The organism is Asanoa iriomotensis, from assembly GCF_016862515.1.
In the GTDB taxonomy this organism is placed as follows: domain Bacteria; phylum Actinomycetota; class Actinomycetes; order Mycobacteriales; family Micromonosporaceae; genus Asanoa; species Asanoa iriomotensis.
In genome coordinates, this window is sequence record NZ_BONC01000027.1 from 1 (window position 1) to 57671 (window position 57671).

At 70.9% G+C, this 57671-nt stretch carries 52 protein-coding genes and 1 riboswitch; of the genes, 38 read left to right on the forward strand and 14 right to left on the reverse strand.

Features of this window, described 5'->3' with window-relative positions; all coding sequences use genetic code 11:
* Positions 1–2224: ATP-binding protein (locus Air01nite_RS19725; protein ID WP_203704152.1), on the forward strand; the 2224-nt coding region annotated here is incomplete at its 5' end.
* Positions 2225–2240: 16 nt separating this feature from the next.
* Positions 2241–2786 (forward strand): response regulator, encoded by a 546-nt coding sequence (locus tag Air01nite_RS19730; RefSeq protein ID WP_203704153.1) that lies wholly within the window; start codon positions 2241–2243, stop codon positions 2784–2786.
* Positions 2787–2946: 160 nt separating this feature from the next.
* Here Air01nite_RS19730 and Air01nite_RS19735 read toward each other — a convergent pair whose 3' ends face one another.
* Positions 2947–3282 carry an STAS domain-containing protein gene (locus tag Air01nite_RS19735; RefSeq protein WP_203704154.1) on the reverse strand — a complete coding sequence of 112 codons (336 nt, stop codon included), beginning with the start codon at positions 3280–3282 and terminating at the stop codon, positions 2947–2949.
* 99 nt (positions 3283–3381) lie between these two features.
* Between Air01nite_RS19735 and hemL the strand changes: the two genes are divergently transcribed.
* The 12 genes from hemL (at position 3382) to mqnP (ending at position 16487) form a co-directional block, all read left to right on the forward strand.
* Positions 3382–4737, forward strand: a complete 1356-nt coding sequence (gene hemL / locus Air01nite_RS19740) for a glutamate-1-semialdehyde 2,1-aminomutase (protein ID WP_203704155.1) — start codon at positions 3382–3384, stop codon at positions 4735–4737.
* Complete coding sequence (locus tag Air01nite_RS19745; RefSeq protein ID WP_239090820.1) at positions 4734–5381, forward strand: histidine phosphatase family protein; 648 nt, start codon at positions 4734–4736, stop codon at positions 5379–5381. The genes hemL and Air01nite_RS19745 overlap by 4 nt, the downstream gene beginning before the upstream one ends.
* Before the next feature lie 49 nt (positions 5382–5430).
* Positions 5431–5955, forward strand: a complete 525-nt coding sequence (locus Air01nite_RS19750) for a TlpA family protein disulfide reductase (protein WP_239090826.1) — start codon at positions 5431–5433, stop codon at positions 5953–5955.
* Positions 5955–6782: a cytochrome c biogenesis CcdA family protein gene (locus Air01nite_RS19755; protein WP_203704156.1), complete on the forward strand. Its 828-nt coding sequence runs from the start codon at positions 5955–5957 to the stop codon at positions 6780–6782. Before Air01nite_RS19750 ends, Air01nite_RS19755 begins: the two co-directional genes overlap by 1 nt.
* Positions 6782–8356, forward strand: coding sequence for a cytochrome c biogenesis protein ResB (gene resB, locus Air01nite_RS19760; protein ID WP_203704157.1), 1575 nt, complete (start codon positions 6782–6784; stop codon positions 8354–8356). Before Air01nite_RS19755 ends, resB begins: the two co-directional genes overlap by 1 nt.
* Positions 8356–9309 carry a c-type cytochrome biogenesis protein CcsB gene (ccsB, locus tag Air01nite_RS19765; protein ID WP_203704158.1) on the forward strand — a complete coding sequence of 318 codons (954 nt, stop codon included), beginning with the start codon at positions 8356–8358 and terminating at the stop codon, positions 9307–9309. The genes resB and ccsB overlap by 1 nt, the downstream gene beginning before the upstream one ends.
* A gap of 80 nt (positions 9310–9389) precedes the next feature.
* On the forward strand, positions 9390–11936 hold the full coding sequence (locus Air01nite_RS19770) for a right-handed parallel beta-helix repeat-containing protein (RefSeq protein WP_203704159.1): 2547 nt from the start codon (positions 9390–9392) through the stop codon (positions 11934–11936).
* A 2-nt stretch (positions 11937–11938) separates the two neighbouring features.
* On the forward strand, positions 11939–12379 hold the full coding sequence (locus Air01nite_RS19775) for a PH domain-containing protein (protein WP_203704161.1): 441 nt from the start codon (positions 11939–11941) through the stop codon (positions 12377–12379).
* Between the two features lie 56 nt (positions 12380–12435).
* Positions 12436–12957, forward strand: a complete 522-nt coding sequence (locus tag Air01nite_RS19780; protein ID WP_203704162.1) for a SigE family RNA polymerase sigma factor — start codon at positions 12436–12438, stop codon at positions 12955–12957.
* Positions 12954–14084 carry a WD40 repeat domain-containing protein gene (locus tag Air01nite_RS19785; protein ID WP_203704163.1) on the forward strand — a complete coding sequence of 377 codons (1131 nt, stop codon included), beginning with the start codon at positions 12954–12956 and terminating at the stop codon, positions 14082–14084. Before Air01nite_RS19780 ends, Air01nite_RS19785 begins: the two co-directional genes overlap by 4 nt.
* A gap of 49 nt (positions 14085–14133) precedes the next feature.
* Entirely contained in the window at positions 14134–15588 is a 1455-nt protein-coding gene (locus Air01nite_RS19790; protein WP_203704165.1) for a menaquinone biosynthesis decarboxylase, read from the forward strand.
* A complete protein-coding gene (gene mqnP, locus Air01nite_RS19795; protein ID WP_203704166.1) occupies positions 15588–16487 on the forward strand; it encodes a menaquinone biosynthesis prenyltransferase MqnP in 900 nt (299 codons plus the stop codon). Before Air01nite_RS19790 ends, mqnP begins: the two co-directional genes overlap by 1 nt.
* On the opposite strand, the gene Air01nite_RS19800 is transcribed toward mqnP, so the two are convergent.
* The gene (locus Air01nite_RS19800; protein ID WP_203704167.1) at positions 16462–17445 is read right to left on the reverse strand and encodes a terpene synthase family protein; all 984 of its coding nucleotides are present in this window, start codon (positions 17443–17445) and stop codon (positions 16462–16464) included. The genes mqnP and Air01nite_RS19800 overlap by 26 nt on opposite strands.
* A 61-nt stretch (positions 17446–17506) precedes the next feature.
* Here Air01nite_RS19800 and Air01nite_RS19805 point away from each other — a divergent pair, with 61 nt between their 5' ends.
* The gene (locus tag Air01nite_RS19805; RefSeq protein ID WP_203704168.1) at positions 17507–18139 is read left to right on the forward strand and encodes a UbiX family flavin prenyltransferase; all 633 of its coding nucleotides are present in this window, start codon (positions 17507–17509) and stop codon (positions 18137–18139) included.
* 6 nt (positions 18140–18145) lie between these two features.
* Here Air01nite_RS19805 and Air01nite_RS19810 read toward each other — a convergent pair whose 3' ends face one another.
* On the reverse strand, positions 18146–18421 hold the full coding sequence (locus Air01nite_RS19810; protein ID WP_203704169.1) for a BldC family transcriptional regulator: 276 nt from the start codon (positions 18419–18421) through the stop codon (positions 18146–18148).
* 245 nt (positions 18422–18666) lie between these two features.
* Between Air01nite_RS19810 and Air01nite_RS19815 the strand changes: the two genes are divergently transcribed.
* Positions 18667–19116: an Lrp/AsnC family transcriptional regulator gene (locus Air01nite_RS19815; protein WP_203704171.1), complete on the forward strand. Its 450-nt coding sequence runs from the start codon at positions 18667–18669 to the stop codon at positions 19114–19116.
* A gap of 10 nt (positions 19117–19126) precedes the next feature.
* A complete protein-coding gene (gene cds1, locus Air01nite_RS19820; RefSeq protein WP_203704172.1) occupies positions 19127–20218 on the forward strand; it encodes an L-cysteine desulfhydrase Cds1 in 1092 nt (363 codons plus the stop codon).
* Here cds1 and Air01nite_RS19825 read toward each other — a convergent pair.
* The 4 genes from Air01nite_RS19825 to Air01nite_RS19840 form a co-directional block, all read right to left on the reverse strand.
* Complete coding sequence (locus Air01nite_RS19825; protein WP_203704173.1) at positions 20215–20841, reverse strand: putative glycolipid-binding domain-containing protein; 627 nt, start codon at positions 20839–20841, stop codon at positions 20215–20217. The two genes, cds1 and Air01nite_RS19825, sit on opposite strands and share 4 nt — an antisense overlap.
* 28 nt (positions 20842–20869) lie before the next feature.
* On the reverse strand, positions 20870–22261 hold the full coding sequence (locus tag Air01nite_RS19830) for a DEAD/DEAH box helicase (protein WP_203704174.1): 1392 nt from the start codon (positions 22259–22261) through the stop codon (positions 20870–20872).
* A 215-nt stretch (positions 22262–22476) separates the two neighbouring features.
* Positions 22477–24339 carry a hypothetical protein gene (locus tag Air01nite_RS19835; RefSeq protein WP_203704175.1) on the reverse strand — a complete coding sequence of 621 codons (1863 nt, stop codon included), beginning with the start codon at positions 24337–24339 and terminating at the stop codon, positions 22477–22479.
* 105 nt (positions 24340–24444) lie between these two features.
* Complete coding sequence (locus Air01nite_RS19840; RefSeq protein ID WP_203704176.1) at positions 24445–25953, reverse strand: C40 family peptidase; 1509 nt, start codon at positions 25951–25953, stop codon at positions 24445–24447.
* A 217-nt stretch (positions 25954–26170) separates the two neighbouring features.
* Between Air01nite_RS19840 and mqnE the strand changes: the two genes are divergently transcribed.
* Both mqnE and Air01nite_RS19850 read left to right on the forward strand, forming a co-directional pair.
* Complete coding sequence (gene mqnE / locus Air01nite_RS19845) at positions 26171–27340, forward strand: aminofutalosine synthase MqnE (RefSeq protein WP_203704177.1); 1170 nt, start codon at positions 26171–26173, stop codon at positions 27338–27340.
* A complete protein-coding gene (locus tag Air01nite_RS19850) occupies positions 27337–27606 on the forward strand; it encodes a DUF4229 domain-containing protein (protein ID WP_203704178.1) in 270 nt (89 codons plus the stop codon). The genes mqnE and Air01nite_RS19850 overlap by 4 nt, the downstream gene beginning before the upstream one ends.
* Positions 27607–27609: 3 nt before the next feature.
* On the opposite strand, the gene Air01nite_RS19855 is transcribed toward Air01nite_RS19850, so the two are convergent.
* Positions 27610–28962 (reverse strand): C39 family peptidase, encoded by a 1353-nt coding sequence (locus tag Air01nite_RS19855; protein ID WP_203704179.1) that lies wholly within the window; start codon positions 28960–28962, stop codon positions 27610–27612.
* Between the two features lie 174 nt (positions 28963–29136).
* Here Air01nite_RS19855 and Air01nite_RS19860 point away from each other — a divergent pair, with 174 nt between their 5' ends.
* From Air01nite_RS19860 to Air01nite_RS19885, 6 genes are all read left to right on the forward strand, one after another.
* Positions 29137–31005 carry a M14 family metallopeptidase gene (locus Air01nite_RS19860; protein WP_203704180.1) on the forward strand — a complete coding sequence of 623 codons (1869 nt, stop codon included), beginning with the start codon at positions 29137–29139 and terminating at the stop codon, positions 31003–31005.
* Positions 31006–31071: 66 nt separating this feature from the next.
* Positions 31072–31223: riboswitch (cobalamin riboswitch) on the forward strand.
* A gap of 81 nt (positions 31224–31304) precedes the next feature.
* Positions 31305–32249, forward strand: coding sequence for an ABC transporter substrate-binding protein (locus tag Air01nite_RS19865; protein WP_203704181.1), 945 nt, complete (start codon positions 31305–31307; stop codon positions 32247–32249).
* Positions 32246–33286, forward strand: a complete 1041-nt coding sequence (locus Air01nite_RS19870) for a FecCD family ABC transporter permease (protein ID WP_203704182.1) — start codon at positions 32246–32248, stop codon at positions 33284–33286. Before Air01nite_RS19865 ends, Air01nite_RS19870 begins: the two co-directional genes overlap by 4 nt.
* Entirely contained in the window at positions 33283–34071 is a 789-nt protein-coding gene (locus Air01nite_RS19875; protein ID WP_203704183.1) for an ABC transporter ATP-binding protein, read from the forward strand. Before Air01nite_RS19870 ends, Air01nite_RS19875 begins: the two co-directional genes overlap by 4 nt.
* A 65-nt stretch (positions 34072–34136) precedes the next feature.
* On the forward strand, positions 34137–34676 hold the full coding sequence (locus Air01nite_RS19880) for a hypothetical protein (RefSeq protein ID WP_203704184.1): 540 nt from the start codon (positions 34137–34139) through the stop codon (positions 34674–34676).
* A 28-nt stretch (positions 34677–34704) separates the two neighbouring features.
* Entirely contained in the window at positions 34705–35745 is a 1041-nt protein-coding gene (locus Air01nite_RS19885; protein ID WP_239090822.1) for a WD40/YVTN/BNR-like repeat-containing protein, read from the forward strand.
* On the opposite strand, the gene Air01nite_RS19890 is transcribed toward Air01nite_RS19885, so the two are convergent.
* Positions 35729–37789 (reverse strand): HelD family protein, encoded by a 2061-nt coding sequence (locus Air01nite_RS19890; RefSeq protein WP_203704186.1) that lies wholly within the window; start codon positions 37787–37789, stop codon positions 35729–35731. The two genes, Air01nite_RS19885 and Air01nite_RS19890, sit on opposite strands and share 17 nt — an antisense overlap.
* Before the next feature lie 197 nt (positions 37790–37986).
* Here Air01nite_RS19890 and Air01nite_RS19895 point away from each other — a divergent pair, with 197 nt between their 5' ends.
* Genes Air01nite_RS19895 through Air01nite_RS19905 form a run of 3 tightly spaced genes read left to right on the forward strand, consistent with a single transcriptional unit; the run spans position 37987 to position 40732 of the window.
* Entirely contained in the window at positions 37987–38565 is a 579-nt protein-coding gene (locus Air01nite_RS19895) for a winged helix-turn-helix domain-containing protein (RefSeq protein ID WP_203704187.1), read from the forward strand.
* A gap of 49 nt (positions 38566–38614) precedes the next feature.
* Positions 38615–39847, forward strand: a complete 1233-nt coding sequence (locus Air01nite_RS19900; RefSeq protein ID WP_203704188.1) for an MFS transporter — start codon at positions 38615–38617, stop codon at positions 39845–39847.
* Between the two features lie 36 nt (positions 39848–39883).
* Positions 39884–40732 (forward strand): menaquinone biosynthetic enzyme MqnA/MqnD family protein, encoded by an 849-nt coding sequence (locus Air01nite_RS19905; protein ID WP_203704189.1) that lies wholly within the window; start codon positions 39884–39886, stop codon positions 40730–40732.
* On the opposite strand, the gene Air01nite_RS19910 is transcribed toward Air01nite_RS19905, so the two are convergent.
* The 3 genes from Air01nite_RS19910 to Air01nite_RS19920 form a co-directional block, all read right to left on the reverse strand.
* Entirely contained in the window at positions 40729–41661 is a 933-nt protein-coding gene (locus tag Air01nite_RS19910) for a serine hydrolase (protein ID WP_203704191.1), read from the reverse strand. The two genes, Air01nite_RS19905 and Air01nite_RS19910, sit on opposite strands and share 4 nt — an antisense overlap.
* A 110-nt stretch (positions 41662–41771) precedes the next feature.
* Positions 41772–42725, reverse strand: a complete 954-nt coding sequence (locus tag Air01nite_RS19915; RefSeq protein ID WP_203704192.1) for a serine hydrolase — start codon at positions 42723–42725, stop codon at positions 41772–41774.
* A gap of 4 nt (positions 42726–42729) precedes the next feature.
* Positions 42730–43698, reverse strand: coding sequence for a hypothetical protein (locus Air01nite_RS19920; RefSeq protein ID WP_203704193.1), 969 nt, complete (start codon positions 43696–43698; stop codon positions 42730–42732).
* 328 nt (positions 43699–44026) lie between these two features.
* On the opposite strand from Air01nite_RS19920, the gene paaA reads away from it, so the two are divergent.
* Genes paaA through paaE form a run of 5 tightly spaced genes read left to right on the forward strand, consistent with a single transcriptional unit; the run spans position 44027 to position 47628 of the window.
* Positions 44027–45079, forward strand: coding sequence for a 1,2-phenylacetyl-CoA epoxidase subunit PaaA (gene paaA / locus Air01nite_RS19925; RefSeq protein ID WP_203704194.1), 1053 nt, complete (start codon positions 44027–44029; stop codon positions 45077–45079).
* Positions 45076–45357: a 1,2-phenylacetyl-CoA epoxidase subunit PaaB gene (gene paaB, locus Air01nite_RS19930; protein ID WP_203704195.1), complete on the forward strand. Its 282-nt coding sequence runs from the start codon at positions 45076–45078 to the stop codon at positions 45355–45357. Before paaA ends, paaB begins: the two co-directional genes overlap by 4 nt.
* The gene (paaC, locus tag Air01nite_RS19935; protein ID WP_203704196.1) at positions 45354–46061 is read left to right on the forward strand and encodes a 1,2-phenylacetyl-CoA epoxidase subunit PaaC; all 708 of its coding nucleotides are present in this window, start codon (positions 45354–45356) and stop codon (positions 46059–46061) included. The genes paaB and paaC overlap by 4 nt, the downstream gene beginning before the upstream one ends.
* On the forward strand, positions 46055–46519 hold the full coding sequence (gene paaD / locus Air01nite_RS19940; RefSeq protein WP_203704246.1) for a 1,2-phenylacetyl-CoA epoxidase subunit PaaD: 465 nt from the start codon (positions 46055–46057) through the stop codon (positions 46517–46519). The genes paaC and paaD overlap by 7 nt, the downstream gene beginning before the upstream one ends.
* Positions 46520–46521: 2 nt before the next feature.
* Positions 46522–47628: a 1,2-phenylacetyl-CoA epoxidase subunit PaaE gene (paaE, locus tag Air01nite_RS19945; RefSeq protein ID WP_203704197.1), complete on the forward strand. Its 1107-nt coding sequence runs from the start codon at positions 46522–46524 to the stop codon at positions 47626–47628.
* Here paaE and Air01nite_RS19950 read toward each other — a convergent pair.
* Complete coding sequence (locus Air01nite_RS19950; protein WP_203704198.1) at positions 47616–48437, reverse strand: SWIM zinc finger family protein; 822 nt, start codon at positions 48435–48437, stop codon at positions 47616–47618. The genes paaE and Air01nite_RS19950 overlap by 13 nt on opposite strands.
* Positions 48437–51268 carry a DEAD/DEAH box helicase gene (locus Air01nite_RS19955; protein WP_203704199.1) on the reverse strand — a complete coding sequence of 944 codons (2832 nt, stop codon included), beginning with the start codon at positions 51266–51268 and terminating at the stop codon, positions 48437–48439. Before Air01nite_RS19955 ends, Air01nite_RS19950 begins: the two co-directional genes overlap by 1 nt.
* An 86-nt stretch (positions 51269–51354) precedes the next feature.
* Between Air01nite_RS19955 and mqnC the strand changes: the two genes are divergently transcribed.
* The 5 genes from mqnC (at position 51355) to Air01nite_RS19980 (ending at position 57594) form a co-directional block, all read left to right on the forward strand.
* The gene (gene mqnC / locus Air01nite_RS19960) at positions 51355–52545 is read left to right on the forward strand and encodes a cyclic dehypoxanthinyl futalosine synthase (RefSeq protein ID WP_203704200.1); all 1191 of its coding nucleotides are present in this window, start codon (positions 51355–51357) and stop codon (positions 52543–52545) included.
* Positions 52546–52866: 321 nt separating this feature from the next.
* Positions 52867–54054, forward strand: a complete 1188-nt coding sequence (locus Air01nite_RS19965; RefSeq protein ID WP_203704201.1) for a cell wall anchor protein — start codon at positions 52867–52869, stop codon at positions 54052–54054.
* Positions 54055–54238: 184 nt separating this feature from the next.
* On the forward strand, positions 54239–55378 hold the full coding sequence (locus Air01nite_RS19970) for an LPXTG cell wall anchor domain-containing protein (protein ID WP_203704202.1): 1140 nt from the start codon (positions 54239–54241) through the stop codon (positions 55376–55378).
* Positions 55379–55442: 64 nt separating this feature from the next.
* Entirely contained in the window at positions 55443–56135 is a 693-nt protein-coding gene (locus Air01nite_RS19975; RefSeq protein ID WP_203704203.1) for a demethylmenaquinone methyltransferase, read from the forward strand.
* Positions 56136–56310: 175 nt separating this feature from the next.
* A complete protein-coding gene (locus tag Air01nite_RS19980; protein ID WP_203704204.1) occupies positions 56311–57594 on the forward strand; it encodes a geranylgeranyl reductase family protein in 1284 nt (427 codons plus the stop codon).
* Positions 57595–57671: the final 77 nt, after the last annotated feature.

Sequence of the window (57671 nt, forward strand, 5' to 3'; positions counted from 1 at the left end):
GGTGGCCCGCGAGGTGGGCACCGAGGGCAAGCTCGGCGGTCAGGCCCAGGTCAAGGGCGTGTCCGGCACGTGGCGCGACCTGACCGACAACGTCAACCAGCTCGCCTCGACGCTGACCACCCAGCTCCGCGCGATCGCCGGGGTGTCCACGTCCGTGACCCGCGGCGACCTGACCCAGCGCATCACCGTCGAGGCACAGGGCGAGGTCGCCGACCTCAAGGACAACATCAACCAGATGATCGTCACCCTGCGCGAGACCACGAAGAAGAACGCCGAGCAGGGCTGGCTGGACTCCAACGTGGCCCGGATCGGTGGCCTGCTGCAGGGCCAGCGCGACCTCGGCGAGGTTTGCCGCATGATCATGACCGAGGTGACCCCGCTGGTCGACGCCCAGCTCGGCGCGTTCTTCCTGGCCGACACCGACGAGGGCGTGGTCCGGCTGCGGCTGACCGCCTCGTACGGCTACGTCGCCCGCGACCACCACGTGGTGTTCGGCCCGGGCGAGGGCCTGGTCGGCCAGGCGGCGCTGTCCCGCCGCCCGATCCGGGTCGGCTCCGAGCCCACCGGCACGCTCACGCTGCGCTCCGGGATGCTCGACGCCCGGCCGCGCGACCTGGTCGTGCTGCCCGTGCTGTTCGAGGGCGAGGTGCTCGGCGTCATCGAGTTCGCCTGCATCGACGCGTTCTCCGACCTGCACCTCACGTTCCTGGAGCGGCTCGTCGCCACGATCGGCGTCGCCCTCAACACCATCCAGGCCAACCGGCGCACGGAGGAGCTGCTGGCCCAGTCGCAGCGCCTCGCGCACGAGCTGCAGGAACAGTCGGCCGAGCTGCAGCGCACCAACAACGAGCTGGAGGAGAAGGCCAAGCTGCTCTCCGACCAGAACATCAACATCGAGACGAAGAACCACGAGATCGAACTGGCCCGGATGGGGCTGGAGGAGAAGGCGCGACAGCTCTCGGCCGCCTCCGCCTACAAGACCGAGTTCCTCGCCAACATGAGCCACGAGCTGCGTACGCCGCTCAACTCGCTGCTCCTACTAGCCCGGCTGCTGGCCGACAACCCCGACGAGAACCTGACCGCGAAGCAGATCGAGTTCGCCCGCACCATCCACAGTGCGGGGTCCGACCTGCTGTCGCTGATCGACGACATCCTGGACCTGTCGAAGATCGAGGTCGGCCGGATGGACGTCGAGCCGACCGAGCTGCGGTTCGACGAGATCCGGGGGTACGTCGAGCAGGCGTTCGCGCCACAGGCCGAGGACAAGGGCCTGCGCTTCCTGGTCGAGACGGGCACCGACCTGCCCGACATGCTGATCACCGACGCGCAGCGGCTCCAGCAGATCCTGCGCAACCTGCTCTCCAACGCGGTCAAGTTCACCGATACGGGTGAGGTGGCGCTGCGCATCCAGACCGCCGAGCCGAGCCCGGACCTCGACATGCCGGCGCTGCAGGCGGCCCGCACGGTGTTCGCGTTCTCGGTCACCGACACCGGCATCGGCGTGCCCGACGACAAGCTGAGCCTGATCTTCGAGGCGTTCCAGCAGGCCGACGGCACCACGAGCCGGCGGTACGGAGGCACCGGGCTGGGCCTGTCGATCAGCCGCGACCTGGCCCGGCTGATCGGCGGCACGATCACCGTGGTCTCCGAGCCGGGCGTGGGTTCGACGTTCACGCTGCTCGTGCCGGACGTGCTCGCACCGGACGCGGTCGTCGCGCCGATGCCGGCGCCCGCGCCGCCGCGCACCACGGTGCCGCCGCTGCTGCGCCCGACCACCGAGACCGTGCTGCAACCGAGCGCGGCCAGCCGGGCGCTGGACGGCGCCACCGTGCTGATCATCGACGACGACGTGCGCAACGTGTTCGCGCTGACCAGCGCGCTGGAGCTGCACGGCATGTCGGTGCTCTACGCCGACAACGGCGGCGACGGCGTGCGCGCGCTGGCCGAGCACCCCGAGGTCGACATCGTGCTGATGGACGCGATGATGCCCGACCAGGACGGCTACGAGACCACCCGGGTGATCCGCCGCAACCAGCACAACGCGGGCCTGCCGGTGGTGTTCCTGACCGCGAAGGCGATGCCGGGCGACCGCGAGTCCGCGATCGCGGCCGGCGCGACCGACTACATCACCAAGCCGGTCGACCTCGACGAGCTGATCGACCTGATGGCGAGCTGGGTGCACGGCACCGCCGACCGGACGAGCCAGGAAGGCGGAGCCGCTTGACCGTTAGGGTGGGGCAGTGAGTGGCACCGCGAAAGCATTGTTGGTCGACGACCGCAAGGAAAACCTCCTCGCGTTGGAGGCGATCCTGCAAGGGCTGCCGGTGAAGTCCGTGGCGGTCGAGGGCGGCGAGGCCGCGCTGAAACAGCTGCTGGTCGACGACTTCGCCGTGATCCTGCTCGACGCACAGATGCCCGACATGGACGGCTTCGAGACGGCCAACCACATCAAACGCCGCGAGCGGACCCGGCACGTGCCGATCATCTTCCTCACCGCGGCGGACCGCGACGCGCAACTCGCGCTGCGCGGTTACGCGGCGGGTGCGGTCGACTACCTGACGAAGCCGTTCGATCCCTGGGTGCTGCGCGCCAAGGTCTCGGTCTTCGTCGACCTGTGGACGAAGAGTCGTCAGCTCGCCGCGCACAGTGAGGACGTGCGCGAGCGGGACGCCCGCTACCGGTCGCTCACCGAGGCGGTCGACGCGGCCACGGCGCTGCTGCGCGGCGAGGAGGAAGGCGCGCGCGAACGCGCGATCGCCCTTCTCGAACAGGCCCGCTGGGGTTAGGGCGCGTCCTGCCGCTCAACGCGGCCTGCGACGGGCCAAGGCGTCGTCTGGCGGCGTCCCGGGATCACCGAGATACAACACCGGTATCCCGGCAATCCCGGGCCACCGCCAGACGACGCCTGGACTCCGTCTCGGCTCACGTTGAGCGGCAGGACGCGCCCTAGCTCGACGGCTCGTTGTTCTTGACCATGAGCGCGGAGCGTACGCCGGTGATGTCGAGGACCCGCATCAGAAAGTCACCGACGTTGGTCAGGATCAACACGCTCTGTGCATCGCGGGCCTTGCGGCTGAGCACGACGAGCGTGCCGAGACCCGTGGAGTCGCAGAAGGTGACGCCACCGAGATCGAGGATGATTCGCGGCGTCGGCTCGGTCAGCACCTCGGTGATCGCGTTGACCAACCGGTTGCCGGTGAGCATGTCAATCTCGCCGACGAGACTCAGCACGACCTCTTCGGGTGTGCGTCGCACGGCAATGGACAGCTCCGGTCGATCCACGGTAGGAGCCTATCGCGATCTCCCTGGACCGGCCCGTCGAGCGTCCGGTGCAGGGTCGCCTGCCTCGCATCTACTACGTGCTGTCAGAATGGCAGCACCGTGACCGAAACATATTCGGCCGGCCCCGGTCGGTACTCGCCCGACGCGCCGGCATCCGAGGCCCTGTTCCGCCGCGCCCGAGAGCTGACACCGGGCGGGGTGAACTCCCCTGTGCGCGCGTTCCGCGCGGTCGGCGGCACCCCCCGCTTCATGGTTCGCGGCGAGGGTCCCTGGCTGTACGACGCCGACGACCGCCGCTACGTCGACCTGGTCTGCTCCTGGGGTCCGCTGATCCACGGGCACGCCCACCCGGCCGTGGTCGAGGCCGTCCAGGCGGCCGCCGCCCGCGGCACGAGCTTCGGCACACCGACACCGGGCGAGGTGGAGCTGGCCGCCGAGATGGTCGCCCGCACCCCGATCGACCAGGTCCGCCTGGTCAACTCCGGCACCGAGGCGACGATGTCGGCCATCCGGCTGGCCCGCGGCTTCACCGGCCGCCCCAAGATCGTCAAGTTCGCCGGCTGCTACCACGGCCACGTCGACGCGCTGCTGGCCGCGGCCGGCTCCGGCGTCGCCACGTTCGCCCTGCCCGACTCGCCCGGCGTCACCGGCGCCGCGGCGGCGGACACGATCGTGCTGCCCTACAACGACCTCGCCGTGGTCGAGGCGGTCTTCGCCGCCGACGGCGCCGAGATCGCTGCGGTGATCACCGAGGCCGCCCCGGGCAACATGGGCGTGATCGCGCCGCGGGACGGGTTCAACGCCGGCGTGGCCCGGATCGCGCACGCCAACGGCGCCCTGTTCATCGTCGACGAGGTGATGACCGGCTTCCGGGTGTCGAGGTCCGGCTGGGCCGGCATCGAAGCTGTGCTGAGTGACCCCGAGGCCGGCGCCGACCTGTTCACCTACGGCAAGGTGATGGGCGGCGGGCTGCCGGCGGCGGCGTTCGGCGGCCGCGCCGAGATCATGGCGAAGCTGGCCCCGGCCGGGCCGGTCTACCAGGCCGGCACGCTCTCCGGCAACCCGCTGGCCTGCGCCGCCGGCCTGGCCTCACTGCGGTTGGCCGACGATGCCGTCTACCGTCGCCTCGACGAGACCGCGGGCACGGTCGGCAAGCTCGCCGCCGAAGCGCTGTCCGCGGCCGGTGTGCCGCACCGGCTCTCGTACGCCGGCAACATGTTCTCGATCTTCTTCACCGACGCCGACGTGGTGGACTTCGACGGCGCCCGCGCCCAGAACGTGCCCGCCTTCAAGGCGTTCTTCCACGCGATGCTCGACGCCGGCGTCTACCTCCCGCCGAGCGCGTTCGAGTCCTGGTTCGTGTCAGCGGCGATCGACGACGCCGCTCTCGAGGTGTTGGCCGCGGCCCTGCCGGGCGCGGCGCGGGCAGCGGCGGACGCGGGGGGCGCGAGTTGACGACGACGGTGGTGCACGTGCTGCGGCACGGCGAGGTGCACAACCCGGACAAGGTGTTGTACGGGCGCCTGCCCGGCTTCAAGCTCAGCGAACTCGGCGCGCAGATGGCCAAGGCCGCCGCGCAGGCGCTCGCCGACCGCGACGTCACCCACGTCGTGGCGAGCCCGCTGGAGCGCGCGCAGGAGACAGCCGAGCCGATCGCGGCCCAGTTCGGCCTCCCGGTCGCGGTCGACGAGCGGCTGATCGAGAGCGCCAACTGGTTCGAGGGCAAGCGGGTCTCGCCCGGCGACGGCTCGTTCCGCGACCCGCGCAACTGGTGGGTGCTGCGCGACCCGCTGACCCCGTCGTGGGGCGAGGCCTACCGGGCGATCGCCGAGCGCATGTTCGCCGCCGTGCACGCCGCCCGGGTCGCGGCCGAGGGGCACGAGGCCGTCTGCATCTCGCACCAGCTGCCGATCTGGACCCTGCGGCGCTACGTCGAGCGCAAGCGGCTCTGGCACGACCCCCGCAAGCGCCAATGTGGGCTGTGCAGCCTGACCTCGTTCCACTTCGAGGGTGCCAAGGTCGTCGGCATCGGCTACTCCGAGCCGGCCGCGCACCTGGTCGCGCTCTCGCCCAACGCGCGGCACGCCAAGGGAGCGTGACGTGCGCCGTCGCGGGCTCCTCGTCGGGATAGCGGTCGCCGTGTTCGCGGTGGCCGCCGTCGTCTACGTGGTCGCGGGCCGCGGCGGTGACAGTTGGAAGGACCTGTGCTCGACGTCGAGCGAGGGCTTCATCGAGTGCGCCGCAGGCAAGCGCCCGGCCGCGCCGGCGGTCACCGGCGAGCTGCTCGAAGGCGGCACCTACGACTCGGCGCGCAGCGCCGGCAAGGTCGTCGTGGTCAACTTCTGGGGATCGTGGTGCGCGCCCTGCCGGGCCGAGATCGACGACCTGGAGAACGTCTACGAGGCGACCAAGGACAAGGGCGTCGAGTTCCTCGGCATCAACATCCGCGACAGCCGGGACGCCGCGCTCGCGTTCCACAACCAGCGCGTCGCCTACCCGAGCGTGTTCGACCCGTCGAGCAAGCTCGCCCTCGGCTTCGAGATCCCGCCGAACTCCATCCCCGCCACGATCATCCTCGACCGCTCCGGGGACATCGCCTACGTGATCCGCCGCGCCGTGACCGAGGAGCAGCTCCGGCCGGTGGTCGAGCGGGTCGCCGCCGAGGCGTCCTGATGGGCGAGACGTTCGGCAACCTGGCCACCAGCGGCCCGCTGCTCTTCGCGATCGCCGGCGCGGCGCTGGCCGGCCTGGTCAGCTTCCTCTCGCCGTGCGTGCTTCCGCTGGTGCCGGGCTACCTCAGCTACGTAACCGGCCTAGCCGGCTCCGAGCTTGAAAGGAACGGTCCGTTACTAACGGTTTCCGCAGAGGAACGGACCGTTCCTAACGTCGCCGCAGGCGGCGGGTTGCGGACCGCGGTGGCTGAGCGGAGCCGGGTGCTGGCCGGGACCATGCTGTTCATCATCGGCTTCACGACCGTGTTCGTGCTGGTAGCGGTCCTGGTCAGCCGGGTCGGTTGGGCGATGGTCGAGCACCGCCGGGCGCTGGAGATCGTGGTCGGCTCGCTGATCATCGTGTTGGCGCTGGCCTTCCTCGGCGTGATCCCGGGGCTGCAGCGCGAGCTGCGGATCCAGGCACTGCCCAAGGCCGGCCTGCTCGCGGCGCCGGTCTTCGGCGCGGTGTTCGCGCTCTCGTGGGTGCCCTGCGTCGGCCCGACCATGGGCTCGGTGCTGCTGCTAGCCAGCACCTCGGGGCAGGCCGACCGGGCCGTCGTGCTCGCGGTCGCGTACTGCCTCGGTCTGGGCATCCCGTTCGTGGTCTTCGGGTTGTTCTTCACCCGGCTGCTGGGGCTGTTCAAGCTGATCCGCCGCAACAGCAAATGGGTGACGCGGGTCGGCGGCGTGCTGCTGATCCTGATCGGGCTCGCGCTGGTCACCGGGGGCTGGAACAGCTTCCTGATCTGGCTGCAGACCAGCGTCGGCGTGGGAAGCATCGGGATCTGATGACGGCCACCGAAACCCGACCCGCCCCGCCGGAAGCTCCCCGCCCGCCCGGCTGGGGCGGTTTCCTCGTCGGCGCCGCGCGCGGCCTCTGGCGCCAGCTCACCAGCATGCGGACCGCGCTCGTGCTGCTCTTCCTGCTCGCCGTCGCGTCGATTCCGGGCTCGGTGCTGCCGCAGAGCAACGTCGCGATCGAGCAGGTCCAGCAGTACTACCGCGACCACCCGACGCTGGCGCCGTGGATCGAGAGGGTCGACGGGTTCAACGTCTTCGGCTCACCCTGGTTCGCGGCGATCTACCTGCTGCTGTTCACGTCGCTGATCGGGTGCGTGATCCCGCGGCTGCGCGACCACTACCGCGCGATCCGGTCCGTACCCCCGAACGTGCCGGCGCGGCTCGACCGGTTGCCGCAACACGCCTCGGCGGCCGACCACGACGGCGACATCGAAGGCGTCGCCGCCGCGCTGCGCAAGCAGCGCTGGCGGGTCGCGGTCCGCGGCGACACGGTCTCCGCCGAGAAGGGCTACCTCAAGGAGACCGGCAACCTGGTCTTCCACGTCTCGCTGCTGGCCGTGCTGGTCGCGGTCGCGCTCGGCTCGTGGTACGGCTGGCACGGCAACCGGATCCTGGTCACGGGCAAGGACTCGAGCTTCTGCAACAGCCTTCAGCAGTACGACGAGGCGAAGCTCGGGCCACGCGTCGACGAGGGCAAGCTGCCGCCGTTCTGCATGACGCTCGACGACTTCGAGGCGACCTACCAGACCAGCGGGCAGCCCAAGGAGTTCCGGGCGTCCGTGACCGTCGAGGGCGACGGGCCGACCCGTGCCGCCAGCTTCTCGGTCAACGATCCGCTGCGGCTCGACGGAGCATCGGTCTACCTGCTCGGCCACGGCTACGCGCCGATCCTGCGCTACACCGACCGGTTCGGTCAGACGCAGACCAAGGAAGGTCCGTTCCTGTCGACGGACGAGATGCAGACCAGCACGGGCGCGATCTCGTTCCCGGACGCGAACGTCGACCCGGCGACCGGCAAGCGCGACGCCTCGCTGCAGATGGGCTTCGACGGGATCTATATGCCGACCGCGCCGGACCAGGCGCCGTTCGTGACGTCCCGGTTCCCGGCCGAGGAGAACCCCGCGCTGTTGCTGACCGCCTACCGGGGCAACCTCGGCCTGGACGCCGGCATCCCCAGTTCGGTCTACCGGCTCGACCAGGCGCAGATCGACGCGGGCCGGCTCAAGCCGGTCGGCGAGGGCAAGCTGCTCAAGCCCGGCGAGACGTGGACGCTCGACGACGGTTCGACGGTCCAGTTCGTCGGCACCAAGGAGTACGCGACGCTGTCAGTGCGGCACGACCCCGGCCAGGGCATCGCGCTCGTGGCCGCGGTGCTCGCGCTCGGTGGGCTGATGGGCTCGCTGTTCGGCAAGCGGCGGCGCGTCTTCTTCCGATTGACTTCCCCGTCTCCGACGTCCAGTAGTAGATTGCTCGAGGCCGGTGGCCTCCCGCGCACCGACTACCCCGGCTTCGCCGAGGAGTTCGCTTCCACCGTCGCCGCCGTGAGAGAGAAGAAGACCTGATGGCCGCCTTGTCGGACGCGCTGCTGGTGGTGGCCATGCTCGGCTACCTCGTCGCGATGATCTGCTACGCCGCCGTGTACGCGTTCGGCGACCGCGGTGCCGTCGCGCGCGTGGCGACCCGCGAGTTGGTCGGCGCCGGCGGTCCGCCGGTCGTCGAGGTGGTCGAAGAGGTCAGGAAGCCGGCAGTGCCGGGCCGCGTGTCCTGGGCCGGGCGGATCGCCGCCGCGGTGCTGGTGCTCGCGGGTGTCGCCCAGATCGGGTCGCTGATCTTCCGCGGCGTCGCCGGGGACAGGCTGCCCTGGGGCAACATGTACGAGTACGTCCTCGCGGCCACGTCGGTCGCCGCGGTGGCGTGGATCGTCGTCATGGTCCAGCGCCCGGCGCTGCGCCATCTCGGCCTCTACGTGGCGCTGACCCAGGTGGTCCTGTTGGGCGTCGCCGCGCTGTTCCTGTATGTCCCCGTCGGCCCGCTGGTGCCGGCGCTGGACTCCTACTGGCTGGCCATCCACGTGACGGCCGTGGCCATCTCCTCGGGCGTGTTCCTGATCGGCTTCGTGCCGGCGGGCCTGTTCCTGATCCGCTCGGGCTGGGACAACGGCAAGGCGGGCTTCCCGTTCACCCTGGGCGAGCGCCTCCCCACCGCGGCGGTGCTGGAGCGGCTCTCGTTCCGGCTGCACGCGTTCGCGTTCCCGATCTGGACCTTCGGCGCGCTGATCGCGGGCCCGATCTGGGCAGAGGCCGCCTGGGGCCGCTACTGGGGCTGGGACCCCAAGGAGGTCTGGGCCTTCATCTCCTGGATCGTCTACGCGGGCTACCTGCACGCCCGCGCGACGCCGAGCGTCAAGAAGACCACGGCGACCTGGATCGCGGTGCTCGGCTTCCTGACGATGCTGATGAACCTCTTCGGCGTGAACCTGTTCTTCACTGGCCTGCACTCGTACGGCGGCCTCTGACTCGACCATTCGGCCATTGAATAAGGCCGATTTCGCTCGGTACGCTCGCCGTTGATCATTTCGGCAACGGGGAGCTGTAAATGCGTGTGGGTCGTGGCCTGCGACTGTTGGCCGTGGGTGCGTTGGTGGCGGCCGGGTCGCCGGCCATCGGTGTCAGCGCGGCGGCGGCGCCGCCGTCGAAGATCTACGTCGCCAAGTCGTGCGGCAGTGCGCCGGACGGCAGTGTGAGCAAGCCGTTCTGCGCGATTTCGCAGGCAGTCGCCGTCGCCGTGGCCGGCCAGACCATCGAGGTCGGCACCGGCTCCTACAACGAGAACGTGGTGCCCCGGTCCGGTGAGCCCGGCAAACCGATCACGATCGCCGCTGCCCCGGGCAAAGGCAATGCGGTGCAGGTCGGCCCTGGGAACGCGACCGAGGCCGTCTTCCGCCTCTCCGGAGTGCACGACGTCGTGATCGACGGGTTCAACATCGGCGGGGTGGGTCCTGCCGCCGTCCTCGTCGAAGACTCGACCGACGTCACGGTCTCCTCCGGCTGGGTCCTGTCGCCCTACGGGCCCGGAGTCGAGATCAAGGGCGCATCGAGGCGGGTGACCATCACCGGCATGTCCATGCAGGCCCTACGCGCGCCCGCGTTCGCTGTTGGTGCGGGCGCGGCCGACACCCGCATCGCCGCCAGCAACGTGTGGTCCAAGCGGCTCGCGGGGCTCCCGGCATACGCGGCCATCAGCGTCGCGGACGCGCCGCGGACGACGGTCGTCAACAACTCGATCATGACCGACTGCCTGGCCGGCGTCGAGGTCACCGGCGCCTCGCCGGGCTTCGCCCTCGTCAACTCGATCGTGCAAACCACGTTCGGGACGCTCGGCACCTGCACCGCCCCGTCAGCACCAGACCCGGCGAGCGTGCGGCCGGTAACCGTCGCGGCCCCGGCCACCGCCGACTCGCTCCTCGACTACAACGTGATCGACCCCAGGCTCGGTGGGCCGCTCTACTCCTGGGCGGGCACGACCTACGCAGACCCGGGCACCTTCCACTCGGCCACCGGTCAAGCGGCGCACGACATCGGGGCCGACCCGAGGATGACCAGCAGCGGAGACTACTTCCGGAGCGGCTTCACCCTGGCTGCCGACTCGCCCGCGATCGACTCGGCGTGGGTGGCCGCGCCGGGGCTGTCCGCGACCGACCTGCGCGGCAACGCGCACGCCGACAAGCCCGACACCCCCAACAGCGGCGGTGGGTACGTCGACCGCGGCGCCGTCGAGTTGGTGCCGACTCCGTCGATCAGCTCCACGATCGCGCGGGCGCCCGGCGGTGGCGCCTTCGAGACGATCACCACCGTGCAGCGGACGTACCAGTGGGCCACCGACGGACCGATCGGGGCCTTCATCATCAGCAACGGTCCGGAGCGGGTCGTCAACAACACCGGCATCGCGCGGTTCAGCTTCGACCGTGCCGGCCCGGCCTGCACCACGGTCCAGTTCAGCGTCGACGGGTTCCGTACGCCCTCAGCGACCATAATGGACGCACCCTGCGTGTTCCTCGGTGGCGCCTACACCGCCGTCACCCCGCAGCGGGTGCTGGACACGCGGTCCAAGATCGGCGTGCCGGGCACGACGCCGGTGGCGTCGGGCGCGGAGGCCGTGTTCGCCCTGCCCGCGGCGGCGGCGAACGCCAGCGCGGTCGTCCTCAACGTCACGGCGACCCAGCCGACGACGGCCGGTTTCCTGAAGGTCTACGGAGACGGCGACTTCCTGCCGAACGCGGCGGACCTCCACTTCGCCTCCGGGCAGACGATCGCGACACTGGTGACCGTGAAGGTGCGCAACGGCATGGTGCGCATCTGGAACAGCGGCCCAGGAACCACCCACCTGCTGGCCGACCTGTGGGGCAACTACGGCAACCCCGGCAACGGTTTCCAGGCCAACACCCCCGTCCGGGTGATGGACACCCGCTCGGCGGTCGGCGTGCCCACCACCACCCCGGTCGCCGCCAACGGGAAGGTCACGTTCGACGTGTCGACCCGCGTTCCGGCGGGCACGACCGCCGTCGCGCTGAACCTGAACATCCTCAACGCGACGAAGTCTGGGCAGGTGACCGCCTATCCGGCCGGTGGCGCGGTGCCGGCCACCCCGAACGCCACCTTCGCCGCCGGCAAGAACATGACCACCATGGTGATTGCGCCGGTCGTCGGCGGAAAGGTCGCGCTCGCGCACACCGGCACCGGCACCGTCCATCTGGTCGCGGACCTGGCGGGCTCGTTCGCGCCCAGCGCCCGCGACACCTATCTGCCGACCTCGCCGAGCCGTCGGGCGAACGCCTCGGTCGCCGCGGGACAGACGCTGCGCGTCTACGTCAGCAAGGCCGAGTGTGGGTCCGACCCCTGCACCGCACGCACCGCGCTGGCGAACGTGACGGCGTCGGGCGCGACCCAGACCGGGTGTCTGACCGCCTACCCATACGGGCAGACCCGTCCGAACGCGTCGGTGATCAGTTACGCCGCCGGACAGACCGTGAGCAGCCTGGTCGCCGTCGGCCTGAGCCAGGACTCGTTCCTGCTCTACAACTGCGGCCGGGCGGCCGTGCAGGTGACTGTTGACCAGGCCGGCTTCTACCTGGCAGGGGCGTGACGATGCGACAGACGTGGCGGGTGTCGCCGGCCGGTCGGGTGGCCGGGATCGTGTTCATCGCGTTCGGCGCCTGGGTGGTCGTGCGCGCGCTGTTGGCCGTCGCGCGGGACGGGCTGGAGCTCAGCCTCGGCTACGCGCTCGTCTTCGGGCTGGCGGTCGGGCTCGCACCCATGCTGCTCGCGCTGCGGCCGGCCGTGACGCTGACCGACACCGAGGTCGAGGTCCGCAACCCGTTGCGGACCCGGCGCCTGCCCCTCGGCGAGGTCGTCGACGCCAAGACCGGCTACGGCGGGCTGCGGATCGAGACCCGGGACGGCCGCGCGGTCAGCGCCTGGGCCGTGCAGAAGTCCAACCTGGCCAGTTGGTCCGGGCGGCACACCCGGGCCGACGAGGTCGCCGACGCGATCCGGAAGGCGGCGCGGCGGCGCGCCCGCGTTTCCTGAGATCCCGAGCAGCAGCCGGCCGACCGCCGGCGTTGTCAGGGGTATGAGGGACGAGCATGGACGCTGATCTCGAGGCGGAGTTCAGCGACTTCGTGGCGGCCCGGTCGCACGCGCTGTTTCGCACGGCGCTCGCGCTGACCGGGCACCGCCAGCAGGCCGAAGACCTGTTGCAGACGGTGCTGGTCAAATGTGCCAGGCACTGGCCGCGGATCCGGTCCGGTGCGCCGGAGGCCTATCTGCGCACCGCGCTCTATCGCCAGCAGACCAGCTGGTGGCGCAGCCTGCGCCGGCATCGCGAGGTGAGCACCGGCGAGCCGCCGGAGACGGCCGTTGGCGCCGACGCGACCGCCGGCGTCGACCTGCGGCTCGCGTTGCGGGATGCGCTGACCCGGTTGGCGCCCAAGCACCGGGCGGTGCTGGTGCTGCGCTATTTCGAGGACCGGCCGGACGAGGAGATCGCCGAGATCCTCGGGTGCACCGAGTCGACCGTGCGCAGCCAGGCGGCGCGGGCGCTGGCCCGGCTTCGCCAGCTCGCCCCCGAGCTCCATGTCGAAGCGAAGGAGGACGCGCCGCGATGAACGACCGCATGACCTACGCACTGCGCCAGACGTTCGAGGAACTCGCCAGCGACTCGCCGCCACCGCCCGGGCTCGCCCGGGTCGCGCTGCGCGGGGCCAGGCGCCGCCGCCGCGCGCAGTTCGGGGCCGGCATCGGGCTGGCCGTCTGCGCGGCTCTGGCCGGCGGCCTGGCCCTGGGTGGCGCGGGCGGCGGTGGCCAGCAGTTCGCCAGCAGGCCGGGTGGGTCCGTCATCGCCGCTTACAGCGGCATCCGCGACCCGAAGGTCGAGGACGCCAGCCCGGCCTTCCTGTACTCGCTGCTGCTCGACCGGGAGACCGGCGAGTACCAACGGGTCCCGTACCGGTCCGTCGTGCCCTCGCCCGACGGCGACCAGGTGCTGGTCGGGGTCGGCGACAACGGCGCTGCCCACCCGACCCGGGTCGGCGTCATGGACCGGGAGTCCCAAAAGGTGCGCTGGATGGATACGGACCAGCAGGGCGGGTTTCCAGGCAACGCGGGCGATGGAGAGTGGTCGCCGGACGGGCGGCGGATCGCGTTCCGCCTCGCTCCCAAGACCGGCCCCATCACCGTGGTCGTCGTCGACGCCGAGACGCTGCGCGCGGATTTCCTGGCGGTGCCCGACTTCCGCCAGGGTGACATCCGGATCGGCTGGACTCCGGACAGCGCGGGCTTCGCGATCACGACCGCCGACACGAAGAACGAGGGCAGCCCGTACGAGGCGGGGCAGGTCCAGTTCTACGACCTCGACGGCAAGCAGCGGCGCGTCTTCGACGTGCCCGACAAGGCTCTGTACTCGGCGCCCGCGTTCTCCGCCGAGGGCCAGTTGGCCTTGAGCGGACCGCCATGGGACGCCGCTGACCTGTCGATCGCGCTCGCCGACCCCGAGACCGGCGCCGTGCGCAGCCGGTTCGCGCTGGACCAACCCGGCCTGCTGCTCGGTTGGGTCGGCGAGGACCGCCTGCTGGTCCGCACGAACGACGGCCGGGACAACGAGCGGATCGAGACCGTCGACCTGCACGGCCGGGTGATCAGCTCGCTGACCCCGCCGGAGGGCGTCTTCGCCCAGCAGGTCTACGTCGGCTCCGCCGACGGCCTGCCGGACTCCGCGGCCGACCTGACCTTCTGAACCGGGGGCCGGGAAGGTGCGGTGGGCGCCATAGGCGAGACTGCTATTCATGGCCCGCTTCCCGTACCCGGACCTCAAGGACTTCATCGCCGCGCTCGAGAGCGCCGGTGAGCTGCGTCGGGTCGGTGTGCCCGTCGACCCGACGCTGGAGATCAGCGAGGTGGTGACCCGCACCGTCCGGGCGGGTGGGCCGGCCCTGCTGTTCGAGCGGCCGACCCGCGGCGAGATGCCCGTCGCGATCAACCTGTTCGGCACCGAGCGCCGCACCGCGCTGGCGCTCGGTGTCGAGTCGCTCGACGAGATCGGCGACCGGATCGGCGCGCTGGTCAAGCCGGACCTGCCGGTGGGCTGGTCGGGGATCCGGGACGGGCTGGGCAAGGTGATGCAGCTCAAGTCCGTACCCCCGAAGAAGGTCAAGACTGCGCCCTGCCAGCAGGTGGTCTACCAGGGCAACGACGTCGACCTCAACCGGCTGCCGGGGCTCCAGGTCTGGCCCGGTGACGGTGGGATCTTCCACAACTTCGGGCTGACCCACACCAAGCACCCGGAGACCGGCAAGCGCAATCTCGGGCTCTACCGCCTCCAGCAGCACTCGCACAACACGCTCGGCATGCACTGGCAGATCCACAAGGACTCGACCGCGCACCACGCGGTCGCCGAGCGGCGCGGCGAGCGGCTGCCGGTGGCGATCGCGATCGGCGCGGACCCGGTGGTCAGCTACGCGGCGAGCGCGCCGCTGCCCGGCGACATCGACGAATACCTGTTCGCCGGCTTCCTGCGCGGCGAGCGGGTCGAGATGGTCGACTGCCTGACCGTGCCGCTCCAGGTGCCGGCGCAGGCGCAGATCGTGCTGGAGGGCTACATCGAGCCCGGCGAGCGGCTGCCGGAGGGCCCGTTCGGCGACCACACCGGCTTCTACACGCCGGTCGAGCCGTTCCCCGTGCTGCACGTCGAGTGCGTGACGACCCAGCGCGACCCGGTCTACCACTCGATCATCACGTCCAAGCCGCCGCAGGAGGACCATGGGCTCGGCAAGGCCACCGAGCGGATCTTCCTGCCGCTGCTGCGCCTGCTGATCCCGGACATCGTCGACTACGACCTGCCGTCCGCCGGGGTGTTCCACAACTGCGTGATCGTGTCGATCCGCAAGCGGTACCCCAAGCACGCGCAGAAGGTGATGAACGCCATCTGGGGCGCCCACCTGCTCTCGCTGTCCAAGCTGATCGTGGTCGTCGACGACGACTGCGACGTCCACGACTACGCCGAGGTCGCGTTCCGCGCGTTCGGCAACGTCGACTACGCGCACGACCTGCTGCTCACGCAGGGTCCGGTCGATCACCTGGACCACGCGTCGTACCAGCAGTTCTGGGGTGGCAAGGCGGGCGTCGACGCCACCCGGAAGCTGCCGACCGAGGGCTACACCCGCGGCTGGCCGGACGAGATGACCATGTCGCCGGAGATCACGGCGTTGGTCGACAAGCGGTGGAAGGAGTACGGCATCTGATGGTGGCCGTGGCGGCACCGGCCCCTAACCGGGTACGGGCCTTCATGCGGCTGGTCGTGATCGAGCACTCGATCTTCGCCCTGCCGTTCGCCTACGTCGCCGCGCTGGCCGCCATGCGGCTCGACGGCGGCCGCGTGCAGTGGGACACGCTGGCACTGATCACGATCGCGATGGTCGCGGCGCGGACGGTCGCGATGGCCGCCAACCGGATCATCGACCGGCGGATCGACGCGCAGAACCCGCGCACCGCCAGCCGCGAGTTGATCACGGGTGCGGTGTCCATGCGTACCGCCTGGGTCGGCTTGTTGATCTCGCTGGCCGTCTTCGAGGCCACCGCGGCCGCGCTCAACCCGCTCTGCCTGATCCTGTCGCCGCTGGCGCTGTTCCTGCTGGTCATCTACTCGTACGCGAAACGCTTCACCAACTACCCGCAGCTCTTCCTGGCCGCGGCGCAGGCGGTGGCCCCGGTCGGTGCCTGGATCGGCGTCACGGGCGAGTGGTCCTGGCCGGCGTTCGTGCTCGGCGTCGCGGTCGGCACCTGGATCGGCGGCTTCGACTGCATCTACGCGGTGCAGGACCTCGAGGCCGACCGCCGCATCGGCATCGGCTCGGTGCCGGTCAAACACGGCGTCCGAGGCGCCCTGATCATCTCGGCCCTGACCCACGTCGTGACGGTGGCGTTCTACGTCTGGTTCGGCGTGCTGGCCGACCTGGGCTGGCTGTGGGGAGCCGGCGTAGCGATCACGGCTGCGGTCCTGGTCTACGAGCACGCCATCGTGAAGCCCACGGACCTGTCCCGGGTCAACCGCGCCTTCTTCACCGCCAACGGCGTGATCGGCATCGTCCTGTTCGCCTTCGCCCTGCTCGACCTGGTCACCCTGCAGGGTCTCCGCGGCTGATCCACTGCTGCACGGCCGGGGGCAGTGGGTATCGGGGCGACTCGAGTGACCAGTCGATCGTGCCGCGGACCGAGTCGGCGACGCCCTCCACGTAGCGGCGGACCGCCGCGTCGATGCGGGCGCCGAAGGTCGGCACCGACGCGCGCAGCTCGACGAATCGGGTCATCCGGTCCTGCCAACGGCCGATCACCTCGTTGATCGCCGCGTTGCGGTGCAGCCCACGCTCGCGGGCGGTGGCCAGCACCAGGTTGTGGCCGGCCGAGGTGCGCTCGTCGCGCTCCAGGGAGATCAGGTCGTTGAACCAGGACAGCAGGTCGTTGCCGGCCGCGCTGATCTCGCGGAGCACCGGGTGGTGGTAGACCGCCTCCGGGATGCGCATCCGGACGGCGCAGGCGAACTCGATCAGGGCGTACGACACGTACGCCGCCGAGGTGGCCCGGCGGAGCTGGATGTATTCGACGATGCCCGGGCGGCGGCCGGCCCATTTGTTGCTCGCCTCGACCAGGATGCCGTCTAGGTGGTGGCGCAGCGCGTCGCCGATCCGGTCGACCGAGACCTCCGACAACTCGCCGGTGATCGGGCGCCACGAGTCGAGCAGCAACGCCCGCATCGGCTCGGGCAGGCCCGGCGCGGGTTGCCGCCCGTCGCTGTCGATCGTGGTGAAGACGCCGTCCACCGTGGCCCGCACCCCTTCCAGCGAGGGCGTGGCGTGGCCGTCGACCGTGTCGTCGAGCAGGAAGAACCAGGTGAACAGCGCCGTCACCAGGCGCAGGTCGGCGAGGGTGGCGTCGGGGTAGAGGCGGCCCGCGTAGCGGGCGAAGCCGCTCTGGTGCAGGCGGACCGCGGTCTCGGCCGGCACGCCGCGCTCGACCACCCAGCCCGTCAGCCAGTCCTGGACGTCGTCCGCGTGCGGGGAGATCCGCGGCTGGATGGGGCAGAACAGACCGGGTGTCACCATGGGCAGCGGCCTCCCGTATGCGGGCCGGGTGGGGCGCGCCCGGCTCAATAGGCTTGACCGTATGCGAACGCCGTGGGTGGTAGGGGTCTCGGGAGCGTCTGGTACGCCATATGCGGCTTCGGTGCTGCGGGGCTTGCTCGACGCGGGCGAGCCGGTCGATCTCGTGGTGTCCCGCGCGGCGCGGCTGACGATCTTGGATGAGACCGGCGCGCCGCTGCGGGACGGGCACTGGAAGGACGACCTGGCCCGCTGGCTCGGCCGCGACCTGGCCGGCGCTGACCTGGTGTTCTGGCCGGCGGGTGACCTGGCGGCCGGGCCGAGCAGCGGGTCATATCCGGCCCGGGGCATGGTGGTGGTGCCGGCGAGCACGGCGGCGTGCGCCGGGATCGCCCTGGGCCTGTCCAAGGACCTGCTGCAGCGGGCGGCGGAGGTCAACCTCAAGGAACGCCGCCCGACCGTGCTCGTGCCCCGGGAGACCCCGGTGACCCGCAGCCACCTGCTGCACCTGCTGGAGCTGGACGCCGCCGGCGCGGTCGTGCTGCCGGCGAGCCCGGGTTTCTACGGCGCCGGCGCCGCGGCGACCGCGGCCCAGCTCGTCGACTTCGTGGCCGGCAAGATCCTCGATGCGATCGGCGTGGCCCATGATCTTTCGCCACGCTGGACCGGCGTCATCGGGGCCGCTGGGGCCCCCTGAGCGACCTCAGTGCAGGCCGGCGTTGGTCGGCCCGTGGTTGCCGCCCTGCGACGGCCCGGTGTTGCGAGGACGGCCGTTGGCGCCGCCGTCGTCGAGGTCGTCGAGCACGCCTTCACCCTCGAGCAGGGCACGGACCTCAGATTCGCGGAATCGCCGGTGCCCACCTGGTGTCCGGATGCTCCCGATCCGGCCCGCCGCGGCCCATCGCGTCACGGTCTTGGGGTCGACCCGGAAGAGCGCAGCCACCTCGCCCGGCGTCAGCAGACGATCTCCAGTGTCCACGGTCCCCTCCTCGCGTCAGCGAAAGCCTCTCGAACTGGTCAGATGTGCGCCCCGGCAGTGCGCGAGAGGCTTTCATAGGGACGTACGGCCATTAGAGCACCGTGAGAGTGCACTGTCCTGGAATCGGGGAAAACGCACTGTGTGGGAAGATCCCCGGTACTATTGCGAGCCGTACTCTCCTTTGACCATGTTTCACGCGGACCGGCGAATCGTCCACTCCCGGCCCCGGTTAGGGTCTACAGGCCGTGGATGCCATCGACCTCCGGCTCGTGGAGTTGTTGCGTACCAACGCCCGGCTGTCCTTCGCCGAACTCGCCAGACAGGTCGGCCTGTCCGCACCGGCGGTGCACGAGCGGGTCGGAAAGCTCGAGTCGTCCGGTGTGATCCGCGGTTACCGTGCCGAGGTCGACCCGGAGGCGGTCGGGCTCGGCGTGACCGCGATGATCGGCGTCGTCGAGGAGTCGACGACCGACGCCGACGACCTCCAGGCGGTGCTCAAGGGGCTTCCGGAAATCGAGTCCTGCTACTTCATGGCCGGCGTCGAGTCGTTCCTGCTGACCGTGCGGGTGGGCACGATCGCCGAGCTGGAACGGCTGATCGTGCGGCTCAACCGGACACCCGGAGTGGCGTCGACGCGCACCGCGATCGCGTTGTCGGCCAAGTGGGAAAACCGCCCCCGCCCCCTGTCGGCATAATCTGCATCCCATGGAACAGCTCGACCGATGCAGCGACACCGAACGGGCGTGGGTGACCGAAGCGGTCGCCGCGGTCGAAGCCGACGCGAACCGTTCGGCGGACACCCATCTCCTGCCTTTCCCACTGCCGCGGGAGTGGGGCGTCGACCTTTATCTCAAGGACGAGTCGGTGCACCCGACCGGCTCGCTCAAGCACCGGCTGGCCCGGTCGCTGTTCCTCTACGGCCTCTGCAACGGCTGGATCGGCCCGCACACGACGGTGGTCGAGGCGTCGTCGGGGTCGACGGCGGTCTCCGAGGCCTATTTCGCCCGGATGCTCGGCCTGCCGTTCATCGCGGTGATGCCCGCGTCGACCTCGGCCGAGAAGATCGCGCTGATCGAGTTCCAGGGGGGCAAGTGCCATCTGGTCGACGACCCGTCCGCGGTCGTCGACACCGCCCGCGCGCTCGCCGGCGACCTCGGTGGGCACTTCATGGACCAGTTCACCTACGCGGAGCGGGCCACCGACTGGCGCGGCAACAACAACATCGCCGAGTCGATCTTCCACCAGATGGCCCGCGAGCGGCATCCGGTGCCGGCCTGGGTGGTGATGGGTGCGGGCACGGGCGGCACCAGCGCGACGATCGGGCGCTATGTCCGCTACCAACGGCACGCCACCAAGGTCTGCGTGGTCGACCCGGAAAATTCGTCCTTCTATCCGGCGTACGCGGCCGCCGACTGGTCGGTGTCCACCGGCCTGGGCTCCCGGATCGAGGGGATCGGCCGGCCGCTGGTCGAACCGTCGTTCCAGCCGCAGGTCGTCGACCGGATGGTCGCGGTGCCGGACGCCGCGTCGCTCGCCGCGATGCGCGCGGCCTCCGCGGTGCTCGGCCGCCGCGTCGGAGGCTCGACGGGTACGAACCTGTGGGGCGCTTTCGCCTTGATCGCGGAGATGCGCACGGCGGGCGTACGCGGCTCGGTGGTGACCCTGCTCTGTGACGGCGGGGAACGCTATGCCGACACCTACTACGCCGACGGCTGGGTGGCCGCGGCCGGCCTGGACCTGACGCCGCACCTCGCGGTGGTCGACCGCTTCCTGGCGACCGGCGACTGGCCGGCTTAGGGCTGGCCCCGCTTGGCCAGGCCCGGGTAGTCGATCACGTAGCCGGCGTCGTCGACGGTCATGTCGGCGCTGAAGCCGTCGCTCTCGTAGCGGACCCGGTTGCCGCCCAGCGGCGTGTAGGTGTGCTCGGCCGCGATGATCTCCAGGCTGGGCAGCAGCACCCACGCGGCCAGCACGTTGTAGGGCCGGTCCGGCGTCGCGTTGAGCAGGCCCAGCCGCCGGATCACCAGCGTGTTGGTCAGCGGCGAACCGCCCAGGTCAACGTCGAGCGCGCGTTCGAGCCGGGAGGCGTCCTCGATGCCGGGGAAGCCGACCCGGCGCTGGCCGGCGGCGACCAGCGCGGCGTCGAGGTCACCCTGCTCGCCCGTGGTGGCCCGCCAGCGCCCGGTGGCGCGCTGCATTCTTATCGTCCGCATCCACCCGGCGCCCTCGCAGCTCACGTCGAGCCGCGCGGCTTGCCAGTTGTCGTCGGCGATCAGCTCGTAGCGGGCCTGGTAGGGGATCGGGTCGACCGCTAGCTGTGTGCCCCGGGCGACCAGCCCGCGCCGGTCGTCGAGTACCACCGTCTCGGCGCCGGGCAGGTCGGTGCGGGTCCACAGCAGAACCTTCGGCAACGTCGCCATGCGATCAACGTTACCGAAGGTCGCGCGTTCAGTGGGTCCGGCGCGGTCCGCTGCGTGGGCCGCGGGGGCTGTGCCGGTGGTCGCGGTGCTCACCGCCGTGCCGGTGCTCCCCGCTGTGCCGGTGGTCCCCGCCGTGGCGGCGGTCGCCGGCCGGGCGGTGCGGGCGGCGCGGCTCGTCCGGCGGCACCGGGACCCCGCTGGGCTCGCGGGCGCCGGTCAGCTCGGTCAGTGCCGCGTCGCCGGCCCGGACCCGGGTCTCGGCCGGCTCGACGCCGGCCTTGCCGAGCATCTGGAGCGTGCTGCGCCGCTGCTTGGGCAGCACCAGCGTGGCCACCGAGCCGGACTCGCCGGCCCGGGCCGTGCGCCCGGCGCGGTGCAGGTAGTCCTTCGCGTCCCGCGGCGGGTCGATGTGGACGACGAGGGACACGCCGTCGACGTGGATGCCGCGGGCGGCCACGTCGGTGGCCACGAGGACGGTGGTGCGCCCTTCCTTGAACTCGGCGAGCGTGCGGGTGCGCGCCCGCTGCGTCTTGCCACCGTGCAGGCCGCCGGCCCGGACGCCGACCGCGGCGAGCTGCTCGACCAGCCGGTCGACGCCCATCTGGGTGCGCGCGAACATCATCGTGCGGCCGTCCCGCGCGGCGATCGACGCGGCGACCCGGAACTTGTCGTGCGGCGGGATCAGCAGCAGGTGGTGATCCATCGTCGTGACGGTGGCGACGGCCGGCTCGGTCGAGTGCGTGACCGGGTCGGTCATGAAGCGCTTGACCAGCGAATCGACGTCGTTGTCCAGGGTGGCCGAGAAGAGCAGTCGCTGCGCGCCGGCCGGCGTCTTGGCCAGCAACTCGGTGACCTCGGGCAGGAAGCCCATGTCGGCCATCTGGTCGGCCTCGTCGAGGACCGTGACCTCGACGTCGTCGAGCACGCAGACGCGGCGCTGGATGAGGTCGCCCAGCCGGCCCGGCGTGGCGACGATGATCTCCACGCCGCGCTCCAGCGCGTCGATCTGCCGGTCGTAGGGCACGCCGCCGACGGCGGTCTTCAAGAACACGCCGAGCGCCTTGCCCAGCGGCAGCAGCGCGTCGTTGACCTGCATGGCCAGCTCGCGGGTCGGCACCAGGACCAGCGCCTTCGGGTGCCGCGGCCGGGCGCGCTCGCCGCGGGCCACCCGGGCCAGCACGGGCAGGCCGAAGGCGAGCGTCTTGCCGGAGCCGGTCTGGCCCCGGCCGAGGACGTCCTTGCCGGCCAGCGCGTCGGGGATGGTGGCCTTCTGGATCTCGAACGGGGTGACGATGCCGTCCCGGGCGAGCGCCCGGACGAGCTTGCGGGGGAGCCCGAGCGCGCCGAAGCCGTCGGTCTCGGTCTCGGCCTCGGGGTCGGTCTCGGCGCCGGTGGGCGCGTCGAAGATGGACGGAAACATGCTGGGGTCAGCGAACGCGGTCAAGTGGGGCCTTTCGTGGCGGGCCATCTCGCGCGTCTTCGATCAGGGTGCACGCTCAGCAAGATCGCCCAAAGGGCGCGGTAACACGCGCCGGTCGATGAACCCGAGAAGTGTACGGTGCGTGGCCGCCCGATATCGAATCGAGAGCGCTTCAGGGTGTGCGGCGTCACGCCACGGAGTTATCCCGAACAGAGTCAGTCCAGGAAGCCGGTGATCGAGTTGCTGACGAAGAGGACGACCAGCACGCCGATGCCGACGAGCAGCCCCAGGCCGATCGCCAGGAACAGGCCGACCTTGGCGTACGAGCGCTTGACCGGGATGTTGTCGGTGTGGCCCTGGGCCAGGATGTGGCCGGTCAGCGAGCCCGAGTGGTCCAGCGTCGCGGCCGGATAGCCGGACGGCACGGGCGGCGGGTCGTCGTGCTGGCCGTAGAGCCGGCCGGTCCGCTGGCCCTGTGCCCAGCGCGTGTAGTCGGCCGCGGCCGGCGAGGCACCCGGCGCGGTCGGGTTGACCGACTCCGGCCAACTCGGCAGCGCGGCCGCGGGTGGCCCCCCGGCGGCGGGTGGCAGTCCGATCGCGGGCGGCAGTCCGATGGCGGGCGGCAGCCCGATCGCGGGCGGGGGCGGGAACGGCGGCACCGGGGACGGACCCGGCGGCGGGCTCGGTGGCGGCACGGGCGGGCCGGGCGGCGCGGGCGGTTGCGGCTCCGGGAGCGGCGGCACGGGCGAGGGCGGCGGCTGCGGCACGGGCGACGGCGGCACCGGTGGTGGGCCGGGCGGGATCGGGCCCGGTGGCGGTGGCGTCGGCACCGGACCTGGCGGCGGGCTCGGCGCGGGGAACGGCGAGGGCGCCGGGCCGGGCGTCGGCTCCGGCCCCGGGAAGGGCGGCTGGGGCCGCAGCGGTGGCTCGGGCTCCGGCTCGGTCGGCGGGGCGGGCCGTCTGGGCGTCGGTCGCCTCGGGCCCGGCTCGTCGGGCTCGGGCCCGGGTTCACCCGGCTCGGGCTCGCCAGGCCTGGGCTCTTCCGGCTCCGGCTCAGGCGGTGCCGGGGGCTCGTCGGGTCCTGGGCGCCCCGGCTCGGGTTCGGGGTCCGGCTCGTCCGGGCCACCGGCCGCCGGAGGGCCGCCCGTGTCCTGGCGCGCACCGCGGCCGGCGATCAGGTCGCCGGCGCCGGCCCGGTAGACCCGGGCCGTGCCGCTGCTGACCGAGGGCACGCCGTGCGCGAGCTCCACGGCCGACGGCTTGCGGGTGCCCGGCACCGTGGCCCGTGCCTTGGCGACCCCGGCGGCGCCGGCCTCGTCGTCGACCGCGCCCGGCAGGGCCTCGACCGACGCGGGTGTGCTGGCGGACCAGCCGGCCCGCTGCGCGGGGATGCCGGACGCCGCGGGCGGTTCGCCCTCGGTCGCCACCGGCTCGACGCTCGGCAGCGAGTAGCCCGCCACCGGCGGTGGCGAGGAAGGACCGGCGCTCGGCTCGGGCCGGACGTAGGCGGGCGGCGACTCGGACTTTTCGGCCTTGTGGAACGGGACGGCAAAACCCGACCAGGCGGACTCCTCGGCGACCGGCACCTTCGGCACCCGTCGCTCCAACGGCGGCACGGGCCCCTTGGCCGGCACGGGCGTGATCGGGCCCGCGGGCGCCGCCGGCGGGGCCGGCGTCGTGCTCTCACCGGCCCGGTAGGTGCCCGGCACCGCGGGCGTGGCGACGTGCGCGGCATCCGGCGCCGCGGCGGTGCGGACCGATGCCCGCCCGACGACGGAGGTCGGGGTCGCGCCGGCCGGCGGCACGGGCAGGTGGGAGATCTCGGCGGCCGGCGTCGGCCGGGTCCAGGCGGGCGTCGAGCCGGGCTCGCCGGGCCAGAGCGCGCCACCACCGGTCGGCGGTGGCGGCGGCTCGTACGCCTCGGGCAGGTCCTCGGCGCGCGCCTCAGGCAGCGCCGTGCCCACCGGCGGAGGCAACGGCAGCGGCGGTAGCTCGGCGGACAGGCTCCCCCGCGGTGCCGACTCGTCGACCACCGGGTCGGGTCGTGCGTCGCTGGACCGCTGTGGCTTCTCGTCCATCGCTGCCTCCCTGCCCACCGCCGGGCGCACGTGTGCCCGCCCGGCGCGCCGTGCCAATGTCACATCGTGGCACAACCACACACCCCGTTATGTCGGGAAGTGGGTCTAGCTGCCTGAGGTGCCGGTCGGCGTGGCGGGCGTTTCCTCCTCCGGGGCAGGTGGAGTGGTCTCCTCGCTGCCCGCGGGCGGCGTGGTCGGCTCTTCCTCGTCGGGCGGGTCCGCCGGGGTCGTCGGGTTCGTGGTCGGCGGGTCCGTCGTCGGATCGCTCGTCGGCGGCCCCGTGGTCGGCGGCTCGGTGGTCGGCCCCGTCGTCGGTGGCTTGGTGGTCGGCCCGGTCGTCGGTGGCTTGGTGGTCGGCCCGCCGGTCGACGGCGGCCTGGTCGTCGGCGGCTGGGTGGTCGGCGGCGTCGGCGCGACCGGGATGCCCGGGAAGATCCTGGTCGCCGCGTAGAACCGCGTGTACCAGACCGGCGAGACCTTCACGACGTCGCCGGTGGTCGGCGCGTGCACCATCTTGCCGTTGCCGATGTACATGCCCACGTGGTGGATGGTCGACCAGCTCGACCCCGAGGCGAAGAAGATCAGGTCGCCGGGGAGCAGAGCGCTCTGCGACACGCTCTGGCCCCGGGTGGCGTAGTACTGGTCGCGCGACACCCGTGGCAGCGTGTAACCGGCCGACCTGTAGGAAGCCCACATCAGGCCGGAGCAGTCGAACGAGTCCGGACCCTCGTCCGCCCACACGTACGGGTCGCCGAGCTGGGCCAGCGCGTACCGGACCGCCTTCAAGGCGTTGGGGTTCGCGCGGAGGCCGGCCGCGCTCTCGTTCCTGACGTATTCGGCGCCGGCCCGCTGCTCGATGCGATCCTGCTCGCGCTCGTACGCCCTGACGGCGTCGATGTTGTCGGTGCGCAGCTTGCGCAGCGCGTCTTCCTTGGTCTTGCGGGTCTTCTCGAGGTCGGTCGCCTGCTTGACCAGGCTGTCGTACTTGGTCTGCATCGCGGCGTAGTACGAGGTCGCGTTCTGCTCGGCGACCTTGGCGCGCTCGACGGTGTCGCCGGCGATCTCCGGGTGCGGCCCGGCCGACTGGCCGGTGAGCAGCCGGTGCAGCATGTCGAGATCCTGCATGTCGCGGTTGTAGGCGCCCGGCGGCAGCGCGGCGGCGGCCTTGAGCGCGTCGCCGGCCGCGTTGTCGGCGGCCCGCTGCGCGGCGGTCAGCGCGTCGCGCATCTCACGCAGGTTGGCGTCGGCCAGCAGCAGGTCGTTTTCGGCCTGGTCGCGCTGCTGCTGCAGCTCGAGCACCTGCTCGCCGATCATCGCGACCTCGGTCGCGCTGGAGTTGATCCGGGCGGCCAGCGGACCGGTGGTGGCCGGCGACGGGATCTGCGGGAGGCTCGTCGCGGGCGCCTGCCCGGGCAGCGAGACAGGACCGACCGGCGCGGGCCGGGAGCCGTCGTCAGGCGCGGTCGCCGGGTAGGGCGGGTCGGCGGCGAACGCGGGCGCGCCGAAGCCGGCCGCCGCAGCGGCCGTGGCCACCAGCAATGCGGCCCACGCCACCGGTCTCAGCACCCGCATGACCTGCGGATGGTCCTGGCGGTTGGGCTGCCGGCTCGACATGATCCTCCCCGGATGTCGCGTTGTGACGACCGAACACCCGGCGGCACATTACGGACCCGATGGGTCCGCGGCGCCGTCTGGTGCATCCCGTCACACTCGTTACTACCGCAAAACTGTGGCGACTGTCGATGGCAAGAGCGGTAACGAGACGCTGAGAACGAATGAACGGCAGTGGCCGAACGGTGATCACCACCCGGCGGCACGTACGCTCGCCTGCATGGACGAGGCACGTAAGCACGAGCTCGAGGAAAAGGTCTACGCGGGCATCCGACTTTCCCGACAGGACGGTGTGGACCTCTACGAGTGCGACGATCTGGCCTGGCTCGGCCGGCTGGCTCACCACAAGCGCACGGAGCTCAACGGCGACCGGGTGATGTTCAACATCAACCGCCACCTCAACCTGACCAACGTCTGCTCGGCGAGCTGCGCCTACTGTTCGTTCCAGCGCAAGCCGGGCGAGAAGGACGCCTACACGATGCGCATCGACGAGGCCGTACGCAAGGCCAAGGAGATGGAGAGCGAGCAGCTCACGGAGCTGCACATCGTCAACGGCCTGCACCCGACGCTGCCCTGGCGCTACTACCCGAAGGTGCTGCGCGAGCTCAAGGCGGCGCTGCCGAACGTCAACCTCAAGTGCTTCACCGCCACCGAGGTCCAGTGGTTCGAGAAGATCAGCGGGCTGCCGGCCGACGCGATCCTCGACGAGCTGATGGACGCCGGCCTCGAGTCGCTGACCGGCGGCGGCGCCGAGATCTTCGACTGGGAGGTGCGCCAGCACATCGTCGACCACGCCACCCATTGGGAGGACTGGTCCCGGATACACCGGCTGGCACACAGCAAGGGCATGAAGACCCCGTCGACCATGTTGTACGGCCACATCGAGGAGCCCCGGCACCGGGTCGACCACGTGTTGCGCCTGCGTGAGCTGCAGGACGAGACCGGTGGTTTCGCCGTCTTCATCCCCCTGCGCTACCAGCACGACTTCGTCGACTCCCAGGACGGCAAGGTCCGCAACAAGCTGCAGGCGCGCACGACGATGGCGTCGCCGGCCGAGTCGCTCAAGACGTTCGCGGTGTCCCGCCTGCTCTTCGACAACGTCCCGCACGTGAAGTGCTTCTGGGTCATGCACGGCCTGTCGGTCGCGCAGCTCTCGCTCAACTTCGGCGTCGACGACCTGGACGGTTCGGTGGTCGAATACAAGATCACGCACGACGCCGACTCCTACGGCACCCCCAACACCATGCACCGCGAAGACCTGCTCGACCTGATCTGGGACGCCGGCTTCCGGCCGGTGGAGCGGGACACCCGTTACAACGTCGTCCGCGAGTACGACGCAGCCCCATCGCTCGCCGAGCGCCGCGCCGACCCACAGGACGTGATGTCGTGAACCCCGCCGTCAAGTACACGCTGGCCCGGCTGGGCCTGTTCGTGCTGATCTTCGCCGCGCTGCTGCCGGTGCCGATCGGCCTGTTCCTCAAGCTCATCCTGGCGCTGGCCTTCTCGGCCACGATCTCGTGGTTCTTCCTGCGCACCTGGCGCGACCAGATGGCGCAGCAGCTCGCCGACCGCGTCGACAAGCGCCGCGAGGACAAGGCCAAGCTGCGCTCCGCGCTGGCCGGCGACGAGGAGCCGCCGGCCACCGCGAAGCCGTAAGGCCTACCAGTTGGTCGAGCCCGGGACCGTTGGCCAGGGCTTCCACCACGGCTTGATCAGGTACGCGATGCCGCCGGTGCCGCCCGAGACGCCGCCGGACGCGTTGATCCGCTTCGTGCGCAGCCAGACCTGCTCGAACTGGCTGCGCTTGTAGACGTTGCGCACCACGTCGTTGGACGAGCTGGCCGGGTCGTTGATGATCACGTCACCGTCCGCCGTGAATCCGACGATCACGAACAGGTGCCCGGAGGTGCCGTAGTTGGCCCCGTCCAGCTCGCTGGCCAGGAACGACTGTGACGTGACGATCGGGATGCCGGCGGCGATGAACCGCTCCGCCTCGTCCAGCGAGTGCAGCCGGGTGACCTTGCCCTCGAGACCGGCGAACGAGGCCGCGTAGGCGGTGTTGAACGGCCAGTTGCCGGCGCCGTCGTAGGTGTAGTCGTAGGTCATCCGTGCCGCGTGGTTGACGGTCGGGTCCGGGTAGGTCGGGTCGACCCACGCGGTGTCCTCGGCGGACGGCTTGCGACCCCAGTACTCGACCACCATCTCGGTGGACGTCGGTGAGCACCAGGCCTCGCCACCACCGTCGTACTCCGGGTAATGCCCCTCGTGGATGTTCTGCGAGTAGCGCGGCACCGCGAGCTCCTTGCCCCAGGCGATGCGCCCGGCGCTCGGCGGCACGGTGAACCGGTCCGGCACGTAGGAGGACATCGCGCCGAGCGCCCAGACCCGCGGCGAGGCATGCTGCCCCGGCGCGCGGTAGAGGGTCAGCCGGAGCTGGTAGGAACTCAGCATCACGCCGTTGGCCACGTCGTCGATCGAGAACGTGTCGGTCCAGATCGTCGAGTACGGGTCACCCTGCCGGTTCACCGAGGTGCGCTTGATGTCCTCGTCGCCGGAGGCCCAGCGCCCCATGACGTACCAGGGAGTGGTGTTCCCGGTGTTGTAGGTGCCCTGCATCTCGACCTGAATCCAGGTGCCACGCGGCGTCTCGGCGTTCCACGAGGCGATGAGCTCGCTGGCGTCGAACCCGACGTCCCGCTTCGGCGAGGTCCAGGTGGCGTAGTCCCAGCTCCGGGTGACCCCCGTATGCGGGTCGGTGTAGTCGGTCGTCCCCTGTGGACGCAGAATGGTCACCCCACCCTGAAGACCGGGAACGCCCGGAATGCCCGGCAGGGCGACGGTGCCCTGGTGACTGCCGGTGCGCCAGTCGCGATACGTCGACCAGCCCTGATACGTGATCTGCTCGTCATGGACGGGTGGAGGGGTAACCGCGGCCCCGGCCGGCGCCGCGAACCCGGCAATGAAGGCAACCGCCCCGAAGACCGCGACGACCACCCGCGCTGAAGCGTTCATGGCTGTCACTATCGCGGTTGAAAGGAAGTTTCACCAGACTTCATCCTACTGAAGTTCATTGCCGGCAGGATGATCAGCCTGGCATGGATTCGCGCAAAGACCCATATTGATATGACCATGCATCCGGTGGTGAGGTTCGTCCAACGTTCCTCCACCAACCCCCGGAGGTCATGCATGGCCATTCGTCTGGGCCGGCGTCGCGTGTTGACCGCACTGGTCAGCACGGCGGTCGTGGGTCTGCTCGTCGCCTCGGCCAACCCGGTCGCGGCACAGAAGCCGGCGCCGGGCGCCGGTGCCGCGTCCGTTTCGGCCGAGTACCGCGTGCTCGGTCCCAAGACCATCGCCGACCGTAACGCGGTCGCCCGCACCGGTGCCTCGATCGACTATGTCGAGCACGGGGTCCTCAACGTCACCGCCAACGCGACCGAGGCCGCCGCCATCGCGCGGCTGGGGTTCAAGCTCGAGAAGGTCACGCCGCCCGCGGCCAGTGATGGGCCGAGCACGCTGGCGTTTCCGCCCGCCGACTCCGCCTACCACGACTACGCGGAGTTGACCGCCGTGGTCAACCAGGTCGTCGCGGACCACCCGACGATCGCGCGGAAGCTCTCGATCGGCAGCTCGTACGAGGGCCGCGACCTCATGCTGATCAAGATCTCCGACAACGTCAACCTCGACGAGGCCGAGCCGGAGATCCTGTTCAACGCGCAGCAGCACGCCCGTGAGCACCTGACCGTCGAGATGGCGATCTACCTGCTCAACCTGTTCACCGACAACTACGGCACGGACTCCCGGATCACCAACATCGTCAACAGCCGTGAGATCTGGATCGTGCCCACGGTCAACCCGGACGGCAGCGAGTACGACATCGCCACCGGCTCCTACCGCAGCTGGCGCAAGAACCGGCAACCCAACTCAGGCTCGTCCAATGTGGGCACCGACCTCAACCGCAACTGGAGCTACCAGTGGGGTTGCTGCGGCGGATCGTCCGGCACCACCAGCTCGGAGACCTACCGCGGTCCGTCGGCGTTCAGCGCCCCGGAGACCTCGCGCCTGCGCGACTTCGTCAACAGCCGGGTGGTCGGCGGCCAGCAGCAGATCAAGGCCAACATCGACTTCCACACGTACTCGCAGCTGGTGCTCTGGCCCTTCGGCTACACCACCGCGAACACCACGACCGGGATGACGGCCGACCAGTACAACACCTTCGCCACGCTGGGTCAGCAGATGGCCGCGACCAACAGCTACACGCCGGAGCAGTCGTCGGACCTCTACATCGCCGACGGTACGAGCATCGACTGGATGTGGGCGACTCACAACATCTGGGCGTACACGTTCGAGATGTACCCGGGCTCGGCCAGCGGCGGCGGCTTCTACCCGCCCGACGAGGTGATCCCGGCGCAGACGAGCCGCAACCGCGAAGCGGTGCTGATGCTCTCGGAGGCCGCGGACTGCCCGTATCGCGTCATCGGCAAGGAGGCGCAGTACTGCGGCGGTGGCGGCGGCACGACGGTCTACTCCGACACCTTCGAGACGGCCACCGGCTGGACCACCAACCCGAACAGCACCGACACCGCGACCAGCGGCCAGTGGGTGCGCGGTGACCCGGCGGCGACCACGTCCAGCGGCGCCAAGCAGCTCGGCACGACCGTGAGCGGCGTCAACGACCTGGTCACCGGCGCGGCCGCCGGCACCTCGGCGGGCGACTTCGACGTCGACGGCGGTGTGACCAGCGTCCGCTCGCCGGCCATCACGCTGCCCGCCAGCGGCACGTTGACGCTGAGCCTGTCGTGGTATCTCGCGCACGGCTCGAACTCGTCGTCGGCCGACTTCTTCCGGGTCAGCGTCGTGCACAACGGCGGCACGACGGCCGTGTTCAGCCAGGCCGGTGCGGCCACCAACCGCAACGGCGCCTGGGCGGTCGCCAACGCCAACCTGTCCGCGTACGCCGGGCAGTCGGTCCGCATCCTGATCGAGGCCGCGGACGCCTCGACCGCGAGCCTGGTGGAGGCGGGCGTCGACGACGTCCGGATCACCCAGAGCTGACCATCGACGTCACCGGCGTCCCGCGACAACGACGCGGGGCGCCGGTGACGCGACTAACGGGAGCGCAATCGCCCTCCCGACCATGGTGACCAGTGGGTTACCGTGCTCCCGACCGCAAGCAGCGAAGCCGGTGCGAACCCGGCGCTGTCCCGCAACTGTGATGCCCCTTTCTGGCAAAGGGGACAAGCCAGGTCGCCTGCCCAGGTCGCGAACCAGCGCTCTCGAGGAAGGGCGCCTCGCGGGCGGGCGGCGGCACCCCTGTCGGCGAAGCACCAGACCTCGACCGACAGGAGGTACCCATGCGATATCAGGTCAGGTTCGTCGCCGTCGCCGCTCTCGGCGCGGCTCTCGCGCTCGCCGGCTGCGGTTCCGGCGGTGGCACCGAGAACGGTGGCACGCCGCCCAGCCAGGACGTCGGCGCGACCGCCGACTTCCCGGTCACCATCGGCAGCACCACCGTCGCCGCCAAGCCCACCAAGATCGTCGCGCTGTCGCCGACCGCGACCGAGGTGCTCTTCGCGATCGGCGCCGGGCAGCAGGTGAAGGCCGTCGACGACCAGTCCAACTTCCCGGCCGAGGCGCCGAAGAGCGCGCTGTCGGGCTTCCAGCCCAACGCCGAGGCGATCGCCGAGCAGGAGCCCGACCTGGTCGTGCTCTCGAACGACACGAACAACGTGGTCGCGCAGCTCACCCAGCTCAAGATCCCGGTGTACGTGGCGGCGGCCGGCAAGACGATCGACGACACGTACCGGCAGATCACCGACATCGGCGCGCTGACCGGCAACAAGCCGGCCGCCGAGGATCTAGCGAAGCGGATGCGCGAAGACGTCGACAAGCTCGTGGCCGACGTACCGAAGCGCGCCACCAAGCTGACCTACTACTACGAGCTCGGCCCCGAGCTCTACTCGCTGACCTCCAAGACGTTCGTCGGGTCGCTCTTCGACCAGCTCGGCCTCGAGAACGTCGCGGACGCGGCCGACGCGGACGGCAGCAAGGGCGGCTACCCGCAGCTCTCCGCCGAGTCGCTGGTCAAGGCCGACCCTGACCTGATCTTCCTGGCCGACACGGTGTGCTGCCAGCAGAGCGCGGCCACGGTGTCGGCCCGACCGGGCTGGGCCGGCATCACGGCGGTCAAGACCGGGCAGATCGTGCCGCTCAACGACGACATCGCCTCCCGCTGGGGTCCGCGGACCGTCGACCTGCTCCGCCAGATCGTCGACGCGGTGTCGAAGGTGCCGGCTTGAGAGCTCCCGGCGTACGGTGGCCGTGGCTGGTCGGTGGCGTCGTCGCCGTCGTGGTCGCGGCCATCGCCGGCTTGGCGTTCGGCCCGGTCTCGCTCCCGCCCGGCGGGGTCGCCGCCGAGCTGCTGGACCTGATCCCCGGTGTCCACATCCACAGTGGACTTTCGGAGCGCGAGGCCGCGATCGTGCTCCAGCTCCGGCTGCCGCGGGTCGTGCTCGGTCTGCTCGCCGGCGCGATGCTGGCCCTGGCCGGCGGCTGCTACCAGGGCGCGTTCCGCAACCCGCTGGCCGATCCCTACCTGCTGGGTGCGGCGGCGGGCGCCGGGCTCGCGGTCACCGCGGTGGTCGCCCTGCGTGGGTCCGATGTGGACATCGGGTCGCTGCCGCCGAGCGTACCCCTGGCGGCGTTCGCCGGTGCTCTCGTCGCGGTCGCGCTGACCTATGTGCTCGGCGTCGCGGGCCGCGACCGCACACCGGCGTCGCTGATCCTGGCCGGTGTCGCGGTGTCCGCGTTCCTCGCCGCCGGGCAGACCTACCTGATGCAGCGCAACGCCGACGACATCCGCGCCATCTACTCGTGGCTGCTCGGGCGGTTGGCCACCAACGGCTGGCACGAGGTGAAGCTGCTGCTGCCGTACGCCGTCGTCACCACCGTCGTCGTGCTCGCCCTGCGCCGCGAGTTGGACGTGCTCTCCGTCGGCGACGACGAGGCGAGCGGGCTGGGCCTGCACCCGCAACGGTCGCGCTACATCCTGATCGCCGCCGCGTCGCTCGGCACCGCCGCGGCGGTCTCGGTGTCTGGGCTGATCGGCTTCGTCGGCATCGTGGTGCCGCACATCGTGCGCATGCTCACCGGCGGCTCCTATCGCTCGATCCTGCCGCTCTCGATGCTGTTCGGCGCCGCCTTCCTGGCCCTGGCGGACCTGGCGGGGCGGACGTTCGCGGCGCCCGCGGAGATCCCGATCGGCGTGGTCACCGCGTTCGTCGGCGGACCGTTCTTCGTGCTCATCCTCCGCACCGCGAAGCGGGTGATCACATGACCTCCGCGATCTCGGTGAGCGACCTGCACGTGACGCTCGGGAAAGCGCCGATCCTGCGCGGCATCGACCTGTCGGTCGCGGCGGGTGAGTGGGTCGCGGTCATCGGACCCAACGGCGCCGGCAAGTCGACGCTGCTGCGGGCGATCGGCGGCCTGCTCCCGACGACGGGCGCGGTCTCCTTGTCGGGTACGCCCATCGAACGGCTGCGCCGCCGCGCCCGGGCGCGCACGGTGGCGACGGTCGCGCAGTCGCCGGTCGTACCCCCGGGGATGTCGGTCTTCGATTATGTGTTGTTGGGCCGGACCCCGTTCGTCTCGCTGCTCGGCCGGGAGTCGGCGGCCGATCTCGCCGCGGTGCGCGCGTTGCTGGACCGGCTCGACCTGGCGGGCTTCGGCGACCGCGAGTTGGACACGCTGTCCGGCGGCGAGCGGCAACGGGTGTTCCTGGCCCGCGCGCTGGCACAGGAGCCGTCGCTGCTGCTGCTCGACGAGCCGACCAGCGCGCTCGACATCGGCCACCAGCAGGAGGTGCTGGAACTGGTCGACACGCTGCGCCGCGACCAGGGCCTGACGGTGCTGGCGACGATGCACGACCTGTCGATCGCCGGCGGGTACGCGGATCGCCTGGTGCTGCTGGCCGAGGGCGTCGTGGTGGCCGCCGGCCCGGCCCGCGAGGTGCTGACCGAGGAGATCCTGTCCCGCTTCTACCGGGCGCGCGTGCGGGTCGTGGATGGGGTCGACGGGCCGCTGGTGGTCCCGTATCGAGGTAATCCGTCCGGTCAGTAGAGATTGGCCGAGACGACTAGTAGTCATTCGTGAATTTCGACGGGTTTCGTGGTTACGTCGGAGATGTGAGTGTTGCTTACCGCACCGCATGGGTGCCGAACGACCTCACCCCTCGAAACGACGCCGCCGACCTGGCGGCAGCGTGGGTGCTCGACCAGGCTCGGACCCACGCGTTGCAGCCCTTCCTCCGGCCGGCGGAAGGAACCCCAGGGCGAGGCCACGCGGTGCTCGCCTTCCAGCCCGACTACAACGACGTCAACAAAGCGATCCAGGCGGCGCGGTTCGGTGCGTTCGCCGCGGTGGAGTCAGGCCGGACTCCGCTGATCGGCTGGGCGATGGAGACCCGCGCCCTCGACCTGACCACCGGTGAGGTCACGACGGACACCCGCAGCGCCGCGCTCAGGGAGGCGATCGAACGCATCCACTTCTTCGACAACAACGGCTGGACCCGGGGTTTCGGCGCCGACGGTGCCAAGCGGATCCTCGGCGACCTGCGACCGTCCGATCGCGACAAGGACGTGATCCTGGGCAGCCTGTGCGCCCTGGGCTCACGCCCGGCGGCTCTGCGGCGGCTGAGCGGCCTGGCGGAGAGGGCGTGGAAGTAGCTCGATATCCGGAGTAAGTTCGGTCGGCATGTGGATGCGAAAAGCGTCGATGGCCGCCGTCTCGATCGGGGTGCTGGCCGTCTCGGCGGGGTTCACCCAGACCCCGTCGCCGTCGTGGGAGCTGTCACCGACCGACAGCACCGCCCGGCTGCGCGGCCTGTCCGTGGTCAGCGCCAGCACCGTCTGGGCGAGCGGCAGCGCGGGCACGGTGCTGCGCACGGTCAACGGCGGCCGCACCTGGTCGTCGGTCGGCCCACCCGACACGTCGACCCTGCAGTTCCGCGACATCGAGGCGTTCGACGCCCGCAACGCGGTGGCACTCTCGATCGGTTCGGGTGAGGATTCGCGCCTCTACCGCACCGGGGACGGTGGCCGCAGCTGGTCGGAGGTCTTCCGCAACACCGACCCGGCCGCGTTCTACGACTGCATGACGTTCCTCGACGAACGGCACGGGCTCGCGCTGTCGGACCCGGTCGACGGCAGGTTCCGCATCCTGGCCACCGCCGACGCCGGCCGCTCCTGGTCGGTGGTGTCGCCGCACGGCATGCCCGACGCTCTGGCGGGCGAGTTCGCCTTCGCGGCCAGCGGCACGTGCCTGGTCGCGGCCGGCGGCCGGGCCTACTTCGCCACCGGCGGCGGCGCCACGGCCCGGGTCTTCCGCAGCGACGACCTCGGGCGCACCTGGAAGGTCACCGACACACCGGTGCCGAGCGGCCCGTCGGCGGGCATCTACTCGCTGGCGTTCCGCGACCGGGACCACGGCGTCGCGGTCGGCGGCGACTTCGCGACGCCGACCACGGCGCCGGACGCCGCGGCGGTGACCCGCGACGGCGGCCGCACCTGGACACCCGCGAGCCGGGAGCCGGGCGAATACCGCTCGGGCGCGGCCTGGATGACGCGGCTGGGCCCGGTGCTCGCGGTCGGCCCGACGGGCAGCGACATCTCGTTCGACGCGGGCCGCCACTGGTCACCCTTCGACACGGGCAGCTTCGACGCGGTGGCGTGCGCGGGCCTGGCAGTCTGCTACGCCTCCGGCGAACAGGGCCGGATCGCTAGGTTGCGCTGGTGAGCGGTGCCGGCAGGGGCTCGGTGTGCAGGACGGCCAGGCGGCTGACGGCTCGGGTGAGCACCACGTAGAGGCGGTGCAGGCCACGGGGTTCGGCGGCGACGATGGCGGCCGGTTCGACGACCACCACGTGGTCGTACTCGAGGCCCTTGACGACCGACGCCGGCACGACCGTGACCCGCGCCGCGCTCTCGACCTCGTCGGCGGTCGCGGTGTCGATGCCGGCTGAGGTCAGCGCGGCGTGGACGCCCGCCACGGCGGTGTCGGCCGCGATCACGCCGACCGAGCCGTCGTGGGTCAGGGCCGACCTGACCTCGGCCACCGTCGCGGCGTCGAGGTCGGTGACCGCGTCGATGGTCAGGCCGCCGTCGTGCCGCAGCGAGCGGGCCGCCGGCACGTCGACGGCCAGCGCCGGCAGCAGGCGGTTGGCGAAGGTGACCACCGCGGCCGGCACCCGGAAGCCGACGGTCAGCGGGACCACCTCGGCGTCGGGCTTGCCCAGGTGGCGCAGGGTCTCCTTCCAGTCGGCGGCGGCCCACGGCGCGGTGCCCTGTGCCAGGTCGCCGAGCAGGGTGATCGAGCCGTGCTCGCTGCGCCGGGCGATCGCGCGGGCCTGCATGGCCGAGAGGTCCTGTGCCTCGTCGACCACCACGTGGCCGAAGCTCGGGCGGCGCTCGATCAGGCCGGCCGCCTCGTCGATCAGCACGAGGTCGGCGGCGGTCCATTTGGCCGATTTGAGCGACCGCGGCGGCGTCGGCCAACGGAGCCGGTCGCGCTCGTCGTCGGTGAGGATGCCGGGCGGCGGGTCCGTGAGAATCTGGGCGACCAGGCCTTCCGGCGTGACGGCGGGCCAGACCTGGTCGAGGAAGTCGGTGACCGGCTTGGCCTTGCCCATCCGGCGCAGCCAGCCGTCGCTCGGCGAGTCGCCGCGGCGCGCCTCGGACTGGCGTTGCAACAGGCTGACCACCCGGGCCCGGATCCGCTCGCGGGCGGTGCCGTAGGGGAGCGCCTCCGCGCGGACGTCCTCGACCAGCCGGCGAAGAACTTCGGCGCCGATCCGCCACCGGTACGAGCCGTCGGGCACCGTCATCGGCTCGGTGTTCGTGCCGATGTGCGCGTCCAGGGCGGCGGCGAGCACGGCGGCCATCCGGGCGTCGTGCTTGACCGTGGCGGCGGCCGGGGTGTCCTGCGCCCGCACGGTCACGCCGGCGAGCAGGTCGTCGACGGTGGCCTGCTCGACCTCGACCTCGCCGAGCGCGGGCAGGACCGCGGAGATGTAGGACAGGAACGCCCGGTTGGGCCCGACCACCAGCACGCCGGATCGGCGTAGCCGCTCGCGGTGCAGGTAGAGCAGGTACGCGGCGCGGTGCAGGCCGACCGCGGTCTTGCCCGTGCCGGGTGCGCCCTGCACGCAGATCGACACGTCGAGGTCGGCCCGGACCAGCTCGTCCTGCTCGGGTTGGATGGTCGCGACGATGTCGCGCATCGGCCCGACGCGGGGCCGCTCGATCTCGGCGGTCAGGATCCGGCTGGTGGTGCCGAGCTCTTCGCCGCGGTCCAGGTGCTCGTCCTCGAAGCTGGTGAGCAGCCCGGCGCTGAACCCGAACCGGCGGCGGACCGCGAGGCCCTGCGGGTCACGGGCGCTGGCGCGGTAGAACGACCGGGACACCGGCGCGCGCCAGTCGAGCACCATGGGCTCGCCGTCCTCGTCGGTGACGTGCCGGCGCCCGACGTGATAGCGATGCCCGGCGTGGTCCTCGGCCTGCGGGCCGGCGCCGAAGTCGAGCCGCCCGAAGAACAGCGGGGTGTCCGGATCGTCGGCGAGCTCGGCGACGCGGCGGGCAAGCGTACGCCCGAGGGTCTCGGCGGTGTAGGAGTCACCGGCGACGTTGCCGCCGGTGGAGAACAGGGCTTCGGCGCGCTCGCGCATGCGGCGCAGGGCGGCCCGGGACTCGGCGAGATGGGCACGCTCGGCGTCGAGATCGGTATCGAGGTCGCTGGCGGGCTCGGTGTCGGTGTTGACGAAGTGTTCAGCGGGCAGGGTCATCCGAGGAAACCTTCCGGCGGTCGTCAGTGTGGCTCGGGAAGACCTGGGCCGCCCGGAACTCCGCGCGGAGCGCTCAACGCCCCAGCCGGTGCCGGCAGTGCCCGGTAACCACGCCCATCAGCGCAGCGGCGCTCCACGCTACGCCCGCCCAGAGGTGGTGGCCAGGGATTTACCGGCGTGGTGGGACGATGTTGGGTATGACGGAGGTCGGGCAGGAGCGGCGCCGGATTTCGGATCCCAAGATGTTGCGGGCGTTGGCGCATCCGGCGCGGTTGGCGATCATCGAGGATCTGAACGTCACCGGGGACGGGCGCACCGCTACCGAGTTGGCGGAGATCGTCGGGCTGTCGCCGAGTGCGACCAGTTACCACCTGCGCGAGCTGGCCAAGGTCGGTCTGATCGAGGAGGCGCCGAGCCGGGGGGACGGGCGCGAGCGCGTCTGGCAGAGCCCCGTGCATTCCTGGGGCGTCGACCTCGAGCCGGACGCCGACCCCGAGACCCAGGCCGCCGAGGACGAGTTGGTCAGCCTCTACGTCGACCGGGACTACGCCCGCCTGCGTGCCTACCTCGCCCGGTCCCGGCAGGAGCCGCCCGAATGGCACGACGCCGCGGGGCTCAACACGTCGACCGTTCTCGTCACCGCGCAGGAGATGAAGGACCTTTTCGAGCAGGTGCAGCGACTGATCGCGCCGCTGCGGGTGCGGGACCGCAAGGGGGCCGTGCCCGAGGGGGCGCGGACCGTGCGTGTCCACTTTGCCGTTTTCCCCGACGACTGACTCGAGCCGGGACTTGCGTACCGCAGATGTGAAGGAATATTTTCGAAGCATGTCCTTCACATCTGCCTCGGCCGTGTCAAAGTCGCGCTGGGGTGACGTCTACGTCACCGCCGGGTCGCGTGCCCTGTCCATGGCCGGCGACGCGCTCGCCGCCACCACGCTCGCGCTCGCCCTGCAGGACCGGGGCGCCGGCGGGCTCGCCGTCTCCGGCCTCTGGCTCGCGGCGACCCTGCCGCTGGTCGCGCTCGTGCCGCTGACCGGCCGCCTGATCGACCGGTACGACAGCCGCACGCTGCTGGTCGCCACCGGCCTGGTCCAGGCGCTGGTCTGCACCGCCCTCGCCTTCGTGACCAGCCCGATCGCCTCGATCGCCCTGGTCGGCGTGCTTGCCGCCGGGCTCGCGATCACCAACCCCACGTTCGCCGCGCTGATGCCGTCGATGGTCACCCGCGACGAGTTGCCCAAGGCCAGCGCCATCGGGCAGACCGCCTCGATGATCGGCACGCTGCTCGGCCCGGCGGCCGCCGGCTTCCTGGTCGGCGCGTTCGGCACCCGGCCGCCGCTGCTGATCGACGCCGTCACCTACCTGGCTGTCGCGGTCGCCGGCCTGCTCATCAAGACCCGCCGCGGTGGCGCCGCCGCGACGACCACGACGGCGCGGCAGGAGACGCCCTGGCGGCTGCGCGCCGACGGCCTGCTCCTCGCCACCTTCCTCGCCTTCGGCGTGGTGGTCGCCGGCGTCGGTGGCGTCAACGTCATCGAGGTGTTCTTCATCCGCGACACCCTCGGCGCGTCCGCCTCCGCGTTCGGCCTGGTCACCGCCTCGTGGACGGCGGGGATGGCGGCCGGCGCCTGGATCTTCGCCCGGGTCGTCCGGCGGTACGACGACGACAACGCGCTGGCCCGCGGCGTGCTCGTGCTGCTCGGCAGCACCTGCGTGCCGGTCCTGATCAGCGCCGCCGCACCCGGCGTCTGGCTGGTCGTGCTGCTCTGGCTCGCCGGCGGCGTGCTCAACGGCGGCCTCGGCGTGTTCAGCACCATCCTCGTCGCCCGCCGGGTGCCGGAGAACGCTCGCGGCCGCGCGTACTCCGGGCTCAACGCCGCCGCCAACGGCGGTGCGATGTTCGGGTACGTGCTAGCCGGCGCCCTGCTCGGCCCGTTCTCGCCGCGCGCACTCGTCTTCGCGTTCGGCCTGGCCGGCGTGCTGGCGGTGCTCGCCGCGGCCCTGCCCGTCGCCCGCGCGATCCGCCAAACGCGCGTCACATCCCCGGCGGTCGCCTGAGCGGCGTCCCACTGCTCGGGATACCGTGGGGTCACCATGACCGAGATACGCAGACCCCGTGTCGGGCACATCCAGTTCCTGAACTGTCTTCCGATCTACTGGGGCCTGATGCGCTCGGGTGCCCTGCTCGACGTCGACCTGCACAAGGACTCACCGGAGCGGCTCAACTCCGCGCTGGTGGCCGGCGACCTCGACATCGGACCGATCTCGCTCGTGGAGTACCTGCGCAACGCCGACGACCTGGTGCTGTTGCCCGACCTGGCGGTCGGCAGCGACGGGCCGGTGCTGTCGGTCAACATGGTGACCACCCGGCCGCTGGCCGATCTGGACGGCGCCCGGGTGGCCCTCGGCTCGACCTCGCGGACGGGCGTGCTGCTCGCGCAGATGCTTCTGGCGCAGCGGTACGGCGTGACGCCGAAGTACTTCCGCTGCCCGCCCGACGTGACACAGATGCTGCTGGAGGCCGACGCCGCCGTGGTGATCGGTGACGTGGCGCTGCGGGCCATGTACGAGGCGCCCCGCCGCGGGCTCACGGTCACCGACCTCGGCCAGGCGTGGCGCGAGTGGACCGGGCTGCCGATGGTGTTCGCGGTCTGGGCGGCCCGGCGTGATTTCGCCGAGCGCCACCCCGGCCAGGTCAAAGAGGTGCACGAGGCGTTCCTGCGGTCGCGCGAGCTGTGCCTGTCGGAACTCGACGAGGTCGCCACCGCCGCGGCACGCTGGGAGCCCTTCGACGCCGCCACGCTCGCGTCATATTTCCGGGTGCTCGACTTCTCCCTCGGCGAACGCCAGATCGCCGGCCTGCGCGAGTTCGCCCGCCGGGCCGCGATCGCCGGTGAGGCACCCGACCTGCCGCCGACCGGGCCGACGTTCTACACGGACTAGCGCCGGCCCGCCGCCTGGCGGAGTTGCCGGCCGACCTCCTCGCAGATGGCGGCGCCGTACTCGGCGCCCTTGTCGATCTCGTACCTGGTCATCACGCCGACCACCCAGCCCTTGCCGATGGCCATGCAGCTGACGTGGTACTCCTGCTCCTCCTCGCGCTCGATCCACCCGTTCTTCGTGGCGATCGCGTGCTGCTGCTCGGGCGGGAACGCCTTGCGGACGCCGAAGTCGCCGTCGTCGCGGACCGCGCGCATCTGGTCGAGCAGATAGTCGGTCCAGGCGGGTCCCGCCGCGTTCCCGTCGGCGATGCACGCGCCGAGCCGGGTGACGTCCGCCGGTGAGAGCAGGGTGCGGCTCCAGCCACCGTCCGCGGCTGCCCGGCTGTCGCGGAGCCCACAGTGCGAGATCAGCCGCTCGATCGAGGTCGGGCCACCGTTCGTGTCCCAGAACGCCTCCGCCGCGTCGTTGTCGCTGTCGCGGATCATCGACTCGATCTGTTCCAGGTCGTCCTCGCTCGGCGTCCGACCCTGCTCTTCGGCGCGGCGAAGGAAGTCCGCGCCGATCCACGACTTGATCAGCGATGCGGTGGTGCTCAACGCGTCGCGGTCGCTCGGACCGAACATCTCACCGGTACGGGTGTCCAGCAGCGCCCACGAGAACCAACCGCTGTGCGGGATCTTGATCTCGGTCGCCTTCACCGGCAGCGGGTCGAGCGCCGCGGCCGGCTTCGTCGTCCGGGAGCCGTGCGCGGGCTGTGGCATCCGGCTGGCGGCGCCGATCTGGGGTCGCGCGCGGGCGGGCGAGCGGAAGACCAGTGGCGACGCGGCCCAGAGGAGGCTTCCCGCGAGGCTGACGGTGGCGAGTGCGACGGCGATGGCCGCGACGGTCGTGGCGCGCCGACCTCGGCGACGCCTATGGCTAGCGTTCACAATCAGCCCCGGGTGTCGCCGGACAGAAGATGGCAGACCACCGCGTTGTGCGAGGTCCTGGCCTTCAGGTTAGCGATTCGTCACGGTTTGCACCCGGAACTTCGTGATCGCTAGCTGGCCGCCGCCCGAAGTTGCACGCCGACCTGCTTGCAGATGTTGGCGCCGTACGTGTAGCCCTTGCTGATGTCGTACTTGGTCATCACGCCGATGACCCAGCCGTCGCCGATCGCCATGCAGCTGACGTGGTACTCCTGCTCCCGCTGCCGGTCGACCCAGCCGTTCTTGATGGCGATCTTCTTCTGGTCGGCGGCGGGGAACGCCTTGCGCGGGCCGAAGTCGCCCGTGCCGCGCACGGCGCGCATCTGGTCGAGCAGGTACTTGGTCCACTTCGGGCCGGCTGCGGTGCCGTTGGCGATGCAGGCGCCGAGCCGGGTGATGTCGGCCGGGGAGAGCATGGTGCGGCTCCAGCCGCCGTCCGCCGAGACCTTGCTGTCCTTGAGCTTGCACATCGAGATCAGCCGCTTGATCGACGGCGCGCCGCCGTTGGCCTCGTAGAGCGACTGCGCGGCGTTGTTGTCGCTGTCCCGGATCATCGTCTCGACCTGGGCCATCCGCGACGCGCTGGGCTCCGTGCCCTGCTCGGCCGAGCGGCGCAGGAAGTCCGCGCCGATCCACGACTTGATCAACGAGGCGGTCGTGCTCAGCTCGGTGCGGTCGGCCGGACCGGACAGCTCACCGGTACGGGTGTCCAGCAGCGCCCACGAGTACCAGCCGCTGTGGTCGATCTTGATGTCCGTCGCCTTCACCGGCAGCGGCTCGAGCGTCGGAGTGGGGTCGGCCTCGGGCGAAGCCGGCGCGTCCGGCGCGTCGCTCGGCGTCGAGTCGGGCTCGCCCGAGGCGCCGGTCAGCCCCGGCGGTGTCTCCCAGCGCGCGGCGGCCCGGGCGGCCAGCGGCGAGCCCGGCCAGAGCCGCACGCCCGCCACACCGAGGGCGGCGAGGACGACGATTATCGCGACAAGGGTCGTTGCGCGCCGGGACCGGCGCTGCCTTGGGGGAGTCTTCAACTGTTCAGCCCTGGGTGCCGGCGGACGAGGGAATGCGCAGGGCCGCACCCACCTTGGGGGTCACGAGCTGGGTGGCGGTGTCCTGGCACACCTTCGCACCGTACGACAAAGGCTTTGAGCTGGGGTAACGAGTCTGAACTGCGAGTACCCAATCTTTGCTGATCGCCATGCAGCTGATGTGCCAGTCGCCGTCGTAGACGAGCGCTGTCCACCCGTTCTTGAAGCTGATCGGGCCGTCGTTGGTGACGAGCTCTTTGGGCAGCCCGTCGATGATGCCCCAGCGGCCGCCGCCGGACGTTTTCTGCTGCTCGGTGACCTTGCCGGTCACCTTGGTCATCTCGCTGAGCACCAGCGGCGTGTATTTCTTGCCGGCCGCCTTGCCGGACTGGATGCACTTGCCGAGCCGGGTGACGTCCTGCGCGGACATCTCGGTGAAGCTCCACCAGCCCTCGTAGCCCTTGACCGTGCCGAGGTGGGTGTTCTTCAGCCCGCACCAAGTGATCATGCGCTTGGTCTGCGAGGTGCCGCCGCCGAGCTTGTTGAGCGAGCCCGCGGCGTTGTCGTCGCTGTTGCGGATCGCCCTTTGCACCATCTGCTTGTTGGTGTCGGTGAGCGGTTTGCCCTTTTCGTCGAGCTGGCGCAGGTAGTCCGACACGATCCAGGACTTGATCATGGACTCGGTCGAGCTGGTCTCGGTGGCGCTGTTCTTGGACCCGGAGATCTTGCCGCTCGACAGGTCCATCAGCGCCCAGGAGTAGAAGCCGTCGACCGTGACCGAGACCGGGCCGGGTGCGAGCGTCGGCTGGGGTGGTTCGACCACCTTTGGGGGGATCGTCGGCGCGGGTCCGGAGGCCGCCGCGGCGGCGGTGCCGCCGCCGCTGTCGTTCAGCTTGGCGTAGGCGGCAGGCACGAGGAGCACGCCGCCGAGCAGCAGTGCGGCGATGGCGAGCACCATGACCACGCGAGGACGCATGAGGGGTGATCTCCGGTTGTTTTCAGGCCGGGGGGCGGCTCTCGGTAACCGATCGTGGGGGGTCAGCGATCTACCGCGTCGAAGTCTACGGCGCTGCTTGTCGTGATGGCACGGGCGAAAATGCCGCCAGCCGCCCGAAATCGCCTTCTTTCAGGCGCATTCGGCGATGCAAGTTAAGGAAATCTTATGCCTTTGCGGTGACGCAGCTCATTGTCCACAGTGGATCGGCCACACGCGCACGGCGAGCAACCCGTAACTCAGGGTGACGGAGAGTGCCTGTTTGTTACAGGTGCTGGCTTGTGTGTCAGGAAGCTGTAACACTGTGAGGATGTACGGGAATGACTTCGCCGGCCCGGATGCCGGATCCGACGGTGGTCTCCTCGGGCAGGTCGAGGCCGCCGAGGCGGCGCTGCGCGCCGCTGCGCTCCGTGGTCGGGTCGAGGGGGACCCGGCGGCACTCCAGGACTACTTCGACGCGGTGATCGCGGCCGACCAGAAGATCGAGCCGCGCGACTGGATGCCCGACGCCTACCGGCGCGGTCTGGTCCGCCAGATCGCCCAGCACGCCCATTCCGAGATCATCGGGATGCAGCCCGAGGGCAGCTGGATCACCCGCGCGCCCTCGCTCAAGCGCAAGGCGATCCTGCTCGCCAAGGTCCAGGACGAGGCCGGGCACGGTCTCTATCTCTACGCCGCCGCCGAGACCCTCGGTGTCAGCCGCGCGGAGCTGGTCGACATGCTGCTCGACGGCCGCCAGAAATACAGCTCGATCTTCAACTACCCGACGCTGACCTGGGCCGACATCGGCGCGATCGGCTGGCTGGTCGACGGCGCGGCGATCGTCAACCAGGTGCCGCTGTGCCGCTGCTCATACGGCCCCTACGCGCGCGCGATGATCAGGATCTGCAAGGAGGAGTCCTTCCACCAGCGGCAGGGGTACGAGATCCTGCACACCCTGTCCCGCGGCACCCAGGCGCAGCACGAGATGGCGCAGGACGCGGTCGACCGCTGGTGGTACCCGTCACTGGCCATGTTCGGCCCGCCCGACACCGACTCCACCCACTCCGCGCAGTCGATGGCCTGGAAGATCAAGCGGTTCTCCAACGACGACCTGCGGCAGCGCTTCGTCGACATGTGCGTCCAGCAGGCCGGCGTGCTGGGCCTGCGGATCCCGGACCCCGGGCTCCGCTGGAACGAGGAACGCCAGGCACACGACTTCACCGCGCCCGACTACGACGAGCTGATGCGGGTGATCAAGGGCGACGGCCCGTGCAACGAGGAGCGGATGGCGCACCGCCGCCGGGCCCACTCCGAAGGCGCCTGGGTACGCGAGGCGGCCGCGGCCTACGCGGCGAAGCAACAGGAAGTGGTGCCGGCATGAGTGGTGAACCGTTGTTCGAGGTGTTCGTCCGCCCACGGCGGGGGCTCTCGCACACCCATGTCGGCAGCCTGCACGCGCCCGACGCCGCCATGGCGCTGCGCAACGCCCGCGACGTCTACACCCGCCGCGAGGAGGGCGTGTCGATCTGGGTGGTGCCGGCGACCGCGATCACCGCGTCGAGCCCCGACGAGAAGGACGCGTTCTTCGACCCGGCGGCCGACAAGGTCTACCGGCACCCCACCTTCTACGACGTACCTGACGGAGCGAAGCACCTGTGACGACGGTCGACTACGTCCTCCGGCTGGGCGATGACGCGCTGATCACCGCCCAGCGACTCGGCGCCTGGTACGCCGCCGGCCCCGAGATGGAGGAAGACGTCGCGCTGGCCAACATCGCGTTGGACCAGCTCGGCGCCGCGCGGCTGCTGCTGACCTATGCCGGCGAGCTCGAGGGTGCGGGGCGCGACGAGGACGCGCTGGCCTACCGACGCTCCGCAGGCGAGTTCCGCAACTGCCGGCTGGTCGAGCAGCCCGAGCCCGACTTCGCCTTCGTGATCGCCAAGCTGCTGCTGCTTTCTTCTTTCCAGCAGCCGCTGTACGAGGCCCTGGCCGCCGCTGGGGACGAGCGGCTCGCGGCGATCGGCGGCAAGGCGTTGAAGGAGTCCGCCTACCACCTGGACCATGGGACACTGTGGACACTGCGGCTCGGTGACGGCACCGACGAGTCGCACCGGCGCGTGCAGGAGGCGTTCGACACGCTGTGGCCGTACACCGGCGGCCTGTTCGTGGGTGACGCGGTTGGCCCGGTCGAGTTCGCGAGCCTGCGTGACACCTGGCAGTCCACAGTGGAAGACGTGCTGCGGCGCGCAACGCTGGAGGTGCCGTCGCCGTCGCCCGAGCCGACCGGGGACCGGCCGCAGCTCGTGGCGCTGCTCGCCGAGATGCAGGAGCTGCACCGTGCCCATCCGGGGGCCCGCTGGTGACCGCGCGGGACGCGGTGGCCGCGGTCGTCGACCCGGAGCTGCGCGTGGTCACCATCGACGAGCTCGGCATCCTCCGCGACGTCGAGACCGACGACCGTGGGCACATCACGGTCACGATCACGCCGACCTACACCGGCTGCCCCGCGATGGACGTGATCCGGGCCGACATCGGTGCGGCCCTGCGCGCCGCCGGACACCTCGACCACGAGGTGCGCACGGTCTTCGCGCCGGCCTGGACCACCGACTGGATCTCGCCCGGCGGCCGGGCCAAGCTCGCCGCGGCGGGTGTCGCGCCACCCGGGCCCACCCGGCCCGTCACGCTCTCGATCGCCGTCCGTTGCACGCATTGTGGCTCGCCAGACACCGAGCAGCTCAGCCGCTTCGGCTCGACCGCGTGCAAGGCGCTCTGGCGTTGCCGCGCCTGCGGCGAGCCGTTCGACGCGATGAAGGCCTACTGACGATGAGCGTGACGATCAGCCGACCGACCCGCCGGCGCCCGGTGTTCCACCCCCTGCCCGTCGCGGCCGTCGACCGGCTCACCGACGACGCGGTCGCGATCACCTTCGCGGTGCCCGCGGAGCTGCGCGACCAGTTCGCCTTCCGGGCCGGGCAACACCTCACCGTGCGCAAGCCGGACGACGGTGACGCGCGGCGCTCGTACTCCATCTGCTCGACACCCGCCGAGTTGGCGAGTGCGGGTCTGCTCCGGATCGGTGTCAAGGAGATCCCCGGCGGGGTGTTCTCCAGCTACGCGGCCACCGCGCTGCGGCGTGGCGACGCGATCGAGGTGATGCCGCCGCTGGGCAAGTTCACGTCGGCATTCGAGCCGGGCCGACGGCGGCACTACGGCGCGATCGCCGCCGGGTCGGGCATCACGCCGGTGCTGTCGCTGGTCGCCACGGCGCTCGCCGTCGAGGACGACAGCCGGTTCACCCTGCTCTACGGCAACCGCTACGCGCGCAGCGTGATGTTCGCCGACGAGCTGGGCGACCTCAAGGACCGGTACGCCGCCCGGCTGCACCTGGTGCACGTGCTCTCCCAGGAGCCCGGCGAGTCCGAGCTGCTCTCGGGCCGGATCGACGCGGACCGGCTGGCCCGGCTGCTCGACGTGCTGGTGCCCGCGAGCACCGTCGACGAGTGGTTCCTGTGCGGGCCGTACGGGCTGGTCACCGACGCCCGCAACGTGCTCGCCAACCGTGGCGTCCCCGGCGGGGCAGTGCACACCGAGCTGTTCCACGTCGACGACGTGCCCGAGCCGCCCCGCCGCCCGAGCACCGCCGACGACGCCGCGCCGGTCGAGGTCTCCGTGCTGCTCGACGGCCGGGTCTCGACGCTGCGGATGCGCCGCGACGAGCGGGTCCTGGACGCGGCGCTGCGGGTGCGCTCCGAGCTGCCGTTCGCCTGCAAGGGCGGAGTCTGCTCGACCTGCCGGGCCCGGATCGTCGAGGGCGAGGTCACGATGGCCCGCAACTACGCGCTGGAGCCCGACGAGGTGGCCCGCGGCTACGTGCTCACCTGCCAGTCGAGCCCGGTCAGCGACAAGCTGGTCGTCGACTACGACGGCTGATCGTCGCCGAGCCCCCGGTAGACCGGGCGGAGCAGGTCGACCAGCGGGATGTGCCGCACCTTCACCGGCGGCGGTTCGAGCACGCGCAGCAACAGCTCGGGCGGCGCGGTCGCACCGCCCGGGAGTTCCTTGAGTTTTGCCAGCGACGTGGTGGATTCGTAGAAGCCGTCGACGGTCAGCGGCCGGTCCGGCACGGCGAGGGGATCGGTCGGCGGTTCGTCGGCGGTCGGGCCGCGCAGAGCGCCGAGCAGCTCGTCGCGTGCCCGTCCCCGCCAGGCCAGCACGAGGAACGGGTCGTCGTCGAACGCCTCCGCGAGCAGGTAGAGCACCGCGGACAGGTGCTTGCACGGGAAGCCCCAGTCGGGGCAGGTGCAGCTCATGTCCAGGTCGGTCGGGAACAACGGCAGGCCGAGGTCGTCGAACACGGCCACGATCTGGGTCGGCATCTCACCGGCGAGCAGCTTGGCGCGGAACACCGCCTGGTTGGCCAGCGCGTCCTCGACCCGGGTCCAGGCGCCCTGGTCGTACACCGGAATCTTGACTTCGATCTGGTACGGCTCGGCGCGCGAACCCTGCACCCGCGAGCGCACCCGGCCGGGTTCGAGGTCGAGGTCGAGCACCTGCCCGGCGCGGGCGTAACGCCGGCCGCGCTCCAGGCGCCCCTTGTCGCAGATGCCCTCGAGGATGTCGATGAACCGGCGCGACCACCATTCCTCGCCGATCCGGCCGCGGCGCGAGCGGGCCTTGATGCCGCCCTCGACCTTGATCGCCTTGCCACCCTCGAACCAGCCGTCGGGACCGATCGGCATCAGCCCACCGCCTTCGGGTCGAGCGCGAACAGGTCGCGCAGCTCCTCGGTGGACAGCTCGGTCAGCCACTCCTCGCCGGTGCCCACGACCCGCTGGGCCAGCGCCTTCTTCCGCTCGATCAGCTCGTCGACCCGCTCCTCGATGGTGCCGGTGCAGACGAACTTGCGGACCTGGACGTTGCGGGCCTGCCCGATCCGGTACGCGCGGTCGGTCGCCTGATCCTCGACGGCGGGGTTCCACCACCGGTCGACGTGGATGACATGGTTGGCGGCGGTCAGGTTGAGTCCCGTGCCGGCGGCCTTGAGCGACAACAGGAAGATCATCGGCTCGGGGTCGGTCTGGAAGCGGTTGACCAACTCGTCCCGTCGCTGCTTCGACAGCCCGCCGTGCAGCCAGAGCACGGGTCGGTCGAGGTGGGCCGCCAGATAGGGCTGGAGCAGCGAGCCGAACTCGGCGTACTGGGTGAAGACCAGCGCCTTGTCGCCCTCTTCGACGATCTCCTCGGCCAACTCCTGCAGCCGGGCGAGCTTGCCGGACCGCCCGGCCAGCTTGGACCCGTCGCGCAACAGGTGGGCGGGGTGGTTGCAGACCTGCTTGAGCCGGGTCATGGCGGCCAGCACGTTGCCGCGCCGCTCGATGCCGGCGCTGGACCCGATCTTGTTCATCATGTCGTCGACGACGGCCTGGTAGAGCGCGGCCTGCTCGGGGGTGAGCGGGCACCAGACCTTCATCTCCAGCTTCTCGGGCAGGTCGGAGATGATGGTCTTGTCGGTCTTGAGGCGCCGCAAGACGAAGGGCCCGGTAGCCCGCTTCAACGCGGCCGCGGCATCCTCGTCCTGCCGCACCTCGATGGGCTCCTGATAGCGGCGGCGGAAGGTCTTGGCGGGCCCGAGCAGGCCGGGATTGGCAAAGTCCATGATGGACCAGAGCTCGGCGAGATGATTCTCGACGGGCGTGCCGGTGAGCGCGAGCCGCGTCCGCGCGGGAATGGCCCGCACGGCCTGCGACTGCCGCGTCCCGGAGTTCTTGATTGCCTGCGCCTCGTCGCAGACGACCCGCCCCCACTCGACTCCTTGCAACGCCTCGAGATCCCGCAACGCGGTGCCGTAGGTGGTGATCACGAGATCGGCACCCCCGAGCCGCTCCGCGTCCCGGGTGGCACCGTGATGCACATAGACATCAAGCGAAGGCGCGAACTTCTCGGCCTCCTTACGCCAGTTGCTGACGAGAGACATAGGACAGACAAGCAAAGTCGGGGAGACCGTTCCTCGTTCACGCTCGTTCACCAGCAGCGACAACGTCTGCGCCGTCTTGCCGAGCCCCATGTCGTCCGCGAGGATGCCGCCGATGCCTAGGCGCGTCAGGAAATCCAGCCACGAGAGGCCGCGTTCCTGGTACGGGCGCAGCGTTCCCTGGAAGGCCGCCGGTGTGCTGGTCGGGCGCAGGCGTTGGTCCGCGTCGCCTGAGAGGAGGTCGCCGAGCCAGCCGTCCGCGTCGACCGCTACCAGTGGCAGTTCCTCCTCGCCGCCCGCGGCGACCTGGCTCAGGACCTCGGCGATCGTCATCTCGCCCGAGCGGTGCTGCTCGACCGCGCGGATCGCGGCCGACAGCTGTCGGTCGTCGAACTCGACCCAGCGGCCCTTGACCCGCAGCAGCGGCACCTTCAAGCGGGCCAGGTCGTGCAGGTCCGCGGCGCTGATCTCCTCGTCGCCGGCCATCAGGTCGACCTTGAAGTCGACCAGTTGGTCCTTGCCGACGCCCTGTGCCGCGAGCGCCTTGCCGCCCGGCGACGACGACTTGGCCCGCGTGGTCAGCTTCAGGCCCAGGCTCTTGCGGCCCGCCCACGCCGGCAGCTGGACCCCGAAGCCCGCCGCCTGCAGGAGGGGCGCGGCGTGTCTTAGAAAGGTGTACGCCGCCGCCGTGTCCAGGAGGGTCTCCGTCGGCTGCGCCTCGCGCAGGGCCTCGTCGAGCGGCGGGAACAGGCGGACCGCGCGGCCCAGGCCGGCGAGCAGCGTCTCGTCCGGGCGGGCCGGCAGGCCGGGCACGCGCTGGCCGGCCCAGATCACGTCGGCGGGTACGTACAGCGACGGGTCGTCGACCGACTGCAGCGCGAACTCCAGGTCCCAGCGGTCCGTGGTCGGCAGCGGCTCGACCAGCCGGAAACAGACCCGGACCGGCTCGTTGGCCTGGTGCGCCGCGCGGTGCCAGGCGTCGAGGGCCGTACGCAGCGCGGCCAGCTCCGGGCGCTGTGCCGTCGTCGCCGTGACCGTCGGGTCGTCGGCGGTCAGCGCACGCATCCACCGGTCGGCGACCGGCGCCTTCGGGCCGGGGCGGTGGCCGAGCAGCAGGCGGTCGGGCAGCGCGCGCCGGGCGGCCGCGTCCGTGAAGGCGTCCAGCAGCTCGCGCAGCACGTCGCCGGGCGGGGGCGCGCCCAGCGACCGGACCGCGTCCGGCATCGCCGCCGCCAGCTCGCGGAACGCGGTGGCGTCCCGGCCCGTGAGCACCGGGCGCCAGCGGGCGGCGTGTGCGCCGTCCGCAGTGACCAGCCCCGGGAGCAGGCGGCCGCGGCGGAGCAGGCCTCGTGCGTACGCCGCGACCACCGCGAGGTAACGCAGGTCACCGCCGGGTGTCCAGTCGGGATCGTCGTCCGCCAGCAGGTCGAGGGCCTCGGCCGGCGACAGCAGCCGCGCCTCGACGGGCACCGGGGCCAGCGCGTCGTCGACCGGCAGCGTGAGCGTCAGTGTGGCCGGTTCGCCGGGAACGTCGGGTAGCGCGGTCTCGCCCCAGAGGCCCAACCGCCCGCCGGCCCAGACGCCGTGAACCACCTTCACCCCGACAAACCCCTTCTACGCGACGCTCGACACTACCCGCGCGGTCCACGCGGCTGCCTGTCCGGCGCGGGGCTAGGCTCGGTCCCGTGGAGAATCGGCGGGAGATCGACGACGCACTGCAACGAGGTGCCGACGGCGGGCGGATCACCGCCGAGGAGGCCTTGCTGCTTTACACCGAGGCGCCGTTCCATGCGCTGGGCGAGGCGGCCGACGCGGTGCGGCGCCGCCGTTACCCGGACGGCATCGTCACGTACCTGATCGACCGCAACATCAACTACACCAACGTCTGCGTGACGGCCTGCAAGTTCTGCGCCTTCTACCGGGCGCCGAAGCACGCGCAGGGCTGGACCCACCCGACGGAGGAGATCCTGCGCCGCTGCGGCGAGGCCGTCGAGCTGGGCGCGACGCAGGTGATGCTCCAGGGCGGACACCACCCGGAGTACGGCGTCGAGTACTACGAGGAGCTGTTCAGCTCGGTCAAGGCCGCGTACCCGCAGCTCGTCATCCACTCGATCGGGCCGTCCGAGATCCTGCACATGGCCAAGGTCTCCGGTGTCTCGCTGGACGAGGCGATCAGCCGGATCAAGGCAGCCGGCCTCGACTCCATCGCGGGCGCCGGCGCGGAGATGCTGCCCGACCGGCCGCGGCGGGCGATCGCCCCGCTCAAGGAGTCCGGCGCGCGCTGGCTCGAGGTCATGGAGATCGCGCACACGCTCGGCCTCGAGAGCACCGCCACCATGATGATGGGCACCGGCGAGACCAACGCCGAGCGGATCGAGCACCTGCGGATGATCCGCGACGTGCAGGACCGCACCCGCGGCTTCCGCGCCTTCATCCCGTGGACCTACCAGCCCGAGAACAACCACCTCAAGGGGCGCACGCAGGCCACGACGCTCGAATACCTGCGGCTGATCGCGGTCGCCCGGCTGTTCTTCGAGACCGTGCCCCACCTGCAGGCGTCCTGGTTGACCACCGGCAAGGACGTGGGCCAGCTCGCGCTGCACATGGGCGTCGACGACCTCGGTTCGATCATGTTGGAGGAGAACGTCATCTCTTCCGCCGGTGCGCGGCATCGGTCCAACTTGCACGAGCTGATCTGGATGATCCGATCCGCCGGCCGCATCCCGGCGCAACGGGACACGCTCTACAACCACCTGCGGGTGCACCACACACCGGCCGACGACCCGACCGACGACCGGGTGGTCTCGCACTTCTCGTCGATCGCGCTGCCCGGCGGTGGCGTCGGCACGGTCCTGCCGCTCGTCGACTCGCACTGAAAAACGTTTCAGCGAGGCCTTCGGCAACATTTCGGCAACGGTCAGCACACGAATCGTGCCGCCTGCTAGCGGGCGCTTTTCGGCGGTCGATAGCGTCCCTGACGTCGCTACGACGTAGGCGACCCTAAGCGGGCCCATGAGACGCCGACCGCCAGAGCGGTCGTACATATAGAGCCGAGGCGGGATGGGAAACCATCCCGCCTCGGCGTTTTCCGGCCGATCTGGGCCTAGCGCCGCGCCGACCCGCACGGTTACCGTGCGCTGTTCCCAGCCCCAGGTGCCACACAGGCATCATTCGCCTCACAGCCCCCAGAGGTTCAGATGAATTCGCGCTCGCGCGCCGCGCTCCTCCGCGCCGGTGCGGCCACGGCCATGGCGGTCGGCCTGGTCGCCGTCGCCGGACCGGCGTACGCCGCCGACGGCCCCAATGTGTCCGTCAACCCTGTCAGTTCGGTCATCGCGAAGGGCGTCAAGAAGGCCAACGCGAAGCCGTTCCAGGTGGATCTCCCCAACATCGGCAACGCCGATGCCACCGGGGTGACGGTCAAGCTCGACCTTTCCAAGCTCGCCGCCGGGGTCGGGTTCATCCGCCCGGACGGTTGTGAGAAGACCGGGCGGGCGAAGTTCACCTGCGCGGTCGGTGACATCCCGGCCGGTCAGGACGTCGTCTTCGGGGTGCCGCTGTTCAGCACCAAGGCCATGGTCACCGACGACGCCGGCTACTTCTCGGTCACCGCGGTCGTTCCCGGTGACTCCGACACCGAGGACAACAGCGCCGACGTCTACGTCAAGGTGGAGCGGAAGACCTACGACCTGACGGTCTGGGCGCAGGACGTCTACGCCGAGGTGGTCGCCGACGGCGACGAGGACGGCGAGGAGAAGAAGACTCCGGTGCCGCCGGGCGGCACGGCGCCGCTCGACTCGGCGATCTTCAACCACGGCAGCAAGCGCGTGGTCGGCCTCGCCTACTCGGTCGAGGTGCCGGCGGGTGTCTCCTTCGCGTCCGTGCCCGCGGACTGCTACGCCGTGGAGGCCGAGACCCCGACACTTTCCTGCGAGAACGACGAGGTCGTGTTGAAGCCGGGCGAGGTGTTCCTGCCGGGCCTCACGGTCAAGGTCGACCACGGCACCGCCGCTGGTACACACCCCGGCGGGCTGGTCTACGCGGTCGCGCTCGAGCCGGGCGCCGACGACGCGGAGCAGCCCGGCGACGAGGCGCGGATGGCGACCCAGGGTCAGCGTCGCGTGCTGTCCGACGCGGATCCCACCGACAACTGGGCCTTCTTCGACGTGTTCGTCGGGACCGCGCCGACGCAGGAGCCGAGCCCGTCGCCGAGCGAGCCCGGCAACCCGGGCAATCCGGGTGGCGGCAGCGGCGGTGGCGACGGCGGCCTGCCGGTGACCGGTCCGCAGACGGCGTTGATCGCCGGCGTCGGTGCGGCCGTCCTCGCCGGCGGCATCGTGCTGCTCCTGGCGTTGCGCCGGCGTCGCACGTTCTCCGCGGAGTAGGCCGCGCATCGTTTCTGGTCACTGGCCGATCACTGTGAGCTTGCTGTGAATCCACCGTTCGGTCAATGTCCCGAAGCCTTTAGGTTCTCTTAGGTTTCCAGCTCAGAACAGGGGCAGCGCGGCATGATCGCCAGCCGCTAACGTCCTCGCTCATATTCCCTTCCTTTACCCCCGGGGGACTTTCATGAAGCTTCGCAACCGCGCGCTGCTGCGCGCGGGCGTGGCCGCGGCAGCGGCGATCGCGGCGTCCACCGCGTTCGCCGCCCCGGCGTTGGCCGACGACACCGCCGACCTGGGCATCAAGCTCGACGGCACCACGATCGCGGCCAACGCCGAAGGCAAGTTCGCGGTCGTCTCGCTGTCGAACGCCGGCCCGAACGACGCGCACGGCATCACCGTCACGATCGACATCAGCGCACTCGACACCGAGAAGATCGACTTCATCGACGGTGAGTGCGACGACCCGGTCGAGGGCAAGGTCCTGTGTGGCATCGACGGCGACACCATCGAGGCCGGCGCCGAGTACGACTGGGACTTCCCGATCGTCAAGAAGGACGGCGCGACCGGCGACGCCGGCGAGATCACGGTCACGATCGAGCACGAGGGCACCGACCCGAACGAGAAGAACAACACCGCCAGCGCCAAGGTCGTGCTGAGCGAGGAGAGCGGCGCCGACCTGCGCGTCTACTCGCCGGACGTCTACACCTGGGACGAGGCGGCCAAGTCCTACACGGACGAGCCGGTCGCGCCGGGCGCGTCGTCGCGCGTGTTCGCCGAGGTGCTGAACATGGGTGACATGACCGCCAAGGGCCTGGCCTTCAAGGTCTCGCTGCCGGAGCACGTCACGTTCACGACGCCCGAGGACGAGTGCGACTTCAGCGCCGACAAGCGCGTCGCGACCTGCGACTACAACGATTTCGAGCTCAAGCCGTACGAGCTGGTGGAGGAGTTCAACTCGCTCTTCTACTGGGACATCAAGGTTGACGAGAGCGCGCCCGCCCCGTCGACCCTGCACGGCACGGTGACGGTCGCCGCGATCGACGAGGTCGAGATCGAGGCCCCGCCGGCGATCGCGCGGATGAACGCCCCGAAGGCCGCCGAGCTGCCGGAGCACTTCAAGGACATCGACAAGACCGACAACACCGACGACTTCGGCGTCTTCGTCGCCGAGGCCGGCGGCGAGGGTGGCGGCGGCGGCCTGCCCGTCACCGGCCCGGCTGCCGGCATCATCGGCGGCGTCGGTGGCGCGGTGGTCATCGCCGGTGCGGTGCTGTTCTTCCTGGCCCGGCGGCGTCGCGTCGTCACGGTGACCCCGGACGCGTAAGCCAAAGAGCAACAGGAACGGCCCGCTCCCACCCTGGGAGCGGGCCGTTTCATACAGTGGCCAGGTGACGCGAGCCAACCTGGACAAGCAGCCGCACGAGGTCGCCGAGATGTTCGACGGGGTGGCCGAGCGGTACGACCTGACCAACACCGTCCTCTCCTTCGGACAGGACCGCGGCTGGCGGAGGGCCACGCGGACCGCCCTCGACCTGCGAGCGGGGGAGAAGGTGCTCGACGTCGGCGCCGGCACCGGCGTCTCGACCGAGGAGCTCGGCCGGTCCGGTGCCTACGCGGTCGGCGCCGACCTCTCGATCGGCATGCTCCGCGCCGGCCGGCACACCCGGCCGACCGTTCCGCTGCTGGCCGGCGACGCGCTGGCCCTGCCGTTCGCGGACGCGACCTTCGACGCGGTCACGATCTCCTTCGCGCTGCGCAACGTGGTCGACACCAGGGCCGCCCTGCGTGAGCTGGCCCGGGTCACCCGTCCCGGCGGCCGGCTGGTGGTCTGTGAGTTCAGCCACCCGACCAACTTCACGTTCCGCACCATCTACCTTTCGTATCTGATGCGGTCACTGCCCGCAGTCGCCCGGCGGGTGTCCAGCAACCCGGACGCGTACGTCTACCTCGCCGAGTCGATCCAGACGTGGCCCAACCAGCAAGATCTCGCGACCCGCATCCAGGAGGCCGGATGGGGTGCCGTGGGCTGGAGAAACCTGTCTGCCGGGATCGTCGCGCTGCACCGCGCAACCCGTATGTGAAGATTATCCGCTTTGCGAATCGGACATCGATCGACAACTCGGTTTCGGGCCCGGGGTTAGGTATACCTAACCGGCCGCCCGCAGTATCCCCGGTTCTAGACTCCACCCGATGAGCTTGTGAAGCATTTCACGAGCCTGCGAGGAGCGAAAACCGGCATCCGAGGGGGAAATCGTGGTGGCCGCCAGCAGGGACAACGACGCCGACGTCATCGTCGTCGGCGCGGGACCGGGTGGCTCCACGACGGCGTACCACCTGGCGCGGCACGGCGTACGCGTGCTGGTCCTGGAGAAGTCGCAGTTCCCGCGGGAGAAGGTCTGCGGTGACGGGCTGACCCCGCGCGCGGTCAAGCAGCTCATCAAGCTCGGCCTGACCGCCGACGGCACGTTCGAAGAGCAGGGCTGGCTGACCAACAAGGGCCTGCGGGTGATCGGCGGCGGCGTGCGCCTCGAGCTCGACTGGCCCGACCTCGCCAGCTTCCCCAACTACGGGCTCGTGCGCACCCGCCACGACTTCGACGACCTGCTCGCCAAGCAGGCCGTGAAGGTCGGCGCCGACCTGCGCACCGGCTACACCGTCACCGGCCCGGTCCGCGAGGACACCGGCCGCGTCGTGGGCGTGATCGCCGAGTCCGAAGGCGGGGAGCAGCACACGTTCCGCGCCCCGCTGGTCATCTCCGCCGACGGCGTCTCCGGCCGTTTCCCGCTCTCGATGGGCCTCGCCAAGCGCGAGGACCGGCCGATCGGCGTCGCGGTGCGCCGCTACTACCACTCGCCGGCCCGGCACGACGACGACTACCTCGAGTCCTGGCTCGAGCTGCGCAGCAAGGAGGGCGGCGACAAGCTGCTCCCCGGCTACGGCTGGATCTTCGGCATGGGCGACGGCCGGGTCAACGTCGGCCTAGGCGTGCTCAACTCGTCGGCCGCGTTCGGCAAGACCAACTACCGGCGCATGCTCACCGAGTGGCTCGGCGCCACCCCGCCCGAGTGGGGCATGGCCGACGAGGCCAACGCCGACGGCCCGATCCTCGGCGCCGCGCTGCCGATGGGCTTCAACCGCGTGCCGCACTACACCCGGGGCGTGCTGCTGGTCGGCGACTCCGGCGGCATGGTCAACCCGTTCAACGGCGAGGGCATCGCGTACGCGATGGAGTCCGGCGAGCTCGCCGCGGAGGTGGTGGCGCAGGCGCTCGGCCGCACGGGTGCGGACCGCGAGCGCGCGCTGGCCGCCTATCCGGCCGAGCTGAAGGCCCGCTACGGCGGCTATTACCGGCTCGGCAACATCTTCGTGAAGATGATCGGCAACCCGCAGATCATGCGCATCGCCACCAAGCACGGGATGCCGCACCCGACGCTGATGCGGTTCGTTCTCAAACTGCTGGCAAACCTGACGGATCCCCGCGGTGGCGACGCGATGGACCGCGTCATCAACGCGATGACCAAGGTGGTGCCGGCGGCATGAGCACAAGACCCCGCCGGGCGGGGGCCTACACAACGGTGAATACTCAGACGCTGATTCTCGACAGAGGGCAGGAAAGG

Bases quoted from the DNA above. Each gene is read 5' to 3' on its own strand.
- Air01nite_RS19755 (WP_203704156.1), top strand. From the start codon at position 5,955: ATGGGCGAGACGTTCGGCAACCTGGCCACCAGCGGCCCGCTGCTCTTC.
- resB (WP_203704157.1), top strand. From the start codon at position 6,782: ATGACGGCCACCGAAACCCGACCCGCCCCGCCGGAAGCTCCCCGCCCG.
- ccsB (WP_203704158.1), top strand. From the start codon at position 8,356: ATGGCCGCCTTGTCGGACGCGCTGCTGGTGGTGGCCATGCTCGGCTAC.
- Air01nite_RS19770 (WP_203704159.1), top strand. From the start codon at position 9,390: ATGCGTGTGGGTCGTGGCCTGCGACTGTTGGCCGTGGGTGCGTTGGTG.
- Air01nite_RS19775 (WP_203704161.1), top strand. From the start codon at position 11,939: ATGCGACAGACGTGGCGGGTGTCGCCGGCCGGTCGGGTGGCCGGGATC.
- Air01nite_RS19780 (WP_203704162.1), top strand. From the start codon at position 12,436: ATGGACGCTGATCTCGAGGCGGAGTTCAGCGACTTCGTGGCGGCCCGG.
- Air01nite_RS19785 (WP_203704163.1), top strand. From the start codon at position 12,954: ATGAACGACCGCATGACCTACGCACTGCGCCAGACGTTCGAGGAACTC.
- Air01nite_RS19790 (WP_203704165.1), top strand. From the start codon at position 14,134: ATGGCCCGCTTCCCGTACCCGGACCTCAAGGACTTCATCGCCGCGCTC.
- mqnP (WP_203704166.1), top strand. From the start codon at position 15,588: ATGGTGGCCGTGGCGGCACCGGCCCCTAACCGGGTACGGGCCTTCATG.
- Air01nite_RS19800 (WP_203704167.1), bottom strand. From the start codon at position 17,445: ATGGTGACACCCGGTCTGTTCTGCCCCATCCAGCCGCGGATCTCCCCG.
- Air01nite_RS19805 (WP_203704168.1), top strand. From the start codon at position 17,507: ATGCGAACGCCGTGGGTGGTAGGGGTCTCGGGAGCGTCTGGTACGCCA.
- cds1 (WP_203704172.1), top strand. From the start codon at position 19,127: ATGGAACAGCTCGACCGATGCAGCGACACCGAACGGGCGTGGGTGACC.
- Air01nite_RS19825 (WP_203704173.1), bottom strand. From the start codon at position 20,841: ATGGCGACGTTGCCGAAGGTTCTGCTGTGGACCCGCACCGACCTGCCC.
- Air01nite_RS19830 (WP_203704174.1), bottom strand. From the start codon at position 22,261: ATGTTTCCGTCCATCTTCGACGCGCCCACCGGCGCCGAGACCGACCCC.
- Air01nite_RS19835 (WP_203704175.1), bottom strand. From the start codon at position 24,339: ATGGACGAGAAGCCACAGCGGTCCAGCGACGCACGACCCGACCCGGTG.
- Air01nite_RS19840 (WP_203704176.1), bottom strand. From the start codon at position 25,953: ATGTCGAGCCGGCAGCCCAACCGCCAGGACCATCCGCAGGTCATGCGG.
- mqnE (WP_203704177.1), top strand. From the start codon at position 26,171: ATGGACGAGGCACGTAAGCACGAGCTCGAGGAAAAGGTCTACGCGGGC.
- Air01nite_RS19855 (WP_203704179.1), bottom strand. From the start codon at position 28,962: ATGAACGCTTCAGCGCGGGTGGTCGTCGCGGTCTTCGGGGCGGTTGCC.
- Air01nite_RS19860 (WP_203704180.1), top strand. From the start codon at position 29,137: ATGGCCATTCGTCTGGGCCGGCGTCGCGTGTTGACCGCACTGGTCAGC.
- Air01nite_RS19865 (WP_203704181.1), top strand. From the start codon at position 31,305: ATGCGATATCAGGTCAGGTTCGTCGCCGTCGCCGCTCTCGGCGCGGCT.
- Air01nite_RS19875 (WP_203704183.1), top strand. From the start codon at position 33,283: ATGACCTCCGCGATCTCGGTGAGCGACCTGCACGTGACGCTCGGGAAA.
- Air01nite_RS19885 (WP_239090822.1), top strand. From the start codon at position 34,705: ATGTGGATGCGAAAAGCGTCGATGGCCGCCGTCTCGATCGGGGTGCTG.
- Air01nite_RS19890 (WP_203704186.1), bottom strand. From the start codon at position 37,789: ATGACCCTGCCCGCTGAACACTTCGTCAACACCGACACCGAGCCCGCC.
- Air01nite_RS19895 (WP_203704187.1), top strand. From the start codon at position 37,987: ATGACGGAGGTCGGGCAGGAGCGGCGCCGGATTTCGGATCCCAAGATG.
- Air01nite_RS19900 (WP_203704188.1), top strand. From the start codon at position 38,615: ATGTCCTTCACATCTGCCTCGGCCGTGTCAAAGTCGCGCTGGGGTGAC.
- Air01nite_RS19905 (WP_203704189.1), top strand. From the start codon at position 39,884: ATGACCGAGATACGCAGACCCCGTGTCGGGCACATCCAGTTCCTGAAC.
- Air01nite_RS19920 (WP_203704193.1), bottom strand. From the start codon at position 43,698: ATGCGTCCTCGCGTGGTCATGGTGCTCGCCATCGCCGCACTGCTGCTC.
- paaA (WP_203704194.1), top strand. From the start codon at position 44,027: ATGTACGGGAATGACTTCGCCGGCCCGGATGCCGGATCCGACGGTGGT.
- paaB (WP_203704195.1), top strand. From the start codon at position 45,076: ATGAGTGGTGAACCGTTGTTCGAGGTGTTCGTCCGCCCACGGCGGGGG.
- paaE (WP_203704197.1), top strand. From the start codon at position 46,522: ATGAGCGTGACGATCAGCCGACCGACCCGCCGGCGCCCGGTGTTCCAC.
- Air01nite_RS19950 (WP_203704198.1), bottom strand. From the start codon at position 48,437: ATGCCGATCGGTCCCGACGGCTGGTTCGAGGGTGGCAAGGCGATCAAG.
- Air01nite_RS19965 (WP_203704201.1), top strand. From the start codon at position 52,867: ATGAATTCGCGCTCGCGCGCCGCGCTCCTCCGCGCCGGTGCGGCCACG.
- Air01nite_RS19970 (WP_203704202.1), top strand. From the start codon at position 54,239: ATGAAGCTTCGCAACCGCGCGCTGCTGCGCGCGGGCGTGGCCGCGGCA.